52 protein-coding genes and 2 tRNA genes are annotated in these 56,751 nt (G+C 68.7%); 32 read left to right on the forward strand and 22 right to left on the reverse strand.

The features are described from left to right. Positions 1 to 27: 27 nt before the first annotated feature. The 6 genes from AB0J53_RS29510 to AB0J53_RS29535 all read left to right on the forward strand — a co-directional run bounded on the left by AB0J53_RS29510 (position 28) and on the right by AB0J53_RS29535 (position 6,712). Positions 28 to 225 carry a helix-turn-helix domain-containing protein gene (locus tag AB0J53_RS29510; protein WP_326636314.1) on the forward strand — a complete coding sequence of 66 codons (198 nt, stop codon included), beginning with the start codon at positions 28 to 30 and terminating at the stop codon, positions 223 to 225. Further along, a complete protein-coding gene (locus AB0J53_RS29515) occupies positions 225 to 1,634 on the forward strand; it encodes an integrase (RefSeq protein WP_364178491.1) in 1,410 nt (469 codons plus the stop codon). The genes AB0J53_RS29510 and AB0J53_RS29515 overlap by 1 nt, the downstream gene beginning before the upstream one ends. Positions 1,635 to 1,904: 270 nt before the next feature. Beyond that, positions 1,905 to 3,089 (forward strand): helix-turn-helix transcriptional regulator, encoded by a 1,185-nt coding sequence (locus AB0J53_RS29520; protein WP_364178494.1) that lies wholly within the window; start codon positions 1,905 to 1,907, stop codon positions 3,087 to 3,089. 40 nt (positions 3,090 to 3,129) lie between these two features. Beyond that, positions 3,130 to 3,765, forward strand: a complete 636-nt coding sequence (locus tag AB0J53_RS29525; RefSeq protein ID WP_364178497.1) for a toll/interleukin-1 receptor domain-containing protein — start codon at positions 3,130 to 3,132, stop codon at positions 3,763 to 3,765. Further along, a complete protein-coding gene (locus AB0J53_RS29530; protein WP_364178500.1) occupies positions 3,762 to 5,663 on the forward strand; it encodes a hypothetical protein in 1,902 nt (633 codons plus the stop codon). The genes AB0J53_RS29525 and AB0J53_RS29530 overlap by 4 nt, the downstream gene beginning before the upstream one ends. Further along, the gene (locus tag AB0J53_RS29535) at positions 5,660 to 6,712 is read left to right on the forward strand and encodes a hypothetical protein (protein ID WP_364178503.1); all 1,053 of its coding nucleotides are present in this window, start codon (positions 5,660 to 5,662) and stop codon (positions 6,710 to 6,712) included. Before AB0J53_RS29530 ends, AB0J53_RS29535 begins: the two co-directional genes overlap by 4 nt. Before the next feature lie 353 nt (positions 6,713 to 7,065). On the opposite strand, the gene AB0J53_RS29540 is transcribed toward AB0J53_RS29535, so the two are convergent. Beyond that, positions 7,066 to 7,137, reverse strand: a tRNA-Arg gene (locus tag AB0J53_RS29540). Between the two features lie 960 nt (positions 7,138 to 8,097). Between AB0J53_RS29540 and AB0J53_RS29545 the strand changes: the two genes are divergently transcribed. Continuing rightward, on the forward strand, positions 8,098 to 11,880 hold the full coding sequence (locus tag AB0J53_RS29545; protein ID WP_364178506.1) for a hypothetical protein: 3,783 nt from the start codon (positions 8,098 to 8,100) through the stop codon (positions 11,878 to 11,880). Positions 11,881 to 12,380: 500 nt separating this feature from the next. Here the strand turns inward: AB0J53_RS29545 and AB0J53_RS29550 are convergent, their stop codons facing one another. From AB0J53_RS29550 to AB0J53_RS29565, 4 genes are all read right to left on the reverse strand, one after another. Further along, complete coding sequence (locus tag AB0J53_RS29550; RefSeq protein WP_357590048.1) at positions 12,381 to 12,860, reverse strand: GntR family transcriptional regulator; 480 nt, start codon at positions 12,858 to 12,860, stop codon at positions 12,381 to 12,383. A 1,364-nt stretch (positions 12,861 to 14,224) separates the two neighbouring features. Next, entirely contained in the window at positions 14,225 to 14,596 is a 372-nt protein-coding gene (locus tag AB0J53_RS29555; protein ID WP_364178511.1) for a hypothetical protein, read from the reverse strand. 24 nt (positions 14,597 to 14,620) lie between these two features. Beyond that, positions 14,621 to 15,172, reverse strand: a complete 552-nt coding sequence (locus AB0J53_RS29560) for a hypothetical protein (RefSeq protein WP_364178514.1) — start codon at positions 15,170 to 15,172, stop codon at positions 14,621 to 14,623. 2 nt (positions 15,173 to 15,174) lie between these two features. Continuing rightward, positions 15,175 to 15,504 (reverse strand): hypothetical protein, encoded by a 330-nt coding sequence (locus AB0J53_RS29565; protein WP_357590055.1) that lies wholly within the window; start codon positions 15,502 to 15,504, stop codon positions 15,175 to 15,177. A 169-nt stretch (positions 15,505 to 15,673) separates the two neighbouring features. On the opposite strand from AB0J53_RS29565, the gene AB0J53_RS29570 reads away from it, so the two are divergent. The 9 genes from AB0J53_RS29570 to AB0J53_RS29610 all read left to right on the forward strand — a co-directional run bounded on the left by AB0J53_RS29570 (position 15,674) and on the right by AB0J53_RS29610 (position 21,624). Next, complete coding sequence (locus AB0J53_RS29570; protein ID WP_364178517.1) at positions 15,674 to 15,928, forward strand: hypothetical protein; 255 nt, start codon at positions 15,674 to 15,676, stop codon at positions 15,926 to 15,928. Positions 15,929 to 15,943: 15 nt separating this feature from the next. Then, positions 15,944 to 16,366, forward strand: coding sequence for a plasmid replication, integration and excision activator (locus tag AB0J53_RS29575; protein WP_364178520.1), 423 nt, complete (start codon positions 15,944 to 15,946; stop codon positions 16,364 to 16,366). A 39-nt stretch (positions 16,367 to 16,405) separates the two neighbouring features. Continuing rightward, positions 16,406 to 16,633, forward strand: a complete 228-nt coding sequence (locus tag AB0J53_RS29580; RefSeq protein WP_364178523.1) for a hypothetical protein — start codon at positions 16,406 to 16,408, stop codon at positions 16,631 to 16,633. Beyond that, positions 16,630 to 16,941 (forward strand): hypothetical protein, encoded by a 312-nt coding sequence (locus tag AB0J53_RS29585; protein ID WP_364178526.1) that lies wholly within the window; start codon positions 16,630 to 16,632, stop codon positions 16,939 to 16,941. The genes AB0J53_RS29580 and AB0J53_RS29585 overlap by 4 nt, the downstream gene beginning before the upstream one ends. An 84-nt stretch (positions 16,942 to 17,025) precedes the next feature. After that, positions 17,026 to 18,447 carry an FtsK/SpoIIIE domain-containing protein gene (locus AB0J53_RS29590; protein WP_364178529.1) on the forward strand — a complete coding sequence of 474 codons (1,422 nt, stop codon included), beginning with the start codon at positions 17,026 to 17,028 and terminating at the stop codon, positions 18,445 to 18,447. Continuing rightward, entirely contained in the window at positions 18,444 to 20,057 is a 1,614-nt protein-coding gene (locus tag AB0J53_RS29595) for a replication initiator (RefSeq protein ID WP_364178532.1), read from the forward strand. Before AB0J53_RS29590 ends, AB0J53_RS29595 begins: the two co-directional genes overlap by 4 nt. Then, the gene (locus AB0J53_RS29600) at positions 20,054 to 20,245 is read left to right on the forward strand and encodes a helix-turn-helix domain-containing protein (protein ID WP_357590068.1); all 192 of its coding nucleotides are present in this window, start codon (positions 20,054 to 20,056) and stop codon (positions 20,243 to 20,245) included. Before AB0J53_RS29595 ends, AB0J53_RS29600 begins: the two co-directional genes overlap by 4 nt. Then, entirely contained in the window at positions 20,242 to 20,988 is a 747-nt protein-coding gene (locus AB0J53_RS29605; RefSeq protein WP_364178536.1) for a hypothetical protein, read from the forward strand. Before AB0J53_RS29600 ends, AB0J53_RS29605 begins: the two co-directional genes overlap by 4 nt. A gap of 21 nt (positions 20,989 to 21,009) precedes the next feature. Then, positions 21,010 to 21,624 carry a tyrosine-type recombinase/integrase gene (locus AB0J53_RS29610; protein WP_364178539.1) on the forward strand — a complete coding sequence of 205 codons (615 nt, stop codon included), beginning with the start codon at positions 21,010 to 21,012 and terminating at the stop codon, positions 21,622 to 21,624. 222 nt (positions 21,625 to 21,846) lie between these two features. Here the strand turns inward: AB0J53_RS29610 and AB0J53_RS29615 are convergent. Together AB0J53_RS29615 and AB0J53_RS29620 are read right to left on the reverse strand one after the other, a co-directional pair. Continuing rightward, positions 21,847 to 21,920: transfer RNA gene (locus tag AB0J53_RS29615), tRNA-Arg, on the reverse strand. Between the two features lie 54 nt (positions 21,921 to 21,974). Further along, positions 21,975 to 23,045, reverse strand: coding sequence for an NADPH:quinone reductase (locus AB0J53_RS29620; protein ID WP_364178542.1), 1,071 nt, complete (start codon positions 23,043 to 23,045; stop codon positions 21,975 to 21,977). Positions 23,046 to 23,090: 45 nt separating this feature from the next. Here AB0J53_RS29620 and AB0J53_RS29625 point away from each other — a divergent pair, with 45 nt between their 5' ends. Together AB0J53_RS29625 and AB0J53_RS29630 are read left to right on the forward strand one after the other, a co-directional pair. Beyond that, positions 23,091 to 23,873, forward strand: coding sequence for an aminoglycoside phosphotransferase family protein (locus AB0J53_RS29625; RefSeq protein WP_364178545.1), 783 nt, complete (start codon positions 23,091 to 23,093; stop codon positions 23,871 to 23,873). 8 nt (positions 23,874 to 23,881) lie between these two features. Then, the gene (locus AB0J53_RS29630; RefSeq protein WP_364178548.1) at positions 23,882 to 24,844 is read left to right on the forward strand and encodes a cobalamin biosynthesis protein; all 963 of its coding nucleotides are present in this window, start codon (positions 23,882 to 23,884) and stop codon (positions 24,842 to 24,844) included. Here the strand turns inward: AB0J53_RS29630 and AB0J53_RS29635 are convergent. The 4 genes from AB0J53_RS29635 to AB0J53_RS29650 form a co-directional block, all read right to left on the reverse strand. Beyond that, positions 24,837 to 25,070, reverse strand: coding sequence for a hypothetical protein (locus AB0J53_RS29635; protein ID WP_219503765.1), 234 nt, complete (start codon positions 25,068 to 25,070; stop codon positions 24,837 to 24,839). The genes AB0J53_RS29630 and AB0J53_RS29635 overlap by 8 nt on opposite strands. Before the next feature lie 59 nt (positions 25,071 to 25,129). Beyond that, on the reverse strand, positions 25,130 to 25,345 hold the full coding sequence (locus tag AB0J53_RS29640) for a hypothetical protein (RefSeq protein ID WP_357590076.1): 216 nt from the start codon (positions 25,343 to 25,345) through the stop codon (positions 25,130 to 25,132). A gap of 22 nt (positions 25,346 to 25,367) precedes the next feature. Further along, a complete protein-coding gene (locus tag AB0J53_RS29645) occupies positions 25,368 to 25,952 on the reverse strand; it encodes a helix-turn-helix domain-containing protein (protein ID WP_357590078.1) in 585 nt (194 codons plus the stop codon). Positions 25,953 to 26,050: 98 nt separating this feature from the next. Continuing rightward, the gene (locus AB0J53_RS29650; protein WP_364178553.1) at positions 26,051 to 27,415 is read right to left on the reverse strand and encodes an MFS transporter; all 1,365 of its coding nucleotides are present in this window, start codon (positions 27,413 to 27,415) and stop codon (positions 26,051 to 26,053) included. A gap of 122 nt (positions 27,416 to 27,537) precedes the next feature. Between AB0J53_RS29650 and AB0J53_RS29655 the strand changes: the two genes are divergently transcribed. Further along, entirely contained in the window at positions 27,538 to 29,031 is a 1,494-nt protein-coding gene (locus AB0J53_RS29655) for a cobyric acid synthase (protein ID WP_364178555.1), read from the forward strand. Positions 29,032 to 29,055: 24 nt separating this feature from the next. Here AB0J53_RS29655 and AB0J53_RS29660 read toward each other — a convergent pair whose 3' ends face one another. Next, a complete protein-coding gene (locus tag AB0J53_RS29660) occupies positions 29,056 to 29,514 on the reverse strand; it encodes a winged helix-turn-helix domain-containing protein (RefSeq protein ID WP_219503781.1) in 459 nt (152 codons plus the stop codon). A 121-nt stretch (positions 29,515 to 29,635) separates the two neighbouring features. Here AB0J53_RS29660 and AB0J53_RS29665 point away from each other — a divergent pair, with 121 nt between their 5' ends. From AB0J53_RS29665 to AB0J53_RS29675, 3 genes are read left to right on the forward strand one after another with little or no spacing between them, the layout of a single operon-like run. Continuing rightward, a complete protein-coding gene (locus tag AB0J53_RS29665) occupies positions 29,636 to 30,547 on the forward strand; it encodes an ABC transporter ATP-binding protein (protein WP_219503784.1) in 912 nt (303 codons plus the stop codon). Then, on the forward strand, positions 30,525 to 31,316 hold the full coding sequence (locus tag AB0J53_RS29670; protein ID WP_364178559.1) for an ABC transporter permease subunit: 792 nt from the start codon (positions 30,525 to 30,527) through the stop codon (positions 31,314 to 31,316). The genes AB0J53_RS29665 and AB0J53_RS29670 overlap by 23 nt, the downstream gene beginning before the upstream one ends. 2 nt (positions 31,317 to 31,318) lie before the next feature. Next, on the forward strand, positions 31,319 to 32,338 hold the full coding sequence (locus AB0J53_RS29675; RefSeq protein WP_364178562.1) for a helix-turn-helix domain-containing protein: 1,020 nt from the start codon (positions 31,319 to 31,321) through the stop codon (positions 32,336 to 32,338). Positions 32,339 to 32,672: 334 nt separating this feature from the next. On the opposite strand, the gene AB0J53_RS29680 is transcribed toward AB0J53_RS29675, so the two are convergent. Continuing rightward, positions 32,673 to 33,278, reverse strand: coding sequence for a LysE family translocator (locus AB0J53_RS29680; RefSeq protein ID WP_219503792.1), 606 nt, complete (start codon positions 33,276 to 33,278; stop codon positions 32,673 to 32,675). Positions 33,279 to 33,347: 69 nt separating this feature from the next. Then, positions 33,348 to 34,295: a quinone oxidoreductase gene (locus tag AB0J53_RS29685; protein WP_364178565.1), complete on the reverse strand. Its 948-nt coding sequence runs from the start codon at positions 34,293 to 34,295 to the stop codon at positions 33,348 to 33,350. Here AB0J53_RS29685 and AB0J53_RS29690 point away from each other — a divergent pair. Continuing rightward, positions 34,294 to 34,554 (forward strand): DUF1330 domain-containing protein, encoded by a 261-nt coding sequence (locus tag AB0J53_RS29690; protein ID WP_364178568.1) that lies wholly within the window; start codon positions 34,294 to 34,296, stop codon positions 34,552 to 34,554. The genes AB0J53_RS29685 and AB0J53_RS29690 overlap by 2 nt on opposite strands. A 247-nt stretch (positions 34,555 to 34,801) precedes the next feature. Here the strand turns inward: AB0J53_RS29690 and AB0J53_RS29695 are convergent, their stop codons facing one another. Then, positions 34,802 to 35,674, reverse strand: a complete 873-nt coding sequence (locus AB0J53_RS29695) for a virginiamycin B lyase (protein ID WP_364178571.1) — start codon at positions 35,672 to 35,674, stop codon at positions 34,802 to 34,804. Next, on the reverse strand, positions 35,665 to 37,167 hold the full coding sequence (locus AB0J53_RS29700; RefSeq protein ID WP_364178808.1) for an ABC-F family ATP-binding cassette domain-containing protein: 1,503 nt from the start codon (positions 37,165 to 37,167) through the stop codon (positions 35,665 to 35,667). The genes AB0J53_RS29695 and AB0J53_RS29700 overlap by 10 nt, the downstream gene beginning before the upstream one ends. 176 nt (positions 37,168 to 37,343) lie before the next feature. Here AB0J53_RS29700 and AB0J53_RS29705 point away from each other — a divergent pair, with 176 nt between their 5' ends. Further along, positions 37,344 to 37,892: a TetR/AcrR family transcriptional regulator gene (locus tag AB0J53_RS29705; protein ID WP_219503804.1), complete on the forward strand. Its 549-nt coding sequence runs from the start codon at positions 37,344 to 37,346 to the stop codon at positions 37,890 to 37,892. Between the two features lie 7 nt (positions 37,893 to 37,899). Here AB0J53_RS29705 and AB0J53_RS29710 read toward each other — a convergent pair whose 3' ends face one another. Together AB0J53_RS29710 and AB0J53_RS29715 are read right to left on the reverse strand one after the other, a co-directional pair. Beyond that, positions 37,900 to 39,525: a serine/threonine-protein kinase gene (locus tag AB0J53_RS29710; protein WP_308125706.1), complete on the reverse strand. Its 1,626-nt coding sequence runs from the start codon at positions 39,523 to 39,525 to the stop codon at positions 37,900 to 37,902. Between the two features lie 6 nt (positions 39,526 to 39,531). Beyond that, positions 39,532 to 40,482, reverse strand: a complete 951-nt coding sequence (locus AB0J53_RS29715) for a hypothetical protein (protein WP_364178576.1) — start codon at positions 40,480 to 40,482, stop codon at positions 39,532 to 39,534. Between the two features lie 188 nt (positions 40,483 to 40,670). On the opposite strand from AB0J53_RS29715, the gene AB0J53_RS29720 reads away from it, so the two are divergent. The 3 genes from AB0J53_RS29720 (at position 40,671) to AB0J53_RS29730 (ending at position 45,148) form a co-directional block, all read left to right on the forward strand. Further along, complete coding sequence (locus AB0J53_RS29720; protein ID WP_219503810.1) at positions 40,671 to 40,937, forward strand: DUF6504 family protein; 267 nt, start codon at positions 40,671 to 40,673, stop codon at positions 40,935 to 40,937. Continuing rightward, positions 40,937 to 44,512, forward strand: a complete 3,576-nt coding sequence (dnaE, locus tag AB0J53_RS29725) for a DNA polymerase III subunit alpha (RefSeq protein WP_364178579.1) — start codon at positions 40,937 to 40,939, stop codon at positions 44,510 to 44,512. Before AB0J53_RS29720 ends, dnaE begins: the two co-directional genes overlap by 1 nt. Before the next feature lie 108 nt (positions 44,513 to 44,620). Continuing rightward, complete coding sequence (locus tag AB0J53_RS29730) at positions 44,621 to 45,148, forward strand: hypothetical protein (protein ID WP_364178582.1); 528 nt, start codon at positions 44,621 to 44,623, stop codon at positions 45,146 to 45,148. A 79-nt stretch (positions 45,149 to 45,227) separates the two neighbouring features. On the opposite strand, the gene AB0J53_RS29735 is transcribed toward AB0J53_RS29730, so the two are convergent. Together AB0J53_RS29735 and AB0J53_RS29740 are read right to left on the reverse strand one after the other, a co-directional pair. Continuing rightward, a complete protein-coding gene (locus AB0J53_RS29735; RefSeq protein WP_364178585.1) occupies positions 45,228 to 46,859 on the reverse strand; it encodes a beta-N-acetylhexosaminidase in 1,632 nt (543 codons plus the stop codon). Further along, positions 46,856 to 47,986, reverse strand: a complete 1,131-nt coding sequence (locus tag AB0J53_RS29740) for an MFS transporter (protein WP_364178588.1) — start codon at positions 47,984 to 47,986, stop codon at positions 46,856 to 46,858. The genes AB0J53_RS29735 and AB0J53_RS29740 overlap by 4 nt, the downstream gene beginning before the upstream one ends. Positions 47,987 to 48,046: 60 nt before the next feature. On the opposite strand from AB0J53_RS29740, the gene AB0J53_RS29745 reads away from it, so the two are divergent. The 3 genes from AB0J53_RS29745 to AB0J53_RS29755 all read left to right on the forward strand — a co-directional run bounded on the left by AB0J53_RS29745 (position 48,047) and on the right by AB0J53_RS29755 (position 52,484). Continuing rightward, the gene (locus AB0J53_RS29745; protein WP_364178591.1) at positions 48,047 to 49,156 is read left to right on the forward strand and encodes an ROK family transcriptional regulator; all 1,110 of its coding nucleotides are present in this window, start codon (positions 48,047 to 48,049) and stop codon (positions 49,154 to 49,156) included. Between the two features lie 166 nt (positions 49,157 to 49,322). After that, positions 49,323 to 51,212 (forward strand): ABC transporter permease subunit, encoded by a 1,890-nt coding sequence (locus AB0J53_RS29750; RefSeq protein ID WP_364178594.1) that lies wholly within the window; start codon positions 49,323 to 49,325, stop codon positions 51,210 to 51,212. 21 nt (positions 51,213 to 51,233) lie between these two features. Next, a complete protein-coding gene (locus AB0J53_RS29755) occupies positions 51,234 to 52,484 on the forward strand; it encodes an extracellular solute-binding protein (RefSeq protein WP_364178597.1) in 1,251 nt (416 codons plus the stop codon). Here AB0J53_RS29755 and AB0J53_RS29760 read toward each other — a convergent pair. Beyond that, a complete protein-coding gene (locus tag AB0J53_RS29760) occupies positions 52,481 to 53,164 on the reverse strand; it encodes a DUF4328 domain-containing protein (RefSeq protein ID WP_357590099.1) in 684 nt (227 codons plus the stop codon). The genes AB0J53_RS29755 and AB0J53_RS29760 overlap by 4 nt on opposite strands. Positions 53,165 to 53,232: 68 nt before the next feature. Then, complete coding sequence (locus AB0J53_RS29765) at positions 53,233 to 53,880, reverse strand: response regulator transcription factor (protein WP_219503836.1); 648 nt, start codon at positions 53,878 to 53,880, stop codon at positions 53,233 to 53,235. Between the two features lie 90 nt (positions 53,881 to 53,970). Here AB0J53_RS29765 and AB0J53_RS29770 point away from each other — a divergent pair, with 90 nt between their 5' ends. Continuing rightward, positions 53,971 to 54,648 (forward strand): ABC transporter ATP-binding protein, encoded by a 678-nt coding sequence (locus AB0J53_RS29770; RefSeq protein ID WP_357590101.1) that lies wholly within the window; start codon positions 53,971 to 53,973, stop codon positions 54,646 to 54,648. Next, complete coding sequence (locus AB0J53_RS29775; protein ID WP_364178602.1) at positions 54,645 to 56,573, forward strand: FtsX-like permease family protein; 1,929 nt, start codon at positions 54,645 to 54,647, stop codon at positions 56,571 to 56,573. Before AB0J53_RS29770 ends, AB0J53_RS29775 begins: the two co-directional genes overlap by 4 nt. The last annotated feature ends 178 nt before the right edge of the window (positions 56,574 to 56,751 follow it).

Below are 56,751 nucleotides of genomic sequence, written 5' to 3' on the forward strand. Positions count from 1 at the left end.
GATCACATGCCGGAAGGAACGCGCCTCATGGCCACCGTCACCCGCCTCCGAGCGATGCTCACTGTCCCGGAGGTCTGCGCCGAACTCCAGATTTCCCGCTCCACCTTCTACGACTGGCGGCAGAAGGGCCGTGCCCCACGCTGCGTCACCTTGCCGAACGGCTCACTCCGCATCCGGCTCGCTGACCTGGACAACTGGCTCAACTCGCGAGAGGACGCCGCCTGATGAAGAACACCACTTACGACGTGCGCTTCTACAAGACCGAGGTGCGCAAGAACACGCTGGGCAAGGTCACGTCCTACCGCGTCCGCTGGTCCACCGCCGGGAAGGAATGGAAGAAGACCTTCCAGAAAAGCGCCCAGGCAGACGCCTACCGCAGCAACCTCGTCACCGCCGCCCGCGAAGGTGAACCGTTCGACCTGACCACGGGCGAGCCCGCGAAGTGGGGACGCACTCAACAACCGGAAATGACCTGGTACGAGTTCGCCTGCAAGTTCGCCGATTTCAAGTGGAAGGCGGCCTCAGCGAAGTACCGCCAGGACATAGCCCGCGCGCTCACCGCCGCCACACCCGCCATGCTCTCCAGCAGTAGAGGCAAGCCCAGCGACCTCGCGCTCCGCACCGCCATCCGCCGATGGGCATTCAACACGAAACAGCGTGCCGAGGCTTCCGAGGAAACCGCTCAGGTCCTTGCCTGGCTCGCCAAGAACACCATGCCCGTTTCCGCACTGACAGAGCCCGCCACGCTGCGCGCCGTTCTCGAAGTCGCCAACACCCGGTTGGATGGCAAGCCCGCCGCCACCAGCACGATCCGCAGGAACAAGACCATCCTGCAGAACGCCCTGGACTACGCCGTAGAGCTGAAGCTCCTCACCACCAACCCGATCAAGTCGCTGAAGTGGAAGCCGCCCAAGGTCACGTACGAGGTGGACAAGCGCGGCGTGATCAATCATGCACAGGCGCGCTGCTTGCTCGCCGAGGTCGGAAAGCAGCAACCGAGCGGGAAGCGGCTGGTGGCGTTCTTCGCGGTGATGTATTACGCCGCTCTACGCCCAGAGGAAGCCGTCAACCTCAGAGAGGACAACGTGCTCATTCCCGATCTCATCAGAGATGAGGCGACAGGCGAGATGGAGGAACCCGCCGACGATTGGGGGGAACTGCACTTCGCCAACGCCGCACCGTTCGCCGGCCGCGAGTGGACCGATGACGGCAGCCTGCGCGAGGAACGCGCGCTCAAGCACCGCACCGAAGGCCAGACGCGGACCATTCCGTGCCCGCCCGCCCTTACCAAGCTTCTCCGCGACCACCTCGCCGAGTTCGGCACCGGTCCCGAAGGACGGCTCTTCACCGGCGTGCGAGGAGGAGCGTTGCCGAGTATCACCTACTGCCGAGCCTGGCGCAGAGCCCGCGAGAAGGCCCTGACGCCGCGTGAGGCACGCTCACCGCTGGCCAAGCGCGTCTACGACCTCCGCCACGCCTGCGTCTCCACCTGGCTCAACGCAGGCGTTCCCGCCACCCAAGTAGCCGAGTGGGCAGGTCACAGCGTCGAAGTCCTGCTGAGGATCTATGCCAAGTGCATCGTCGGTCAGGACGAGCATGCGAAACGACGCATTGCCGAAGCATTGAGCGAATAGTCGGCTTCCGCCGGGAGATCCCGAAATACGGGATCTCCCATATTGTTGTCCCGCCCCGACAGAGTGGACGACATGTGTTGGAGTCCAAAGTCCTCAGGTGATCTTAGCGCGCCCGAGACCCCACCACACTGCCCCCGCCATCCCCAGCAATCACTGACACTTCATAGGTAACGATCATGAAAAGGGAAACGGGAAACTTCTTGTCATTTCAGCTCACTGTGCGAGACTCGGCATGTTGAACCTCTCGGCTGCCAGAAAATGGAGCACTCATTGAGGCAAACGGACGGTTTCGGCCCCACGCTGCACCGGTTGCGCATCGCGGAAGGCCTGACATTGTCCCAGCTCGCACGCCAAGTGCATTACAGCAAGGGATACTTAAGCAAGATAGAGCACGGACTTAAACAGCCTTCTATCGAGCTTGCCCGCCAATGCGATATCTTATTAAATGCCAACGGCGCACTGACCGCCTTAACCACTCCACCGACTATCGAAACGAAAGACAGCTCATGGCAGGTAAGCTGCAGACAAACTTTAGGGGCTGAGGCGAGCTCACTGTTCAGCAATACCTCCAATCATGTCGACCCTGCGATGCTCACCTTCTTTCAATCGTCTCTACAGAATCTCCGGCTACTCGGCCAGACTGCACCGCCCGACCTCGTTCTTCCACTGATAATAACGCAGACAAATACACTGAGAGAGATCACGCAGCAGGTCAGCGAACCCGCTCGCGTGAAGTTGCTGAGCCTATGCGCGCGCTTCGCGGAGTACGCCGGATGGATGGCGCAGGAGTTGGGTGACGACCGGGCAGCCTTGTGGTGGACGGGCCAGGCTGTGGACCTGGCCGCGGCGGGACAGGACCACGAAGTGGAATCGTATGCGCTGGTCCGTCGCGCGCTCGTCGCCTTCTATCGCGGCGACGCCGCCCAGACCATCACGCTGGCCCACCGGGCCCTGACCAGCGATACGACCCGAAGGATCCGCGGACTGGCCGGCCTGCGCGAGGCTCAGGGCCATGCGCTCGCAGGAGATCATTATGCCTGTTCACGCGCTCTCGACCGGGCCCGCGACCTGCTCGCCATCGATGACGGGTCAAAGCCCATGCTGGGTTCCGCGAATCTTCCCGACTCCGTCGCCATGGTCACCGGCTGGTGCCTGTACGACCTCGGCCGCCCCCGCGAGGCCGCCGAGGTGCTCGACGTGCAGTGCGGCAGGTTGAGGGCACACGCCTGGCGCAACCAGGCACGCTACGGCATCCGCAGGGCCCGCGCGCACGCCGCCAACGGCGAGATTGAGCACGCTTGCGCTCTGACTCAGGGTCTGCTCGACCCGCTCAACTCCGTCCAGTCAGCCACCGTGAGAACCGATCTTCGCCGGCTCATTCGCACACTCTGCCGTTTCCGCACCAACTCATCCGTGCGCGCGCTGTACCCGAGTCTCATCGCCTCTATCTATTAGGACTCCTGACTTGCAAACCCACGTCGAATGGGGAACCGTCATGCCTGCTGCCGTTTTCATCAATTATCGGACCGGAGACGAGGAGAGCGCCGCCACGCACATCGACGCAACGCTCGCAGCTAGGTTCGGAAGAGAACAGATCTTCCGCGCCAGTCAGTCCATCGAATCGGGTCAGCGTTATCCGGAAGCGCTGATCACCGCAGTTCGCCGTAGCACAGTACTGCTGGCTGTAATCGGTCCCCGTTGGCTCACAGCCCGTGCGGAGAACGGCAGAAGCCCTCTATTCAATGAGGACGACTGGACCAGGAAGGAGATCATCGAGGCGTTCACCTACGGAGTTCGGCTTATTCCCGTTCTCGTCGGCGCCGCCAAATTGCCCAAGAAGGGAGAGCTACCCACTGAGCTCGAAGCACTCGCGGAGTGCCAATACGAGAGGTTCAACCACCGATACGCCTCCGCAGATCTCACGCGCCTCGGTGACATACTGATGAAATATATCCCTAGCCTGTCGGAGATTTCTCAATCGACCGAATCCCTCCAGCCTCACACAGAGCATGGCCGGATTATGGGCAATGTTGGCACGGTGGTAAATGATTCCCATGCCCCGTTCCACACAGGCAGCGGCAGCCAGTACAACACATTCCACCCCGACGACCCGCACCATATCGGGCGATGATGGTTGAGGATCACTTCCGGACGCTTATCAAGGGATCGTCGGCGCCGTTCCATACAGGCGATGGCCCACAGTACAACACCACGTTCACCTATGATCCTGACTCAAGGCGGGTGGAGCGGAATCCTCGAAAGGCTATAGCCGATCACCTTCACTGGCTCAGTCCCCGCTTCATTAGATCAGAAAACTTCGCAACAGCCAGCAACCGATTAAGCGCTTCCAAGATCGTACTGCTGACCGGCCCACCCGGAGCGGGGAAGCGCAGCGCCGCGATGATGTTGCTACATTGGGCCGGGAGCCTCCCCGGCCAGTTCGTCGAAATGGCCCCCACTGACAAGGACGATTTGGGCGACCAGTTCAACGACTTTATCCAGCCAGGCGACCAGCTTCTACTCGACCTATCGCGGATCGAGAGTTCCTCACATCAGTCGATCCAGGGAAAGCTATCCTACTACTGCGCCACTATCGCGGAAAGACAGGCATATCTGGTCGTAGTCATGCCGCAAGGCCTAGAATTTTATCTTCAGCCGGAATTGCTCCATCTGGTGGTTCCGATCGGTCCGCCAAATCGGCTTGCGGCGCTGTGGGCACATTTGAGGGAAGACGGGCTCGACCTCACCGAAGCGGATTCCGTCAGGCCAAGGATAGCAGAGCTTTTGACATCAGCGCCAATGCGTGATGTCTTCGAACTCGCTCGACTCATTCGTATCGCCAGCGAGAGCTATGCGGGTGACCTTAGCAGTTGGACCAAGGAGGCCATCGCTGCGATAACTGATCGGAGCAAACAAGTCGTCAATGATGTGCGGGGCATTCGGAAAGGGCGCCAAAGGGCTCTCCTTCTGGCTACAGCGATGTTGAACGGCGCCCGAGTGGATACATTGGACGACGCAGCTAACAGGCTATTGAAAATCATTGACCATCCGCCGGAAATCCGCCCACTGCTCCAACAGCGGAGCCTTGCCGAGCGCTTCACCGCATTCCCGGTGCTGATTGAGGAGAGCGGCCACGTCAGATTCGAGCAATTGGCCTACGACATGGCTGTCCGCGCCTACTTCTGGACTTACTATCCAGGCCTCAGAGCGGCTTTCCGTACATGGATCGACGAACTCGTTAAGCTAGGTAGCGCAGATCACGAGCAACTTGTCATTCGCTTCGCGGAGCAATGCTTGCGGATTGGCCGCCCACTAGACCTTGCATGGCTCGCCGAGCGGTGGGCAAACCATGGAACTGCGGGGAAGCTCCTACCAGACGCCGCCAAGGCACTGGAGTTGGGGCTCACCCACGAAAGCTTCGGCAGCGTGTTCCGCCAAAGAATCTACGACTGGTCCAAGGATCCTCAGCTCTCCCTTCAACTGGGAACGCTCCTGGTCGGCATCTGCTCCGAAGTCCTGGCGCGCACCCACCCGGACCGAGCACTGGTCAGACTCCATCACCTCGCGCGGCAGTCGGCCCCAGAGACTGCTGCCTCCGCGCAGGAGGCGTTACGCCGGCTGGTTGTTAAGGACATCCGGCTGTTCCGGCTTCTACTAGACCGAATAGCCGTGGCCTTCGAGACAAGGCAGCGACCAGCCGACTTCAGCCTGTTCCTGCAACTGGTAGACACGAAGCTGCTGCTTCGTGACGGGGGGACGCTGCTGGCAAACAGCGGGGTCATTCAGGCGCTGGCACGGGGATGGCACAAGGTAGTCACCAACCTTCCCCGCGAGCGCTGGCTGACACAGGCGCACGACTGGCTCGCGGCGAACGATGAGCGTCTGCTGGACGTGCTCGTCACCGCAGGAAACGACGACACCGTGGTGCTTGGTCGCCTCTACATGGTGGACGTGCACTGGTCCACGGCCCCCAGGCGACTCTGCCAGAAGATCGACTCTGCCCAAGGCCTCGCTAGGAGGGCTTCGTGAACATCAGCCCCAAGATACGGACGATAGCGATGCTCCTGGTGGCCGACGGGCTGATCGCTGTTTTGTGCCTGGTCTTCGACGGACCTCAGTGGCTATGGGTGGTAGTCGGCCTTCTCCTACTGCTGGCTGCCTTCTTGGCCTTGCGCAGTTCCCCGACCATAGCCAACCGCCTCACTGGGAAACCGGAACATGACTCGGCCCCGGCCGAGGTCCCATACGAGAAGCGGGCAATCACCTCGATCCCATTGCCCAGCTCGGTGCCCGACTACGACTTTCATCTGTCGGCCACGGTCTGGTGGCGACCCGCAGGACCTGCCACCGGCCTCATCGGGGAGAGCCTGCCGGGCCTCGCAGTGGATGCCGTGCTGACGAAGGCGCGGTGGGTCGCCAAGCAAGAACCGCCAGAAAGGTTCGTCCTGGTGCAGCATCAGCTCACCCGCCTGCTGGGTCAGCCATTCATGGACCCGGCGGGGACCGTGGAAACGGGAGCAAGCGATGTCACCCTCTCCGTGTCGGAGGCAGACGCGAGCCGGTTGGCTCGGCTGTCCGACATGCGCAAAGAGGAAGTGATCTGGGAGCAGGAACGGAGACAGGAGAAGAACAAGCGTGAATACCTAGGCGCGGACGTGCTCAAGACTCCCGGCAGCGCGGTGGTGTGGTGGCTGGCCAGACACGAGGAACAGGTGGACAGTGCGGTCAACCTGATCGGACCGCTCGCTCAGCTCTCCGCAGCAGCCAACAACGAGGATGTCACCTCGACTTTCCTCCACATGATCCCATTCCCCCCTCCTGCTCAACCGGAGGCATCCTTCGCGGCACTGCACAACGGTTCCCATGCGGCACCCGCGATGACGCTCCTCGACCATTTCAAAGAGGTCATAGACGGCCTCGATCTGGAGGAGAGTGTCCGCGACCAGCTCGCCCACCGGTTCGCCACGTACATCGCGAGCGCTGGACGCCCCGACGTTGCCGACCAGATCCTCCAGGATTTTCGTACTGTCCCCGACGATCTCGGGCCGCTCCCGGAATGCGAAGATGAGAATCACTGACCCACGGACGAGGTGATCGTCACATCCTGCGATCGCAGGTTGGCGTAGACGGCATCGCCGGCGGGAGGAGGGAAAGCCCTCCATTCGTCGGGTTGAGCCCGCTGACGCCTGAGCGTGACATCCGCGGCCTGTCTCTCTGGGAGGCGAAGCCGTCGTGTTGGGGGTCTCAAAGTGGGGCTTGTGGCGCCGGAAGCGTGGGGTGGTCGTGCGCTCGGAGGCGGATGAACGGGGGCAAGCATTGGGCAGGGATGGCCGCAAACGATCAGCGTCAGCCGTAGACAGCCGGACACACATCATCCCCGCATCGCTGCTGTAAGCGCAGGTCAGTCGAGGGTTTCCCTGATCATCCCAAGCGCGCCCTGCAGGATTCGAACCTGCGACCGTCGGATTAGAAGTGGAGCGATGCTTTTCATCAGGCAGCACGCCGACCTGCGACGATGTCGCTGGTTCCTCCTGGGAGACGGGGAGCGTTCCGCGCATGTTCCGGATCATGCTGCCGCTGTACATGGTCAGAGAGTTCTCGTCAGACCTGTGCCTGGATACCCAGTGGGCCGGGGCTGAGGAACGAAACCCCTGGACCGTCGATCGCCCCCAACCCCGTACGGCGGCCAGCCCCAACCGGGCGATCGGGAGTCCAGAACCTCTACTGCGGCCTCAAAGCCTGGACCAAACCGCATTAGCAGCTCGGAGGACGACCGTCCCAGGGCGTTCAACCTGGACCGACACCACTACTGGACGCTCATCCTGGGACAGGATGGTACGGCGCGGAACTGCAACACAAACTGCAACCCTTAAGCGATCTTGGGTCGGCGCGGAAGCTGGCAGCAGCCCAACTGGTCACGGCTTTACAGCGGGCCGACGTTCCTGACTGCATCAGGCATCTGACCTCCGGCTACGGCTCTCACCTCTCCCGCACCAGGGAAGATCATCCCGCGTATATCCCGCGAGGCAGAGCCAGCCACGATCACCCCCGCAACCTGCGGATTAAAAGCAGACGCCTTCATCAAGGTGCGGGGCGCTGGCCTGGAGATGTGATGTCCGTGACCGTCCGCTGGGATCCGGCGTCGTTCGCCCACTTGGCTGTACTCGTGGCTGTACGGCCAAGGCACCATCAGCGTGGGAAGCTTTCCTGATCACCTCAGCTGAACCGGGGGAACGCGGACCTGTACGTACGGCGGTCGATTCTCCGTGAGTCACCGCGACTCACCACTGATAGCCGACTGTACGGGCACGCACGCAGGCAGGCGGGCCGTGCCCAGATATACCAAAAAGCGCATTTAGGGCATGTCTAAACAACACAGAGCGGCTGCGTGGACATCTTGCGTCACATGGTCATCAGCTCTACATTGAAGGCGCAGCCGGACGAATGAACTCAAGGACCCCTCTTGGACTACAGATACGAGAAGCTACTGGACGAGAGATTCCAGATGCTATGTCAAAGCCTCCTCGTCCAAGAATATGAGGGCGTCCAATGTTTTCCTGTAGGAATGCCTGACGGAGGGCGTGACGCGACCGCTTCTGATCGTCTAGGCGTAAATGCAGTAGTATTTCAGATTAAGTTCTCAAGACATCCCGAAGAGCTGAAAGACCCCGTTAAATGGGTGACGGATGCCATTGACGGGGAGCGGGGAAAAATTGAGCGCCTAGTTGAACGTGGAGCGACAAAGTACATTCTCATAACGAATGTGAGATCTACTTCACATCTGGACACTGGCCGTATAGATAGAGTACAGGATCATCTTAATGCCACAATTTCCATACCGGCACAATGCTGGTGGAGAGAAGATTTAGATAGGCGCCTGGATAACAATTACTCCCTAAAGCTACGGTATCCTACGCTTCTTGATGGCGTGGATCTGCTTCGTCTCATCTGGGAAGCGACTGGGGTAGGCGAAGATCGCGAGCGTCGCCAGAGTGCATTAAGTGCATACTTTGCTGACCAGTTCGATGAAGATGCCAAGATTAGATTCAAGCAAGCAGAGCTGCTGCCGACGCCATTGTTTGATCTTTATATCGATGTCCCGATGCAGCCAGCCCTCATGCGCCGAAAGAGCATCGATTTTTCATCAGAATATTTCGAGGCCGTACAACGCATACTTGACACAAAGATTGCACAACTCCAGCTAGACCACGCCGGGAATCCGGTCCACGTTTTGGGGCGCGCATTTCAACACTCTGACGCTAGAGTTAGAGTCGGATCGTCTACCTATACGCTTAGCGTGGGCGCCGGCGATCTGCTGTTGGATAACGAGTTTATGACTAAAACCCCCCGGGTCGTTCTGGAAGGCGCTCCGGGGCAGGGAAAATCAACCCTCTCGCAGTACTTGGCTCAGATACAACGGGCTCGCCTTCTCGATCGAGGCGCTAGTCTTCGATCGGTTCCTGCATCTCATACCTCTAGTCCTATCATGCTGCCTTTCAAACTCGAGCTACGAGATCTAGCAGCTTGGCTGAGAGGAATAGATCCATGGACTGCAACGGGTGGAGACGTTACACACGAAAAACCTCGAACACTAGAGGGAGCACTCGCGGCACATGTTGAGACGTTCTCAGGTGGAGTACCATTCGATGTAGGCGACCTGCTTAAGGTGATTAAGTCCTCACCTGTTTTGTTGATCTTGGATGCTCTAGACGAAGTCGCGGACCTCGACGATCGCCGGCACGTAGTGGACGAGGTTCATTCAGCCGTCCTTCGTCTTGAACAGCAGGCGCATATGCTGCGGGTCCTTGTTACAAGTAGGCCTACTGCGATTGCAGGCTCACCCACACTGCCTCAGGACAAGTTTAGCCAGTATACGCTGGCACCGATCGGTGATGATATCGCACTGAAGTATGCTGAAAAGTGGGCGCTAGTAAGGCATCTCGACGCAAAAGACACGCGCGCATTGCGAATAACACTCCGCCAGAAGCTGGCTGCACCTCACATGGCCGAACTTGCCAAAAATACGATGCAGCTGTCGATCCTTCTTAGTCTTATATATCTCCGTGGCTCAAGTCTTCCAGATAAGCGTACGGAGCTATACGACACCTACATTGACGTCTTCTTTAGCCGCGAATCAGAAAAGAACCAGTTCGTTCGAAACAATCGCGATATATTGTTGGACATACACCTGTACCTAGGCTTCTACTTGCACGCTCAGGCAGAAGGAAGCAAGAATACAGGAAGGATTTCGACCGACCATCTTCAAGAGGTTCTGCTTCGTTATCTAAAAAGCGAGAAGCAGCCTACCGCTATTGTCAATGAGCTACTTACCGGCGTCCTTGAACGTATCGTTGCTTTAGTGTCACGCGTTGAAGGAACATACGAATTTGAAGTACAACCATTGCGGGAATACTTTGCGGCACGCTACTTGTACAATACGGCTCCTTATTCTCCTCAAGGGCGCGAGAAAAGTGGCACGAAGCCGGATCGCTTTGAGGCTCTGGCCCCAAATCCGTACTGGCTTAATGTCACTCGCTTCTTCGCTGGCTGTTTCAGCAAAGGTGAGCTGCTTGATCTAGCTGAACGCATCTGCGATCTGATCAAATCTGATCGGTTCAAGCACTCTCTTTACCCGCGGAACCTCGCAGTTGCCCTTCTCCAGGACTGGGTTTTCGCGCAATCGCCGCGGGCTACTAAAAGACTTGTGGAAGGCATATTTGATCGAAGGGGTCTCCGCTGGGCTGCAGCTGTCATGGGCGAAACTCTGCAGAGCGGAGCAGTAAGTTACCGTCTTTCCGAAAATGCGGGCATGCATGAACTGCTTGAAGTGGTGTGGCCTTTGATTTTGTCGGAGTCACTGACCGAACGCCGATACGCACTGTGCCGCCTTCTCTCTATTCAGGATTATGGGCATCAACTTATTGCGCTCTGGAAGTCTGAGCTAGATAACTATGTTGGTGCCCGGAGAGTAGAGTGGATTCAGGTAGGCGGTGCCCTTGGAGTTCTCGGTGACCTATCGCCGGCAGAATCACTCGCAGTTCTGAATGTGGGATCCTCGGAAGGTCTAGAAGAACGACTCGAAGCATTCCTGACCAGTGGCGGTCTCGTAGATACGCTTCCTAAGAACGTGGTATTCATGGCCATTAGGAGTAGCCTAAACACAGGTTCCTCGAGCTTCGGAGCGCCTGCGTATGAGGGGTATCTCAGTGCCATACCGTTCTACCTGCATCCTACTTACTGGCTAATATTCGGCATCAAGCAGGGTAACATCTTCCGGTATGTGGGCACTTTCGAACACTGGAACAAGAAACCGGAAGAGTTGCAGAGCGTACCTTTTGCCGAAGTCGTCTACAGCATCATTGAAGTGCTTAAGTCTCCCCCCTACCCTATTAATAGAAGTCTGCACACATGGAATGAAGTAAACCGCATATTGCGGTCCGCGTTTGGGAAAACGCTCCTAGAAGTAGAGCTAGCGGTCATGGCCGCCTCTATCAGATCGACCACAGAACGTGGTCAGGGAGCTGATCAGCTCCTATCTGACAAACACCCGATAGCTAGCCGAGTCAGGAATGCCAGGAGGCGCGGCAAGAAGCTGTCATGGTGGAAGCAGCAGCTGCTTGGTATCGCAGATGACATCGATAGATGCCTTTGGATTCTCTCCTTGTGGGCATGGGCAAGTCCTGAGGTCGTTGCTGGACTTGTCAAGGAGTTGGATGAGAACCTGATGGCGCTACCGCTGTCCATGCGTGATGCTGTCTTCATGGCTGCCAGCAGGACTGAGGAATATTCGTCCAATGCGCGCTTGGAAATAGCGAATGTGGCGCTAGAAGATCTTAGCGACGCTACGACTGCGCTACTTCTAGGCAGGCTTCCCAAAGCACAAAAAAAGATTGCGCTAGCTAGATTGCTCCCTAGCGTCTCCATACCTCCCGTTGCGCTTGCCTGCCTTCGTTTTGCAATGAATTCTTCATCTGAAGATGATGGCTTAATGCTCGCGGACGAGATCGACCTTGTTGCTAGGTGTCACGCGACAGGTGTAATTACCTCACCGTATCGAGTGTTGGGGTTGTTCTTTAGTGCCGCGGAGAAGAAGGATCGCGAGTGGGCTGAAGCTGTCTCCGACAGGGTGTGGGACATGCCCGATGAATGGGTAGGCAGAGCCTATCGTCAACTTTCAAGACGTATGCCTCGCGCCCAAGGAGTATTGAAGATCGCAGAGCGAGATAGCTGGTTTGCTCAGGAATGAGCACAGTCTCATAAGGGTCAGTGCGAACTCTGTTCGGACCTAACTTGGAGTGGTCATGCAAGGATGGATGTGCAGTTCAGGCTTGTCTGCATTGCTGACCACCTCGCTTCACCACGTTTCTTGGCGAGCGCCACGTTTGTCGGTGAGCCAGGGTGAGGAACGAACCCTGGATCGTCGATCGCCCCCAGCACGTGCGGCGACCGGCCACACAGGGGCGATCGTGAGTGCTGCATCTGTGTGGCGGCGTGGCAACCCCGGCCGGTGCGTTCGCTTGGTACGGCGGGGCATGCGTGCGGTGGCCGGCCCGGTGTCCCGCCGCCGTTCGGGACCGGCCCCCAGGCCGCACGCCCGGACGGCGGGCGGGCGGAGGGCCGGGGGTACGGCGGCGCGCCGCGCCGCCGCTTGATACCTAAGAGAACAATTCGGCAGCGCACCGCGAGCTGTGCCAGCTCTTCTGAGCTGAGGACGGCCGGCGTCGTGCGGGCGTTGGCAGCCCTGGCCTATCTCTCGGGCCAGTCCTCGCGCTTGGAGACGTACGTGCCCTTCTGCGGCACGGTGAAGACCCAACCAAGCTCACGCATGTAGGCGATCGCCTGCCTGATCGTCCCTGGTGCTCTGTCGAATCGCTGCCCGAGCGTCTTCTCGCTGGGGATGAGGCGGTTCGGGGCGTAGACCCCTGCCTTGATCTCCTCGATGATCTCGTTGGCGATCTGCTGATAGACCGGGACCTTGCGAGGACTCTGGGGTGCGCTCCTCGGCCCGACGAAGGTGCCACGTCCTTGCTCGGTGTAGACGGCGCCCTCCTCCTTGAGGAGCTGGATCGCTCGACGGACCGTCTGTCGTGTCACACCGTAGGTCCTCACCATCTCTACCTCGGAGGGCACGGCAGATCCGGGCGCGAGATCGCCGGAAGCGACGCGCTGCCTGATCTGGTCTGCAATCTGCACATATAGGAGTACAGGCCCCTCACGGTCGAGCACGCTCGAACACTAAGCAAGCGCCTACCTGCACTATCAGTGCGCTACCCGTAGATGTAGGAGTGTGTACAAGTACTAGAGGGGGCTATACCTATAGAGGTATGCTTCTTGCGTGACTCGCCATGGAGATCGAGAGGGCCCTAACCTGCCGCGACACCGCCCGGCCGAAGACGCGCGCTCGGGTCAGTTGCTTGACCCGAGCTTGCGTGCGGCCTTCCGGCGCTTCTATGTCTGGCGCGACACCTCGGGCCTGTGGCATGCGAGACCAATGCCAAAGGTGACTGCGTTTGAGGGCTCCCGTTGTAGCGCTTCCGAATTGACGGCGGACTCTGTGATCTCGCTGGCCATTCTGTGCATTTGGCGCAGGAACCGCCGTGCAACCGTCGGCTTTTTCTGATTGGAGTCGGCCAATGGGCAGGAAGGGTAGGGCGGCCAGGTTCGCGGCGATCAAACATGCGGCAGGCATCTCATGGGAGCCTTTCAACTCTTCAGAGGAGCCGTCCATCATCGAAGTCATTGCGTGCTGCAATACGTATGTATGGGCAATCGATAATGACACATACGTCGTCCTGCGGAAAACGAAAGACGGCCCGGAAATGGCAGCAAGAGGCGCATGGGAAGAGGCTCGCCCCGTCTGGGACATTCTAGTGCTGGCACATGAGCAACATCACGAGATACTGAGTCAGTACGGAGTGCCAAAGATGTCACATAGTGCTGAGACAACCTGGATACCATTCGTGCCGGCGGGCACAGTCCGAATCCGTGAGACATCCTGCTGCGGCATATACGAATGGGCGTCTCAGGGCGGACTCTTCTTCGTGCTCCAGCGTACCGCCGACGGCCTTCTAGAAACAGCCAGAGGACAATATAGGTTCGCACGCCAAAAATGGGATCACCTGCTGGAAGAACACCGCAAAACGCATCTGCCGATGGTTCGGAAGGTTGGCGCGCAGAAAAGAGGGAGAGTTAAGGATACGACGAGCGAGGCTGCCGAATGAACTCCCCTGGAGAAGACATCTCTCGTACGTCGAATGATTCTGCCGCCCTCGAACCGATCAAGCATGCATACGAGCAGATCAACGCGAGCCTCCAGGGAATGGCTGACCTCGATGCGGCGTACCACATTGCCACCTGTTTAGCGGATTGTATGCGAAAGCTCGCCGATGATGCTGCGCTGGCTCGGGCCAGGTGTGCTGCAAAGATTTCTGACGCCGAGAATCTCTCGCGAAGAAGGTTGGCGGACAAGCTGGGCATCTCGAAGGCACGCGCAGATCAGCTAATCAGGGCCGCCCGTCGCAGGGCCGCGTCCTAGCTGCCATGTCCGAGGGCTTGGCAGCCTTCGGCACGCTGTCCTGCCTGGACGGAGCTCACACGTCAGCAACAAGATCGACGGACAGGTCAAGATAGGTGTCCACCACTCGTGCCCGCAGCCTGGTACTCCCTTGGCCACTAACCTCGTCGGCTAGTCGGGTAGCCCCGAGAGCGTCGCACCATTCTTCGAATCCTCTGCGGCGTTCGCCTGCATCACCTGTGTCACAGACCGCGACGAGGGCTGATGTTGATGGGCTGCTTGCGATAGTCCAGGTGAGTACTGGAAGGCCTTCATTCTTGGTACGTGAAAGAAGGTCCCGAAGTGCCTCCATGGCGCGCTGCTGGACATGTAGCTGATCCAGTTCGGCGCTTCTTGTCTGTTCCCGCTCCTGCACGAAACGCTCCCCGTTCTCGCCGATCGTTTCCATGTCATCGTGCATAGGTCTCCCCGACTAGCGCGCCTCCAGCCCTTCGGGAAGAGTGATCGGCTCTTGTCCGTGCTCGTGGTCGTACATACCGGCCAGCGCTGGGCGAAAGGCTGCTAGGTGATCCGGCCACCTCCCACACAAGGCCGTACGCGCGGCAGAGTCTGTTTGCAGTAGGAATTGCAGATGTCGCAAGCCATGCATGAGGACGTCGATATACCTCGGGATCGGTGCGTCAGTGGCCTCGACGGGAATCGGCTTTCCGACCGCATCGGGGAGGGCGGGACTGATCGGGGCAGCCTGCTCCCACTTATCGCGTACGAAAGCGCCGCATCCGAGTACGGCTACGTAAGTGAGAATGACGGCGGTTCCATCTGCGCGCCAGGATGTCGAGTGGAGGAGCTTTACGCCGTCTTCCGCGTCGTTCTTCGCCAGGAGGCCGATTACGGCGCTGTGAGGATCGCTGTCCTGCTGTACTGGACCCGAGCGCCAGGCATCGATGCCGCTGATGAGCCATAGGCCAACGTCGTCGGCCGAAACGGGCCAGACCTCAACGATCACCTCTGTCGGCTTGCTCATTATTAGCTTCCCTCCGCTGAATTTCCGCTTCGCCCACCGACATCTTTGGCGGTTTTCATCAGTTGGGCTGCGCGAGCTTTCGATACCCCGATGCGGTCAGCCAGGCCGGCCAACGACATCTGCTCATGCTCAAAAATGCGGGCTGCGGACAGGGCTCGTTGATCGCCTGAGGTCTCGACAAGCCGCCTGAGCGTCTCGACCAGTTCCGTCGCACCCGCATACGCCTGACTCGGGTCAGGCTCTGCATTGATCACTGCAAGCGCGGCATCGAAGGCGTGTTCGAGGGATGCAAGCGCGGTCTGAACCGCCTCGCTCACGTCTTCCTTCGCCATGGGGGCAGCGTACGCGCTCCGTTCAGAGGGGGCTATACCGCAACACGTGTAGCCCCCCCTTGACGGACGTGTAGGGCCCCCTGTACGTTCATTCGTGCAGCCCCCCCTACACGGGGCCCTGTCAGGGGAAACGGCTGCTGCGGCCAACGATGAGGGATTGGAGTGATCAATGGTGTTCGGTCTCGAAGATGCCAAACGCTCCCGTTTGGTCATGACTATCCGCATCGTGGCCGAGTTGATGGACAACTGCGCGGATGGCCTGGCTTCCACGGTGCTGGCCACCACGGTGCTGCTGATAGTGATCATTTCGCTTCACGCCGTGGCGGACGTCCTGGAGCACTGCCCAGACGCGTCTGCGGGCGCTTTCCAGAAGCACGTAGCGGTGCTTGCGGAAGCACCGCGAGTTCAAACGTCAGACAGGTAAGAGAGGAGAGCCGTTATGGCTCTGCAAGGCCCCATTCCCGTCACCTTCGCCATGGTCTTCCCGCACGGCTACTACGTCGTCGGCGAGGTCGAGCCGGTCAAGGACTTCGACGCCTCGTCCAACGGCCGATTCGTGCAGGCCCGCGACAAGCAGACCGGAGAGCTGGTCTGGCAGGTCGCGGTCATGGACGGTGACCCGACTCTCAAGCCCGCCCAGAAGACGGTCGCGGTCAAGATCCTGGCGCCGGTTCATCCGGTCCCGCCTCAGCCGATGCCAGGCCTGCCGTTCACCCCGGTCGCCTTCGACGGCATCACGGTTACGCCGTACGTCAACGCCACGGGCCGTCTCGCGTACTCGATCAAGGTCCGTGAGATGCACGCACTCACCCAGCCCGCGCAGGCAGCGGGCAAGGCTTCGGCCGGAAAGGACGCCGCCTAGATGACTCGTCGCCGTACCCCGCGAAACAGCGTGATCCGGTTGACCACCGGGCATGCCGCTCGCACGCTCAACCACCCGTTCCCGCGCCGTCAGCCCGTCCTGGCGCTCGACTTCGGCGCGACCTCCGTCCTGGTCACCACGGATGGACCCGTGACGGCGGAGGACCTGGAGTTCGCACGCCAGCTCGCTCGCGAGGCCCACCGCTTTGTCCGATCCCTGGAGCGCAGCTTCTACGGACTGCCCGATGGCAAGGGGGTGGCGGCGTGACTCTCGGCTCGTACACCTACGTCACCTTGTTCATACGACCGGAGTCCACGCCTCAGGTCGACGTCTCCTTCTACACACCGCGCCTGACGGTCTGCGCCGGGCTGCTGCTCAACGAGCCGCGACCGTACCTGAAGTTCAGCTCCCCGGAGGCGAACGTGCACATCTCCACCACCGGAGCCGGCCCGGTCACCGATGCCGACCTGGCCACCGCCCGCGAGATCTTCACCGCCGCTGCCCGCTACCTGGCCGACTGCGAGCAGTTGCACGCCGAACAGGCCGACAAGGACGCCACCGACCCGGCGACCTGACATGAGGCGGGGCCGCTGGAAGCGGCAACTTCCGGCGGCCCCTCGGTTCTCCCCTGACTCCACATCACGAGAGGTTCCCAGCTTATGTTCAAGCGGCTGCCTGGCGACGAGGCGCGCAACCTCGTCTCCACCACGCCCGACACGGCCGTTGTCTTCCGCCCGGCCGTCGTCACCACTCCCGCCATCCTCACCATCATCATCCTCGCCTGGCGTCTGTTCACCGGGCTCGTCCGTACGATCTGCCGCCACCCCATGGCCACCGCCGTCCCGGCTGTCCTCGGCGCCACCTGGTACCTCTACGGCTGGCCCATGGCGGCGTCCCTGCTCGGCACAGTCGCCCTGGCCCTGGCCTCATGGGGGTACATTGACCGGCCGTCCTTCGCCCACCTGGTCGGCTACCGGCTGCTGGCCTGGTGGCGCCTCGTCTGGATCTACCGGCGGCACTGGCAGCCCGTCATGGTCGTCTCAGGTCTCGGCCGTCACCTCCGGGGCCGTGACTACCTCCCTCGGCTGTGCAAGGTCACGTGTTCATCGTGGGCAGACCTGGTCACCGTGCGCATGCTCAAAGGCCAGGCGGTCAAGGACTGGACCGACCGTAGCGATCACCTGGCCCAGGGGTTCGGCGCGAAGTCGTGCCGAGTCGCTCTGTCTCAGGCCGGTCGGCTGACACTGACCTTCCCACGTGAGGACCCACTCGCCTCGCCTCTACCAGCCCTTCCCCTGCGAGAAGAACCGACCGTGGGACCGGTCGAGATCGGCAGACGGGAAGACGGGCGACCGTGGCGGTTGAAGGTACATGGCACCCATGTCCTCGTCGCTGGCGCGACCGGGGCTGGCAAGGGGTCGATCATCTGGTCTGTCATCCGCGCCCTGCTCCCCGCCGCCAGAGCGGGCCTGGTCGAGTTGTGGGCTCTGGACCCCAAGCTGATGGAGCTCTCCTACGGACGCGCTCTCTTCGGCTCCAGGTACGCGGCCAGTCCGGAAGAGTGCGCCGACCTGCTGGACGAGGCCGTGAGCGTCATGCAGAAGCGGGCCACCCGGTTCGCCGGTCTCCAGCGCTCTCACACCCCCACTATCGATGACCCGTTCGTCCTGGTCGTGGTCGACGAGGTGGCGTTCCTGACCGCCTACCAGTCCGACCGGCAACTCCGGCAACGCATCTCCGCCGCGCTGGCCACGCTCACCACGCAGGGCCGCGCGGTCGGCGTCGGCGTCCTGGCCGCGCTCCAGGACCCACGCAAAGAGGTCATGAACATCCGCAACCTGTTCCCCGACAAGATCGCCCTGCGGCTGGACGAGTCGGAACAGGTGGACATGGTCCTCGGCGACGGCGCACGCGACCGGGGCGCCCTCGCTGACCACATCTCACCCGTTCCGGAGCTGGGCGCGGGCGTCGGCTACGTCCGCTTGGAAGCCAGCCCCGAACCCGTCCGGGTCCGCGCCACCTACGTCTCCGATCACGACATCTGCTCCATGGCCGCCGCCGACGAAGGGAGGGCCGCATGACCCATGTGCACGACCGCGCTCTACCTCGGGCCGTCCGCCAGGCCATGCCGATGGCCCGTGACGTACTCGAAGAGGTCGCCAAGCTTCACGGGGTCTGCATCAGGCCCGTCCCGCTGCGGCGACTCGACATGGTCACCGGCAAGTCCGAGATCATTGACGTTCCGTGTGGGGCCGTCCTCGACAGCAAGTGCCCGCCGTGCGCCAAGCGCAACCGGCAGCTCCGCATGGCGCAATGCCGCGAGGGTTGGCACCTCGACACCGAACCGGCCATCACACCGGATGAGCCGAACGAGGAACAGCGCTGGTTGGTCGAGTTCCGCGCTGACATGCAGGCCAAGCGTGATGCCGCTGAGCAGGCCGGCGACGACACGACCGATCTGGACGCCGTCCTGTCCGGCCTCGATGCCGAGATCAACGCCGCTGGCATGCGCGGCAGCATCACCGGATCCGCGGTGCCCAAGCGCACCCGCTCGACCCGGCGGCGGCAAGATGCTCCAGACCTGCCCAAGCGGAAGATGACCAACACCACTCTTGGGCGCACCTTCACCAGCACGGACGGCAAGACCTACCGGCCGTCGCTGTTCGTCACGCTCACCCTGCCCAGCTACGGCAAGGTCCGCGACGGCGTCCCGATCGATCCCGACACCTACGACTACCGGCGAGCTGCTCGGGACGCGCTGCACTTCTCCAAGCTCGTAGACCGCTTCGTGCAGAACCTTCGCCGGGTCGCGGGCTATGACGTGCAGTACTTCGCGGCTGTCGAGCCTCAGAAGCGGCTCGCTCCGCACCTGCACATGGCCATCCGGGGCACCCTGCCGCGCACGGAGATCAAGCAGATCGTGGCGGCCACCTATCACCAGGTGTGGTGGCCTCAAGCCGACGAAGTGCGTTTCGACGGTGATCAACTACCGGTGTGGGACGAGGAGGCCGGCTATCTCGACCCGATCACCGGTGAGGTCCTGGCCACCTGGGACGAGGCCCTCGACTCCCTCGACGAGGACGCCGAACCTCTCCACGTGATCCGCTTCGGCGATCAGGTGGACGTGCAAGGTGTTCTTGCCGGTACGCCGGACGCTGACCAGTGCATCCGGTATCTGTCCAAGTACCTGACCAAGTCCATCGGCGACACCCTCGACGGCGGCCAGGCCCAACGCGAGCACACCGCCCGCATGGTCGACGCCCTCCGCTACGAACCCTGCTCGCCCACCTGCCCGAACTGGCTCCGCTACGGCGTCCAGCCCAAGAACGCCAAGCCCGGCATGCAGCCCGGCCGGTGCCGGTCCAAGGCGCACAAGCCCGAACACCTCGGCTACGCCGGGCGTCGCGTCCTGGTGTCCCGCAAGTGGTCCAACAAGACCCTCGCCGAACACCGGCAGGACCGCCGCACCTGGGTCCTGGAAGCCCTCGGCCAGGCCAGCGAACCGACCGACCCGCACCGCTACATCTGGCGCCCCGTACCGGCCGGAGACGCCAACGTGCCTCCCCTCGCCGTGCGCCTCCTGCGCACCGTGGCCGAACGCCAACGCTGGCGAGCCCACCTCAGGGAGCTGGAAGCGAGAGCAGCCGGACAAGATCTTTCGGCAACCGAGGACATGGGGAGGGCCGCGTGAGCAGACGAGATGAGCTGCTGACCGTCGCCCAGGTCCTCGACGAACTCGGCGGCGTCTCCCGCCGCACCTTCTACCGCTGGCGCGAGATCGGCAAGGCACCGAACGGCATCCGCCTGCCCAACGGCGAACTCCGCATCTACCGCAGCGATCTCGAAGCCTGGCTCGAATCCCTCAGGAGCGCCGCATGACCACCTCCTACAAGGTCAAATTCTGGGACATCCGTACCAACACCAGAGCAGACAAGCCCGGCACGAAGCCCCGAATCGTCTCCCACACCGTGCGGTGGACGGTCGGCAGCCGCGAGAAGTCGCAGACCTTCAAGACCAAGGGCCTGGCCGAAAGCTTCCTGTCTGACCTGCGGCAGGCGGCCAAGAAGGGCGAAGCCTTCGATCTGAATAACGGTCTTCCCGCTTCGATGGTCAAGGCCAAGAATGCGCGGACCTGGTACGCCTTCGCCGTCGCGTACGTCCGTGCGTGGTGGCCTCATGCGGCGGCGAAGTCCCGAGAGGGCATGACCGACACGCTGGCCACCGTTACCCGCGTCTTGGCCGGCGACGCACCCGGCCGTCCATCCGACGAGATCATCCGGCGGGCACTGCGCGAGTACTCCTTCCTGCCCGACGAGCGCAGGCAAGAGCCGACAGCGGAGATCGTCCGCGCTGTCCGCTGGCTGGAAGGTGCTTCGCTTCCGCTGAGCGCTCTGGAAGAGACCAAGCACGCCCGTGCGGCGTTGGAAGCCCTGGCTCTGTGCCTGGACGGCAAGCCTGCGGCGACCTCGACGTACCGCCGCAAGCGGGCGGTCTTCCATCACGCGCTCGAATACGCCGTGGAGTTGGAGGAGCTTTCGGCGAATCCGCTGCACAAGGTCAAGTTCCGCAAGGCCAAGGTGAGCGGCGAGGTCGATCGGCGCTCGGTGGTCAGCCCCAGCTAGGCGCGTGAACTGCTCACCGCAGTGACCTACGTGGGGCGGTCGCGCGGGCCGATGCTGGCCGCCATGTTCGCCTGCATGTACTTCGGCGGTCTTCGCCCGGCAGAGGCGGCGGGACTGAGGCAGAAGGACTGCCGACTCCCAGAGAGGGGCTGGGGGCTGCTGACCCTGGAGAAGACCAGGCCACAGAGCAACAGCCGGTACACCGACTCTGGACAGGCGCACGAGGAGCGCGGGCTGAAGCACCGGGACGCGAAGGACACGCGTACCGTGCCTATCCCGCCCGAACTGGTGGCCATCCTGCGGGATCACATCGCGGTGTTCGGAGTCGGCGAGGACGGCCGGCTCTTCCGTACTCGCACGGGTGGTGTGATCTCCGGTTCGGCTTACGCGAAGGTATGGCAGGAGGCTCGGACGTACGCCTTCACCCCTGACCAGGTCGCCTCTCCTCTGGCGGGCCGACCGTACGATCTCCGGCACGCGGCCGTGTCACTCTGGCTCAACGCGGGCGTCCACGCCCCGGAAGCGGCCGAGAGAGCGGGACATGGCGTGGACGTGATGCTGCGTGTCTACGCCAAGTGCATCGACGGCCAACAGGAGATCGCCAACCGGCGCATCTTGGAAGCACTCGCGGCGTGACGCAGGAGCTACGGCAGGACCCCGGGACACCTCGGGGTCCTTTCGCCGTTCCGGTCACCCAAACAGCCGTGCCGACCTGGGGAAACGTGGCGGCGAGCATTCCGCGTATGTTCCGCGAGCAGTGGCACAGGGCTGCTTTCGGCGGCCTCCTGCTGCGTACGGTGCAACTGGGTCGATCATGCAAAAGACCAGCTCAGACGGTGTTTGAGCTGGTCTCGGAAGCGCGCCCTGCAGGATTCGAACCTGCGACCGTCGGATTAGAAGTCCGGTGCTCTATCCAGCTGAGCTAAGGGCGCTCCTGCCTTATTGTGCATGATCCGGCGACTTGTCATGCACACGTTTTCTCCGTGTCAGCTCCCGCCGCCCCCGGACGCCTCCAGGACCACCCTGCCGCGGGCTCGGCCGTCCTCCAGCATGCGGTGGGCTTCGGCCGCCTGTGACAAGGGCAGACGGGTGGTGATGCGGGGGCGCCAGGCGGTGGTGCGGAGGAGGTGGATGACGCCGGCGGCCGCGTCGGCGAGTTCGGGGACGGTGGCGTTGCTGATGGCGAAGCCGGTGACGGTGGCGTCCTTGGTGTAGAGGCGGCCGAGGGGGAGGGCGGGGGTCTGGCGGAGGCCGGACATGATGACGAGGCGGCCGCGGTGGGCGAGGCGGTCGATGGCCGTGGCGGGGTCGCCCTGGCCGGAGGTGTCCACGTACAGGTCGATGGAGTCGCGGATGTCCGGGTGGTCGGGTGTCTGGTCGCCGGAGTCGCCGGAGTCGCCGGAGTCGCCGGAGTCGCCCGGGTCGCCGGGGTCGCGGACCAGGTGGGCGGCTGGGTGGGCGGCTGGGGGGTCGGTGCGGTAGTCGCGGACGTCGGTGGCGCCGAGGGCGCGGACGTGGGCGTGGTCGCGCGGGTGGGCCGTGGCGATGACGGTGGCGCCGGAGGCGGCGGCGAGGGCGACGGCGGCGGAGCCGACGTTCCCGGCCGCGCCGCCGATGAAGACGCGGTGGCCGGGGCGCAGGCGGCCGTGGCGGACGAGGGCGAGCCAGGCGGTGGCGGCGGGGTGCGCGGCGGCGACCAGGTCGAGCGGATCGAGGTCGTCGGGGGCGGGGTAGAGGCGGTCGGCGGGGACCGTGACGTACTCGGCGAAGGAGCCCTGCCTGCCGCCGTGGCCGAGGCTGTTGCACCAGACGGGCAGGCCGGGCGGGAAGGCGGTGGTTTCGGACGCTTCGACGTGGCCGACGAGGTCGCGGCCGATGACGAAGGGGAGGGGCATGGGGACGGGGTAGGCGCCGGAGCGTACGAACGTGTCCACCGGGTCGGCCGCCACGGCGCGCACGCGTACCAGCACGTCCGTGGGGCCGCGGCCGGGGACGGGGAGCTCGCCCCAGGTGATGGCCTCCGGCGGGCCGGGCGCGGTGATGTAGGCGGCGTGCATGATTTTCTCCATCGGAACGGCGGTTTCGGTCTAGGATCTCTTGGCATGTTCGCGACGCTCCTGCATGAAATACCCCTGCAGGGCGGGGATGTGACCGACGGGGTGGTGCGCGTCGGTGACACCGTGCGCAGGCCCGTCAGTCCGGCCACGCCCGCTGTGCACGCCCTGCTCAGGCACCTGGAGGCGGCCGGGTTCGAGGGGGCGCCGAGGGTGCTGGGGGTCGACGGGCTCGGGCGTGAGGTGCTCAGTTTTCTGCCGGGCGTGAGCGGGCTGAGCGCGGCGAGCGCCGGTGAGGAGGCGCTCGCGGGGGTGGCGGGGCTGCTGCGCGAGTTCCACGACGCGACGGCCGGGTTCCCGTTGAGCGGGCACCGGTGGGAGGGCGGGTCGAACGACGACGCGCCACCGCAGATCATCGGGCATTGTGACTTACGGCCGGACAACGTGATTTTTCGTGATCAGGTGCCGGTGGGGATGATCGACTTCGACCTGGCCCGGCCGACCACGCGGCTGTTCGACGTCGTGACCACGCTGCGGCACTGGGCGCCCATCGCCGACCCCGTCGACCGGCATCCGCTGCTGCGCGGCGTCGAGGTGGGGGAGCGGTTGCGGGTGTTCTGCGACGTGTACGGGGTTCCGCCCCGGGATCGGCGCCGGCTGCTGGAGCTGGCCAGACTGCGTTTCCACCGGTCGTACGAGGTCATGCGCACCCGCGCGGACGGCGGCGGGAACTGGGCGCGGATGTGGGCGGACGGCGCGGGGGAGCGGATCCGCCGGGCGTCGGCCTGGCTGGACTCCCACGAGGATGAGCTGTACGCGCATCTGATCTGATGTGCTTCATGCGTATTCAGGGTGATCGTGCCGCCGGGCTCGCGCTGGGAGTGATGCTCGACGCGGTCGTCGGCGATCCGCGCCGGGGGCATCCCGTCGCACTGTTCGGCAGCGCCGCCGCCAAGCTGGAGTCCAGGCTGTACGCGGACGCGAAGGCCAACGGCGTGCTCCACGTGGCCATCTGCGTGGGGAGCGCGGCGGCGCTCGGCGTGCTGGCCGAGCGGGTGCCGAACCGCCCGGCCCGCGTCGCGCTGACCGCGGCGGCGACGTGGGCCGTGCTCGGCGGCACCACGCTGGCCCGCGAGGGCGCCCACATGGCGGCGGCGCTGGAGGCCGGCGACCTGGCGGCGGCCCGGGCCCGGCTGCCGCACCTGTGCGGGCGCGACCCGTCCGGGCTGGAGGCTCCCGAGCTGGCCAGGGCCACGGTGGAGTCGCTGGCCGAGAACGCCTCGGACGCGGCGGTGGCGCCGCTGTTCTGGGGGGCGGTGGCGGGGATTCCGGGGCTGCTGGCCTACCGGGCGATCAACACGCTGGACGCGATGGTCGGGCACCGTTCGCCGCGCTACCGGCGCTTCGGGTGGGCGGCGGCGCGGCTGGACGACGTGGCCAACTACGCGCCGGCCCGGCTGACCGGGCTGATCACCGTACTGGCCGGGCCCGCGCCGGCGCGGACGCTCGCCGTGCTGCTGCGCGACGGCGGGCGGCACCCCAGCCCCAACTCCGGGCGGTGCGAGGCGGCGTTCGCGGGGGCGCTGGACGTGACGCTGGGCGGGGCCAACGTGTACGGGGGGCGTACGGAGCACCGGCCCACGATGGGCGACGGGCGCAAGCCGGAGGTGGCCGACATCCGGCGGGCCGTGCGGCTGACGCGGGCCGTGTGCTGGGCTGCCGCCGGCGCCGCCGTGCTGGCCGCCGCCGGGCGCGTGGCCCGGCGGCGTGCCTGGGCGCGCCCGGCGGCGAGGCTCACATGATGCGGTTGAGGTTGGCGACCAGCCAGAAGACGAACAGGGTCACGACGCCCACCCACAGCATGGACCTGGCGGCGTTGGACGCGACGAGCTTGCGCGCCGAGGCCGCCTTCATGGTGTCGCGCCACACCTGACGTGACGAGATCAGCGACTGGTAGCGGCGTCCGGCGACGAACACGGTGACGGCGATGATCAGGAACAGGATGACGCGGCCATCTGAAGAATTCACGAAAGCCTCCTCTGACACCCAGAAGGAGTACGGGCCGTGCACCTTGATACACCATAAGTTCAGATCAAATCTCCTGAAATTTCAGTCACTGCTGCCCGCCTGGTCGCGCTGTGTTGCACCAGCCTCAGACCCGCCTCGATCATGGCCCAGCCGAGCGCACCCGCCCAGGCGGTGCGGGCGGGCCGGTGATGGCGGGCCCGCCGCCACCGCCGGGCGTCCGCACGCAGCTCGGCGGCGCGGATGCGGTCGAGGCGTAGGTGGATGTCGGGGTGCATGGGGGTGACCTCCTTGCGCCGGTCAGGGGCGCGTGGGGAATCCGTAGAGGTGCAGGACGACGTTCTCGCGGCCTTCGACGTCGCCCGCCTCGGCGGCTGACGTGGCGTGCGCCTCCCAGCGCCGCAGCACCTCGGCGAGCTCGTCGTTGAGCCGGGTCAGCTCGTCGGCGGTGAGCCGGGGCAGATACTGGGAGCTGAAGGCGGCGGCGCGCCACTCCGGGTCCCAGGCGGACTGCTCGTCGAGGTAGCGCTCGTAGAGCTCGTTGTGCTCGCGGAAGGCCAGCCTGGTGAAGGACGCGTAGGCGGCGGCCCGTTCGGGGGCGTCGCGGAAGTCGCGGTCCTGGATCTGCAGGCCGCGGTCGATCTGCCACCAGCGCTCGCGGCCGTCGGCGCTCTGCGGCTCGGCCTCCAGGATGAGGCCGTGGGCGGCGAGCTTGCGCAGGTGGTAGCTCACGAGGGAGACCGCCTCGTCGACCTGGTCGGCCAGGTGGGAGGCGGTGGCCGTGCCCGCGTGGGACAGCGCCCGGTAGAGCTTCAGGCGCAGCGGGTGGGCCAGCGCCTTGAGCGTGCCGAGATCGGTGATGCGGCGGTTCTCATCCCGTGCCATGACCCGAGCGTAGATGCACAACAAAAATTGCGCAACTTTTCTTTCGCATCTCAGCATCCTGAGGCCCGGCCCCCGGGTGTACGGGGGCCGGGGGTGGGTCAGGAGTGGCGGGCGGCGTCGAGGACCTTCGCGGCGTCGCGCTCGAAGGAGGCGCGGGCGCCGAGCGTGAGCAGGCCGCCGATCACCATCGGGACGATCAGGATGTACATGCCGCCGACCAGCGAGCCGAGCTGGTCCGAGGCGATGCCGACGATGAGCGAGCCGAACGCGCCGCAGCCGGTGATGAGGAGCTGGAGCGCGGCGAAGCCGAGCCCCCGGGCGCTGGCCGGCACCACGTCCGCCAGGCAGGCGGTCATGTTGGGGATGGCGACCGACATGGACGTGCAGGCGATGAGGGTGAGGATCGCCATCGGCCACAGCGAGTCCATCGACAGCGCGACGGCCAGGACGAGCGCGCCGATCGTGATGCCGCCGCCTCCGGCCAGCAGCCGGCCGCCCTTGCGGGTGCCGTGCCAGGTGCGGCCCAGCCAGGAGCCGATCAGCGTGCCGGTCAGCGTGCCCGCGATGGTGATCAGGCCGGACACCGAGCCCGCGGTGCCGGCCGCGACGCCGAAGGTGCGGACCATGAGCGTCGGCAGCCAGAAGAACACCCCGGCCAGGCCCAGCGTGAGCAGCCCGAGCCCCACGCAGACGAACACCAGCGACGGGATGGTGAGCACCTGCCGCATCTGCCTGCCGAACGGCACCTTCTCCGTGGTGGGGACGGTGTCGGGCGTCGGGGCGGGCACCGGCTCGGCGGCGACGGTGGCGGTGTTGGCGCCGGCGGCGGAGCGGGCGACGATCCGGTCCAGCTCGCCCCGGCGCGGCTCCTTGAGCATCCAGACGAGCACGGCGGTGAGCAGGCCCGGGATCACCATGATCATGAACGCGTTCCGCCACCCGTACGCCTCGCCGAGCACCCCGCCGAGCAGGGTGCCGACGCCGCCCAGGTAGGTCGTCACGCGGGTCAGGCCGTACGCCTTGGCCCGGGTGACGGGCGGGTAGTAGTCGGCGAGCAGGCTGCCGGAGGCGGGGTTGTCGATGTTCTCGGCGGCGGCGAGCAGCACCCGCATCAGGTAGAACATCACGAACCCGGTCGCCAGGCCGGTGCCGAGCGTGGCGACGGCCCAGATGAAGACCACGACGGCGATGATCCGCGTGCGGTTGTACCGGTCGGCGAAGTAGCCGGCCGGGATGGCCACGATCGCCCCCGCCAGCGCCGCCGCCGTGGGGATGGAGCCGGCCGCGGTGTCGCTGAAGCCCCATTCCCGCTGCACCAGGGGGAGCACGCCCGACAGCAGGTTGGCTTCCATGCGGTCGACGAGTCCGACGATGAAGAGCACCACCAGCGGCGCCCAGCCGAACGGCGCCCGGGCGGCCGCGTCGATCCTGCCGGTCCGGGGCGAACCCAGCGTTCCGACCATGCCTCACCTTCCAGGAGGAAAATCTAGAATTCTGTTCTAGGCGAACGTTCTAGTTAGAGTGGCAGAAGTCACAGGATTCGTAAATGGGTGGTTCCTCACGATTTCCCACTAACCTGCTCCAGGTGAAGGGCGCACTCCTGGTCGCGGGCACCACCTCCGACGCCGGCAAGAGCGTGGTCACCGCGGGCATCTGCCGCTGGCTGGCCCGCCAGGGCGTGCGCGTCGCGCCGTACAAGGCGCAGAACATGTCGCTCAACTCGTACGTCACCGCCGACGGCGCGGAGATCGGCCGGGCGCAGGCGATGCAGGCGCAGGCCGCGGGCCTGGAGCCGGTCGCCGACATGAACCCGATCCTGCTCAAGCCCGGCAGCGACCGGCGCAGCCAGGTCGTGCTCATGGGCCGCCCCGTCGCCGACGTCGACGCGATGGAGTACGGCGAGCTGCGCGACCTGCTGCGCGCCACCGCGCTGGAGTCGCTGGCGCGGCTACGCGACAGCTACGACGTGGTCGTCTGCGAGGGCGCGGGCAGCCCCGCCGAGATCAACCTGCGCCCCGGCGACATCGCCAACATGGGCCTGGCCAGGGCCGCGAACCTGCCGGTGATCGTGGTCGGCGACATCGACAGGGGCGGGGTGTTCGCCGCCTTCTACGGCACCGTCGGCCTGCTGGAGGCCGCCGACCAGGCGCTCGTCGCCGGGTTCGTGGTCAACAAGTTCCGCGGCGCCCGTGAGCTGCTCGAACCGGGCCTCGACCAGCTCAGGGAGCTGACCGGGCGGCGCGTGTACGGGGTGCTGCCCTGGCTCGACGGGCTGTGGATGGACGTGGAGGACTCGCTGGCCCTGGACGGCCGCACGGTCGCGGCGCGCCCCCCGTACGGCAGGCGGACGCTGCGCGTGGCGGTCGTGCGGCTGCCCCGCATCTCCAACTTCACCGACGTGGACGCCCTGGCCGCCGAGCCGGGCGTGGTGGTGCGCTTCGTCACCGACCCCGCCGGGCTGGAGGACGCCGACCTCGTGGTGCTGCCCGGCAGCCGCGCCACCGTGTCCGACCTGGCCTGGCTGCGCCGCACCGGCCTGGCCGACGCGCTCGTGTCACGTACCGGGCCGATCCTCGGCATCTGCGGCGGCTTCCAGATGCTCGGGCGCGAGATCGTCGACGAGGTGGAGTCGGGCGCGGGCCGCGTCGACGGCCTCGGGCTGCTGCCCGTGCGCGTCGAGTTCGCCGCCGGCAAGATCCTGGGCAGGCCGTACGGCGAGGCGTACGGGCAGCCGGTGCGCGGCTACGAGATCCACCACGGCCGGGCCACGGTCGAGGGCGGCGAGCCGTTCCTGGACGGCTGCCGGGTGGGCGCCGTGCAGGGCACCACCTGGCACGGCGCGCTGGAGAACGACGGGTTCAGGCGCGCCTTCCTGGCCGACGTGGCGGCCCGCGCCGGGCGCGACTTCGTCCCCGACCCCGCCACCGACTTCGCCCGGCTGCGTGAGGAGCGCCTGGACGCGCTCGGCGACCTCGTCGAGCGGCACCTCGACACCGGCGCGCTGCTCGACCTCATCACGGACGGCCCGCCCGGGGCGCCGGCGCTGCCGCCCGGCGCTCCGCGACCCAGGCGCCGATGACCTCCAGCGCGGTCTCCACCCCGCTCACTCCCGGCCGGCGACGTCCGTGGCCGCGGCCGCCAGGGCCAGCACCGGGAACACGGCCTGCGGCGGCACCCGGTAGACGCCGCGTTCGGGCTGCTCGACCAGGCCGGCCGAGGCGAGCGTCTTGAGGTGGTGGTAGAGCTGCCCCTGCGAGGCCAGCGCCAGCTCGCTCTGGAGGTCGGCGATCGGGCGGGGGCCGCTGAGCAGCAGTTGCAGGATGCGCAGCCTGGCGGGGTGGCCGGCGGCGGCGAGCACGGCGGCCATCGGCGCGGCCGGGCGCTCGACGAGCCAGCCGGGGGAGCGGGCCGACTCCCACCGCCACCGGTAGCCGCCCAGCCTGGCCTCGCCGCCGTAGACGACGCGGCCGGTGTCGTCGTCGGCGGGGGCCGCGACGGCCTGCCCGCCTTCCAGGGCGGCGACGCGGGCCTCCAGGGCGCGCACCCGTTCCTCGATGTCCACGCCAGCACTGTACTCAGGAATTCCGGATAAACGGTGTTGCCGGGTGCCGGAAGCGAACCGCCTCCCTCGCTGCCGGATCCGGCCGGTGACGCGGACGGGGACCGGGCGGGATCATTCCGGCATGACAGCGGTGGTGCGGGCCGAAGGGCTGACGAAGTACTACGGCAGGCGCCGGGGCCTGGAGGATCTCACGCTGGAGATCCGGCCGGGAGAGGTCTTCGGCTACCTGGGACCGAACGGCGCGGGCAAGACCACCACGATCCGGCTGCTCCTCGACGTGATCAGGCCCACCCGCGGCCACGTCACCGTCCTCGGCGCCGGCTCGCGGGAGGCCGCCGTGCGCGCCAGGATCGGCTACCTGCCGGGCGAGCTGGCGCTGGAGGGCAGGGAGCGGGCCCGGGACTACCTGGCCTTCCTCGCCCGGGTGCGCGGCGGCGTGCCGCCCGCCCGGATCCGGGCGCTGGCCGAACGGCTGGACGCCGACCTGTCCGTGCCAATGCGCAAGCTCTCCAAGGGCAACAAGCAGAAGGTCGGGCTCATCCAGGCGTTCATGCACGAGCCGGAGCTGCTCGTCCTCGACGAGCCGACCGGCGGGCTCGACCCGCTGGTACAGCAGGAGTTCCTGGCCATGGTGCGCGAGGTGCGCGCCTCCGGCCGGACCGTGCTCATGTCCTCGCACGTGCTGGCCGAGGTGGAGCACGTCTCCGACCGGGTCGGCATCGTACGGGCCGGACGGCTGGTCGCGGTCGAGAACGTGGCGGCGCTGCGGGAGAAGGCGGTGCGCCGGGTGGAGCTGCACTTCGACGCGCCGGTCCCGGCCGAGGCGTTCGCCGGGCTGCCCGGGGTGCGGGAGCTGCGCGTGGAGGGGGCGGCGCTGAGCTGCACGATCGACGGGCGGCCGGACGCGCTGGTCAAGGCGGCGGCCCGGTTCACCGTGGTGCACCTGGTCAGCGAGGAGCCGGATCTGGAGGAGATCTTCCTCACCTACTACAGCGAGGAGGGGCGAGACGATGATCGCCAAGAGCCTGCGTGACTTCAGGCGGTCGCTGATCTGGTGGGCGATAGGGATCAGCGCCTTCATGACCATGTATTTAGGGATTTATCCCAGTATTCGGGAGAATCCCGATCTTTATGGGGCGCAGGCGTTGGCCAAGTTCCCCGGCGCGCTGCGTGACCTCATGGGCGGGCTGCAGGACATGACCAGCGGCGCCGGCTACCTGCAGTCGGTCGTCTACCAGCTGTTCGTGCCCATGCTGTTCGCGGTGTGCGCGATGCTCGTCGCCAACCGCGCCCTGGCCCAGCCCGAGGAGGCCGGCACGCTGGAGCTCGTCGTCACGCTGCCGGTGGACCGGCGGCGGCTGCTCCTGGAGCGCTTCGCCGCCTTCGCGCTCGGCCTGCTGGCCGTGGCCGTCGTCACGCTGCTGGTCACCTGGGCGCTGGCCGAGAGCGTCGCGCTCGGCGTCGGCGCCGACCGGCTGATCGCCGCCCACACCGGCGTCTACCTGGTCGGGCTCTTCTTCGGCAGCCTCACGCTCGCCGCAGGCGCCGCCTCCGGCCGCCGGGCCCCCTCGCTGGCCCTGGCCGGCGTGTGGGCCGTGCTCGGCTACGTGGTCGTCACCGTCGGCCAGAACGTCGAGGCGGTCGCCTGGCTCAAGTGGATCTCGCCGTTCCACTACTACGCCGCCGGACGCCCCCTCTACCAGGGGCTTCCCGTGGGGGACTACCTTGTGCTGGCGGGCGCGAGCGCCGTGCTCGTGCTCACCGCCGTGCTCGCCTTCGACAGACGCGACGTAGGAGTCTGACCGTGACCCCCGAGGTGCCCGCTGAGCTGCTCGGCGGGCACCTTCACGCGCTCCGGCTGGCCGCCCGCAGCGGCCGGCTGCCCGACCGGGCCGCGCTCGACGCCAACCGCGCCGCCGGAGCCCGCGCCGCCGAGCTGGGCGTCCCGCTCCCGGCGCTGGTCGACGCCGCGCTCGCCGCCGCCGACGGGCTCCCCGGCGTGCTGCCGGCCCTGCGCAGGGCCATCGCCGCGCTCCTCGCCGGGTACGAGCAGGCCCAGCTCGACGCCCTGCGCGGCGCCTCGGCCGAGCGCCGGCAGTTCGTCGACGACCTGCTGCTGGGCCGCGCCGAACGCCTCGCCGAACGCGCCGAGCACTTCGGCCTGCGCCTGGCCGAGTCGTACGTCGTGGCCGCCGCCCGCGGCCTCGCCGACCCGTCGGACGCCGCCCAGCCCGAACGCATCGAACGCGACCTCATCGCCCGCTTCGGCTCCCACAACATCCTGCTCGCCGTCCGCGACGGCCTGCTCGTGTGCGTCGCCCCCGCCACGCTGCCCGCCGCCGTCGGCGAGTTCACCCATCACGTACGCGCCCGCTTCCCGGCAGGCTGGCGCGTCGGCGTCGGACGTCCGCAGCGCGGCCCCGGCGGCATCGTCGCCTCCTACCGCGAGGCCGCCGGAGCGCTGGACCTGGCCGACCGGCTCGGGCTCAATCACGACGTCGTCAGGGCCGCCGACCTGCTCGTCTTCCCCGTGCTGCTGCGCGACAGGAGCGCCATGGAGGACCTGGTGACCAGCGTGCTGAGCCCGCTGCTGGAGGCGCGCGGCGGTCACGCGCCGCTCCTGGAGACCCTGGAGGCCGTCTTCGCCGCCCAGGGCAACCAGACGGCCGCCGCCCGCAGGCTCGGGCTCAGCGCCCGCGCCGTCACCTACCGGCTGCAGCGCATCCGCCGCCTGACCGGCTTCTCGCCCGACGACCCCACCCAGCGCTTCACGCTGGAGACCGCCGTTCTCGGCGCCCGCCTGCTGGACTGGCCGTGGGAGTGACGAGCCTGGTCTGCAGGCCGTCGAGGAAGCGGTCCAGGCCGTAGGCGAAGTTCTCGTCGCGCAGCCGGGCCGGGTCCGTCCGCTCGCCTCCTGCGTCGACCTCCCGCAGCCGCGGGTGCTCCCGTACGGCCTCCTCGTCCGCCGGGCGCAGGCTGCCGGCCAGCTACGCGCACGACCCCGTCACCGGCGAGCTCGTTGTCTGGTACGAGGCCGAAGGCGGCAAGTACAGCAGGCCGCCCGTGTTCGAGGGAGGCGGCTCACCCAGGCCGCGATGGACTCCGCCACGACGCCCCGGCTGCACCGCGACTTCTGGACCACCGCGTACCTGATGTGATCACTCCACCGCGAGCCGTACGCCGAACCCCACGATGACCACCCCCGTGACGCGGTCCAGCAGCCGGCGCACGGCCGGGGCGCGCAGCAGCCCGCCCATCACGGCCGCGAACGCGATCAGCACCCCGCTCCACACCAGCCCCTCCGCCACGTGCACCCCCGCCAGCAGCAGGCCCGACGCCGCGTCCGCCTGGTCCGACGGCAGGAACTGCGGCAGCATCGCCACGTAGAAGGCGCCCACCTTGGGATTGAGCAGGTTCGTGACCAGCCCGCGCCGGAACCCGGTGCGGAACCTCACCTCCCGCTCGGCCGGCGCCTCCACGTGCGCGTCCTTCCTGACGAACAGCAGGCGCAACCCCATCCACACCAGGTACGCCGCCCCCGCCCAGCGCAGCACGTCGTAGGCGAACTGCGAGGCCGCCAGCAGCGTGGACAGCCCGGCGACCGACACCAGCCCCCACACCAGCACCCCGAGCTGGACCCCCAGCGCCACCCCCCATGCCGGACGCCGCCCGGCCAGCAGCGACGTCCGCAGGATGAGCGCCGTGTCCAGCCCCGGCGTGACGGTCAACAGCGCGACAACTAAGGCGAATCCCGCTATGTCCATGCGGGTCACAGTAAGGGATTTCGTGTGGGGAGATTTCCCCTGAAGAGATGGAGGCGAAGGCCGGTCGCGTCAGGGGATGAGGAGCAGCTTCCCCGTGGTGCGGCGGGCCGCCAGATCCTCCTGCGCCCGCCCCGCCTCCGCCAGCGGATAACGCCCCGACACCGTCACCTTCAGCTCACCCGAGGCGATCCAGCCGAACAGGTCACGCGCCCGCCACAGCAGTTCCTCCCGCTCCGCCACGTAATCCACCATCGTCGGCCGCGTCAGGAACACCGAACCCGCCCGGTTGAGCCGCTGCGGATCCACCGGCGGCACCGGCCCGCTCGCCGCCCCGTACAGCACCATCAGCCCGCGCCTCCGCAGCACCTCCAGCCCCGCGTCGAACGTCGCGGCGCCCACCCCGTCGTAGACCACGTCGACCTCGCCGCGCCACGCCTGCGCGAAGTCGTCGTACTGCCGGACCTCGTCCGCCCCCGCCTCGCGGGCCAGTTTCGCCTTCGCCTCCGTCGACGCCGTCGCCAGCACCCGCGCTCCCCGCAGCTTCGCCAGCTGCGTCAGCAGCAGCCCCACCCCGCCGGCCGCCGCGTGCACCAGCACCGTGTCGCCCGGCTTCACCTCGTGCGTCGAGTGCGTCAGGTAGTGAGCCGTCATGCCCTGGAGCATCACGGCCGCCGCCTGCTCGGCCGGCACTCCGTCCGGCACCGGCACCACCCGGTCCGCCGCGACCACGGCCTTCTCCGCGTAGGACCCCATCACCCCGGCCCACGCCACGGTGTCGCCCACGGCCACGCCGTCCACCCCGGACCCGACGGCCGACACCACCCCCGCGCCCTCCGACCCGATCCCGCTGGGCAGCTGAAGCGGGTACAGGCCGGAGCGGTGGTAGATGTCGATGAAGTTCACGCCGCTCGCGGCGACATCCACCACCACCTCCCCGGCACCGGGCTCCGGATCCGGACGCTCGACGTACTCGAGAACCTCTGGGCCGCCCTGGGCGGCGATCACGATGGCACGCATGCCCCTAGTCAACCCCGCCCACGCCCTTCCCCCCGCACCGCCCCACCCATCCAGCGAATCCGCCCCCCAGAACCTGCCCAACCCCCCGCGCCCAGTCGACGCATACGAAGCTGGAATCGCCGAGCGCGTCGTCCTGATCGAGTTCGACAGCTTCGAACAGGCGGTCGCCGCACGCGCGAGCGCGGCCTACCAGAAGGCGCTGGCCGAACTCCCCGACGGCTTCGAGCGCGACTTCCGCATCATCGAAGGCCTCGACTGACCGAGGTCCGGCCGGATCCTCACTGAAGATCCACCATCTCGGCTTTCGCTGGTGCGGCTGCTAGTGTGGCGGGGTTCGTGGGTGTGGCCAAGTGGCTGAGCGGCCGGATTGGAGAGTGGGAGCTCGGTCGCGGAGGTCGGGCCTCGCGTGCGCCGGTCATGGGATGGCCGGTACGGCGGGTGCCCGGTTGTGCACACGCCGTACCCGCACACCGGTGCCCCCGGCGCACCGGTGCCCCGGGGCGTCGTCAGGCCGGAGGTTTCATGCGGGCGAGGGTGCCGGATTCGAGGGCGGTCCAGATGGCGCCGTCGGGCCCCAGGGTGAGGCCGTGCGGCTCGGCGGGGGTGTCGGGGGTGGCGGGGAGGGGGTGCTCGTCCACCGCCCCGGTGGTGGTGATGCGGCCCAGGCGGCCGGTCGCCCAGAGGGTGAACCAGAGCGCCCCGTCGGGACCGGTGACGATGGCGTGCGGGCGGGAGGCGCGGTCGGGGAGCGGGAACTCGTCGATCTTGCCCGTGACGTCGATGCGCCCGATCTGGCCGGCGCCGATCTCGGCGAACCAGAGCGCCCCGTCGGGGCCGGGGGTGATGTGGACCGGGGCGGCGCCCTCCGTGGGCAGGGCGTGGACGGTCACCTCGCCCCCGGTGGTGATCCGGCCGACGGCGTTGCCCTGGTTGAGGGTGAACCAGAGCGCGCCGTCGGCACCGGCGGTGATGCCCGAGGGCATGCCTCCCGGCACCGGGACCGGGAACTCGGTGATCTCACCGGTGGGCGCGATCCGGCCGATCGTGTCGGAGCGCATCGAGGTGAACCACATGGCCCCGTCGGGCCCGGCCACGATGCCGTAGGGCGAGTCGGCCTCGTACGAGGTGACCTCGCCGGTCGCGGAGATCCGCCCGACGCGGCCGCCCTGGAATTCGGTGAACCACATCGCCTCCCCGCCCGGTCCGGGCGTGATGACGGTGGGCCCGCCGTCGGCCGGGGTGAGCTGGTGGATCACCGGCTCGCCGCCGGGGAGCAGCCTGCCGATGCGGCCCTCGTGGACGAGCGTGAACCACAGCGCGCCGTCGGCCCCGGTCGCGATGCCGTAGGGGGCACCTGCGGTGATCTTGGTTACGTGCATGCGAGTTCCCCCGATATCTCCAGCGTGGCGCCCCGCCAGCGGCGGCACAGCGTGCGGTCGTGGGACACGACGACGAGCGCGCCCCGGTAGTGGTCGAGTGCCTGCTCCAGCTCTTCCACCAGCGTCAGCGACAGGTGGTTGGTGGGCTCGTCGAGCAGCAGCAGGTCGTGCTCGCCGGCCAGCAGCGTCGCCAGCGCGAGCCGGCGCCGCTGCCCGACGGACAGCGCTCCCACCCGCAGGTCGAGCGTCTCGGGCCGGAACAGCCCGGTGGCCAGCAGCGCCGCCCGGCGCTCGTGGCGGGGGCCGTGCCCGTAGGCGTCCAGCACCGGCAGCGCCGGATCGTAGGCGACCTCCTGCGGGAGCAGGCCGACGGACCCGCGCGCCTGCTCGGCGACGGCGTGGAGCAGCGTGGACTTGCCCGCGCCGTTGGCCCCGCGGATCAGCACCCGGTCACCGGCCGCGACGCTGAACCGCTCGACGACCAGCCGGTCGCCCACCCGTACGTCACGCACCTCGGCGAGCACGCGCCCGCCCTCCTCCGGCGCCTGGCCGGAGCGGTGGGACTGGGCGAAGGAGCCGCGGAAGCGGAGCGGCCGGGGCGGCGGCGGCACCGGGTCGGCCTCCAGCCTGCGCAGGCGCTCCTGCGCGTTGCGCACGCGGCTGGCGATCGAGCTCTGCACGCGGCCGGAGTTGCGGTCGTAGGCCATCTTGTTGTTGTCGCGCATCGCCCGCCCGGCGGCGACGCGGTGGGCGGTGGTGGCGGCGTGCTCGCGCACCTGGCGGACCTCGTCACGCCAGGCCGCGTGGGCCTGCTCCTGCCGGGCGCGGGCGGCGGCCTTGGCCTCCAGGAAGCCCGAGTAGCCGCCGCCGAAGCGCGTCACGCCGCCCGACTCGACCTCCAGCACCGAGGTCGCCACCCGGTCGAGGAAGGCCCGGTCGTGCGAGACGGCGACGACGGTGCCGCGGTGGTCGCGCAGCCGCTCTTCGAGCCAGGTCAGCGCCGACTCGTCGAGGTGGTTGGTCGGCTCGTCGAGCAGCAGCGTCTCGGGGGAGGCGGCCAGCAGGCAGGCCAGGCCGAGCCGGGCCTGCTCCCCGCCCGACAGGCTGGACAGCACCCGGTCGCGCCCGACATGGGTCAGGCCGAGCCCGTGCAGCGACTTGTCCACCCGGGCGTCGGCCTCGTAGCCGCCCCGGGTCTCGAACGCGGTCGCGAGCTCCCCGTACTCCTCCATCCGGTCGGGGGTGAGGTCGGACTCCAGCTCGCGCATCCGGCGCTCGATGGCCCGCAGGCCGGCCAGGGCGGCGTCGATCGCCTGCCGCACCGTGTGGCCGGGCGGCAGGTCGAGCGTCTGGCCGAGGTGGCCCGCGTCGGCGGGCGGGACGGCCTCGCCCTCGTCGGGCCGCTCGACCCCCGCCAGGAGGCGGAGCAGCGTGGACTTGCCGGATCCGTTCTCGCCGACGATGCCCAGGCGCTCGCCCGGCCGCACGGACATCGACACGCCGGCCAGCACCCGGTGCAGGCCGTACGTCTTGGAAACGTCTCGGAGGATGGTCAGGATGGAGCTCCAATCGCAACTGAGGTAGCTTTAGCTTGCCACAGCCCGCCCGCCAAACGCAACTGGAGTAGTTTTTGGAGACGAGCAAACGTCCGGGAGGGCGGAGCGCCAGGGTGCGCGACGCCGTGCGCCAGGCCACCCTCGCCGAGCTCGCCGAGCACGGCTTCCGCGGCCTCACCGTGGAGAACGTCGCCGAGCGCTCGGGCGTGCACAAGACGACCGTCTACCGGCGCTGGGGCAGCGTCGAAGGGCTGGTCTCCGACGCGCTGGAGCTGGCCCGCACCGAGCCGTGGCCCATCCCCGACACCGGCAGCGTGGAGGGCGACCTGCGCGGCGTCGCCAGGCTGGTGCAGAGCGGGTTCGACGACCCGGAGCTGGGGCCGGTGTCGTCGGCGTTCGTGGCGGCGGCCATGCAGAGCCCCGAGGCGGCCCGTGCCCTGCACGACTTCTTCGAGTCGCGCCACGAGCAGTCGTCCCAGGTGGTGCGGCGGGCGGTCGAGCGCGGCGAGCTGCCGGACACGGTGGACGTACGCGAGGTGATCAGGGTGGCGGTCGCGCCGATCTACTACCGGCTGTTCGTCGCCCACGAGCCGGTGACGCGGGACGACGCCGACCGCGCCGCCGACGCCGCCCTGGCGGCGGCCCGCGCGGGGGTGCTCTGAGCGCGGGTCACGGCTGCTGCCGGGCGCCCCGCAGCTCGAAGTCGTCCCAGGTGGTCTTCAGCAGGGACTCGCCGTCCTTGGGCACGCGGGCGAACAGCCCGACCGGGCCGTTGGCGATGCCGTTGGGGTCGTCGGCCTGCACGACGCGGTCGCCGTTCACCCACATGGACAGCCGCACCGTCTTGCCCGTCTGCTCGCAGGCGGCCTCGATGCGGACCTTGCCCTCCGGCTTGCCGGCCTCGCCCTGGGCGAGGGTGCCGCCCGAGCCGTCCCAGATGCGTCTGATCCGGGCGGTGCCTGCGGTGTCGAGGCCGAACTCGTAGTAGGTGCCGTCCTCGGCCGCGTGGCAGTAGACGCCGTAGACGCCGCTCCCGGTGATGTGCTCGACCTCGGCGCTGACGGCCACGAGGACGGTCTCGGGCAGCATCGGGGTGGGCGTGGCGGACGGCTCGGGGGCGGCGGTGGGCGTCTCGGTCAGGAAGGGGACGGCGGCCTCGGCCCAGTTCTCCTCGTCGCCCTGCTCGACGTCGAGCCCATAAGTGCCGTCGGTGCGGTAGCCGAAGCTGGCCTCGTCCTCGGCGTCGTAGGTGCCGGACCAGCCGCCGGAGGTCTGCGTGAAGTCCTCGCGGTGCAGGACACCCAGCTCGGGCGGCCCGCCGGAGGAGAGGGCGACCCAGCCGGCGATCCCGAGCCCGGCGGCGACGGCCACGGCCGCCGCGATCCCGGCGTAGAGGCGGCCCCGCCGCGGCGGGCCCGGCGGAGGGCCGCCGGCGGCGGTCAGCGGCGTGGTGGCGCGCTGCCAGGCGACCTGGACGGTCTGGGCCACCTGCTCGGGCCCGGCGGCCCGGCCGACGAGGTGGTCGAGGAGCTGCTGGGCGGTCGGCCGCTGGGCGGGGTCCTTGTGCAGGGCGGCCCGCACGAGCTCGCGCAGGCCGGGCTCGACGTCGTCGAGGTTCGGCTCGGTGTTGAGCACCTGATAGACGATGGCCGGCAGCGTCTCGCCGCCGAACGGTGAGCGGCCGCTCGCCGCGTACGCGATCAGGCAGCCCCAGGAGAACACGTCGCACGCCGGCGAGACGGGGTCGCCGCGCAGGACCTCGGGCGCCATGTAGCGGGGGGTGCCGATCAGCTCGCCGGTGCCGGTGACGCCGCCGAGGGTGTCGAGCGCCCGCGCGATGCCGAAGTCGATCACGCGCGGGCCGACGGGGGAGAGCAGCACGTTGGACGGCTTGAGGTCGCGGTGCACCACCCCGGCCGCGTGGATGGCGGTGAGCGCGGTGGCGACGCTGACGGCCAGCGCGTCGAGGCTGGAGCCGCGCAGCGGGCCGGACTGCTGGACGGCCTGCTCCAGGTTGGGGCCGGGCACGTACTCGGTGACGACGTAGAGCTGGCCGCCGTCGAGCGCCGCCTCCAGCACCGCCGCGGTACAGAAGCGGCGCACCCGCTGCGCCGCGTCCGCCTCCCTGCGGAAGCGCATGCGGAACTGCTCGTGCTGGCTGAACTCCGGGTTGATCACCTTGATGGCGACCTGTTGCCCGGAGGGGTCCTCGGCGAGATGGACCGTGCCCATCCCACCCCTGCCCAGCACGTTCAGCAGTCTGTAGCGCCCGATGTGGGAGGAATCACCGCTCACGGCGGGTCAGCTTACCGACAGGTGACCCTCACGCGCAGTGTCGCGGGTACGGAGCGCGTACGAGATCGCCGCCACCGCCATCCCGGCGCCCCACACCAGGTATGCGGGGACCGACACCCAGAAGAACGCCTCGGGCAGCGCGAGCCCGTCCTGAGGCGGGAAGGGGTTGCGCCCGTTCAGCCGCTCGGACACCATCTGCCCGAGCCCCGCGCCGAAGTAGGCCACCAGCCCGGCCGACACGCCCGCGCCCGGCCACAGCACCAGCGGCCTGGGCACCCGCCGCCCGGCCAGCCCGGGGACCCAGCGCGGCCAGATCCGCCCCCACCGGTGCACCAGCGCCAGCGGCAGCAGCGTTCCGCCCAGCAGGAATGCGGCCTCGAACACCAGCATCATCCAGCCGTCCTCATGAGGCGTCTCCCCGAACCCGACGACGGCCTGCGCCGCGACCCTGATCGCGCAGCCTGCCACGGCGGTGTAGGCGGCCGCGTAGGCCCACCGGGGCGTCGAGGCCAGCGCGGGCAGGGTGTGCCGGCCGGTCCGCCGCCGGTAGCGGAACGCGGCCCGCAGCAGCAGCGCCCCCGTGGTCACGCAGGCGGCCTTGCTCAGCGCGCCCAGCGGGTGGAAGGAGATGCCGAGGCCGGGCAGGACGCCGCCGACGACGTCGAGCAGCAGCAGCGCCCCCGCCACGATCAGCGCGGCCCCCACGGCCCACGCCGCCACCGGCAGCGCCGCCCGCACCGGCCTCGGCGGGTCGGCCGCGAGCATGGCGGCCAGGAGCAGCGCCGCCGCCGCGCACAGCGCGACGGCCCACCACCCGGTGAACACCACCAGGTCGGGGCCGACCGGCGAGAGCCGCTCCGGCATGTTCCCCAGCTGCCAGTACGTGCGCAGCGCCCCGTACAGGAGCGCCAGCGCCAGCGCGAACGCGGTGAGCCGGTCGGGTCGTGTGCTGTCCATGACGCCGATCCTGCTCCGGCGGCGCGGCCCGCGGATCCCCGCCCGGGGCCAGACGCGTCCCCCGCGCGGGGGAGAACGCCGCCGCCGACTTGCGTTGAGGGGGCGTGAGAACATATGTTCGATTCGTAAGCGCCCGCCTTCCCCCGGGTGGCTCAGCAGGAAGAACGAGAGCCGCGGGGAGAAGCGTCTTGAGCAGACTCTATGGCGATCCGATAGAGGTGTGGACCAGGGACGGGGAGCCGACCCAGTTCGTCTGGCGCGATCGTCTCTATCTCGTCAGGCGCGTGCTCGACCACTGGGTCGTGGCGCGCGAGTGGTGGAAGACCGGCGAGGGCGACCCCGGCGAGCGCCGGTTCTGGCGGGTCGAGGCCAGCCCCGGCCGCGAGGTCGGCTCGTACGAGCTGAGGTTCGACACCGCCAGCAACGGCTGGCTGCTGCTGCGGGCGTGGGACTGATGGCGCCGTTCCCGCACCTCAACGTGAGCTCCGCGTACTCGATGCGCTACGGCACCGCGTTCCCGAAGGCGCTGGTGGCGCGGGCCGCCGAGCACGGGATGGACATCCTCGCGCTGACCGACCGAGACGGGCTGTACGGGGCGGTCAAGCACGCGCAGGCGTGCGCGGACGCCGGGATCTCCCCGGTCTTCGGGGCGAACCTGGCGCTCGCCCCGACGGGGGAGCGGCGGCCGCGGACCGGCCCGGGGGCGCAGGACCGGGTGACCGTGCTGGCGCGCTCGCACGGCTGGTCGCGGCTGGCGCGGCTGGTCACGGCCGCCCACTACACGGGCGAGCGCGGCGACCCCCGGGTGAGCCGGGAGCTGATCGGCGAGCACGACGGCGCCGACGGCGGGCTGGTGGTGCTGCTCGGGCCGCGCTCCGACGTGGGCCGGGCGGTGGCAGAGCGGCGCGACGACCGCGCCCGCGCGCTGCTCGCGCTCTGGCGCGACGCGCTGCCCGGCGTGGTGGTCGAGGTGGTCGACCAGTACGGGTTCGGCGACGCCACGACGGCGCTGCGGATGCTCGCGCTGGCCGAGTCGGCCGGGGTGCCCGCGGTGCTGAGCAACGCGGCGCGCTACCTGGACCCGGCCGACCACCAGGTGGGCGACGTGCTCGACGCGGCCCGCCAGCTCGTCCCGCTGCACCCGCGCCACCTGGAACGCACCACCTCGCACGCCTATCTCAAGAGCAGCAAGGAGATGCTGCAGGTGGCCGCCAAGATCTGCGGCGGCGACCAGGAGCGCGTCACCCGGCTGCTGCGCGCCACCCGGCAGGTCGCCGAGGCGTGCGCGATGGAGGCGGCCGAGCTGCTCGCGCTCCGCAAGAGCCCGCCGGACCTGCACCTGCCGGAGATCGGCCGCGACCCGGTGCCGCTGCTGCGCCACCGGGTGGAGGACGGGCTGGCCGAGCGCGGGCTGGACAGGTCGAGGGAGGCGCGGGAGCGGCTGGCGGCCGAGCTGCACATCATCGAGAAGAAGCGCCTGTCCGGATACTTCATCGCGGTCGCCGGCATCACCGACATGATCCGCGGGATGGGCGTGCGCTGCGCCATCCGCGGCTCCGGCGCCGGCAGCCTGGTCAACTACCTCATCGGCATCGGTGAGGTGAACCCGCTCGACCACGGCCTGCTCATGGAGCGCTTCCTGTCGGAGGGCCGCGTCGGGCTGCCCGACATCGACGTGGACGTCGAGTCCGCCCGCCGCCTCGACTGCTACAAGGCGATCTTCGACCGCTACGGCGAGTCGCGGGTGGCCTGCGTGTCCATGATGGAGACCTACCGGGCGCGCAGCGCGATCCGCGACGTGGCCGGGGCCATGGGGCTGCCGCCGCACGAGATCGACGCCATCGCCAAGGCGTTCCCGCACATCAGGGCCATGCAGATCACCGCCTCCCTGCGCGACCTGCCGGAGCTGCGCGACAGCCGCCTCGGCGAGGCCGGCCTGGACCGGGTGTTCCGGCTGGCCGAGAAGCTCGACGGGCTGCCCCGGCACATCGCGCTGCACCCGTGCGGGGTGCTCGTCGGCAACTCCGGCCTGCGCGACCGCACCCCCGTGGAGCGCAGCCTGCTGGAGTTCCCCATGTCGCAGTTCGACAAGGACGACGTGGAGGAGGCCGGGCTGCTCAAGCTCGACGTGCTCGGCGTGCGGATGCAGTCGGCGCTCGCGTACGCGCTCGGCGAGATCAAGCGGGTGGACGACGTCGTCGTCGAGCTCGACACGCAGAGCGGCGACGAGCCCGGCGTCCAGTACGTCCCCCACGACGACCAGGAGACGTACGACATGATCTGCGCGGGCCGGACCCTCGGCTGCTTCCAGATCGAGTCGCCGGGACAGCGCGAGCTGGTCGCCAAGCTGGAGCCGCGCAGGATGCACGACCTGATCGTGGACATCTCCCTGTTCAGGCCGGGACCGGTCAACTCCGACATGGTCACCCCGTACCTGGAGGCCAGGCACGGATGGCGCAGACCGTACTATCCGCACGAGAAGCTGCGCGAGGCGCTGAAGGAGACGCACGGCGTGGTGGTCTTCCACGAGCAGGTGCTGAAGATCATCCAGGTGATGACGGGCAGGGACCTGTCCTACGCCGAGGCGCTGCGGCGCACGCTCGGCACGCCCGAGGGCCGCGACCGGGTGCGCCGCCACTTCGTGCCGCTGGCCAAGGCGAACGGGTTCGACGACGGCGCCGTGGAACGCGCCTGGAAGGTGCTCGACGCGTTCGGCGGGTTCGGGTTCTGCAAGGCGCACGCGGCGGCGTTCGCGCTGCCCACCTACCAGTCGGCCTGGCTCAAACGGCACCACGCCGCCGCGTTCTTCGCCGGGGTGCTGACGCATGACCCCGGCATGTACCCGCCGCGCGTCCTCATCGACGAGGCCCGCCAGTGCGGGGTGCGGATCCTGCCGCTGGACGTGAACAAGTCGGCCAAGGACTGGCGGGTCGAACGGCTCCAGCTCCGCGTCGACCCCGCCGACCTGGCCGGGAGCGACGAGCCGCCCCGGCGGCGGCGCGACTTCAGGATCGAGGAGATCGGCAAGGGCTACGCGCTGCGCGTGCCGTTCTCGGCGGTCAAGGGGGTGAGCGAGGCCGAGGTGGCGCGCATGGTCGAGGGCCAGCCGTACACCTCGCTCGCCGACTTCTGGGACCGGGCGCGCCCGTCCAGGCCGACGCTGGAGCGGATCGTCCAGGTCGGCGGCCTGGACGCGCTGCACGGCCTGCGCCCCGGCGGCCCCCGCTGGAAGCCCGGCGAGCTCACCAGGCGCGACCTGATCGCCCAGGTCGGCGTGCTGGAGCGGACCTCGGCCCACGGCGTGCGGTCCGGGCCGCGCGCCACCAAGCGCTACACGCCCCGCCAGGCCGCCCCCGAACGCCACCTGGCCGCCGTGCAGCTCCCGCTCGGGTTCGCCGAGCACATCCCGCCCGGCGAACTGCCCGAGATGACCGAGACGGAGATGGTCGAGGCCGAGCTGGAGATCCTCGGCATGGACGTCAGCCGCCACGTCATCAGCTTTCACGACGAGCTGCTCGACGGCCTCGGCGTGGTGCGCGCCAAGGACCTGCTCACGCTGCGCAACGGCGCCGAGGTGCTGGTGGCGGGGGTCAAGGTCGCCACCCAGACGCCCGCCATCCGCTCCGGCCAGCGCATCGTCTTCGTCACGCTGGACGACTCGACGGGGCCGGTCGACCTGACCTTCTTCGAGTCGGTGCAGGGCAGGTGCGCCTCGACGGTGTTCGGGTCGTGGCTCATGGTCGTGCGGGGGGTGGTCAGGCGCACCGGCGCCCGGGCCGTCTCCATGCGCGCGGTCGACTGCTGGAACCTGGTGGACCTCGACGCCGTCTGGCGCTCGCGCGGGCTCGACGCGGTCCGGGCGGTCATCGCCGAGACCCCGGAGGAGCGGGGCGGCGTCGGCGGGCGGGCGATCGAGTACGCCAACGGGTTCAGGCTGTCGCCCTACTCCGACCTCGGCCCGGCGATCACCGAGCCGCCGCGCCGCCTCTGGCACGCCAGCCCGGGCAGCTCCGGGCCCACGGCGGCGTGAACAGGGACCGAAGTCCTTCGACGGCGGGCCTTGCGGCACTGCCGGGCGCGGGCCGGAGCCGATGGGATGGGACGTGACGACAGCGATCCACGCAGAGAGGTGCCCGTCATGGCCGTCCATGTGCAGCAGCCCGTCAGGCGTCACACCGTCACCGCCGGCGCCCGCCGCCCGGCCGACTACGTCTGGGCGGCCGCCCGGATCGCGCTCGGCTGGATCTTCCTCTGGGCCTTCCTGGACAAGACGTTCGGCTGGGGGCTCGCCACCCCGGCGGACAAGGCGTGGATCGCGGGCGGGAGCCCGACGACCGGGTTCCTGAAGGGGGCCGGGGAGAACGCGCTCGGCGGCTTCTTCGCCGGCCTCGCCGGTCAGGCGTGGGTCGACTGGCTGTTCATGGCCGGTCTGCTCGGGCTCGGCGGCGCGCTCGTGCTGGGCGTCGGGCTGCGGGTCGCCGCGGTCACCGGCGGCCTGCTGCTCGTGCTGATGTGGGCGGCGGCGCTGCCGCTGGCCACCAACCCCTTCCTGGACGACCACCTGATCTACGCCGTCGTGCTGGCCGGGCTGGCGCTGGCCGACGCCGGGACCACGTTCGGCCTGGGCGGGCTGCCGGTCGTGCGCCGCACTCCCTGGCTCCGATAACCGCGCCCCCGCCGCCCACCCCGGTCTCCTCCGGGGTGGGCGGCGTCGCGTTCAAGCGCGAAAGGTGCTCAGGTGGTGCTCAGGCGCTGTGGGCGGTGGGCTCCGCGACCACGCCGGAGTCGGGCAGCCGGGCGGCCCACTCCTGCCAGTGCTCCCGGGTGGTGCGCACCTCCGAGGAGTGGGCGCGCGCCCCGGTGCCGCCCATCTGCCAGGGCCGCGGCCCCTCCAGCGGCCGGTACTCGCAGCCCGCCGCGTCCAGCCGGGCCAGATGCCCCCCGCTCAGCCGCTCGACCAGCGACGCGTAGCCGACCGGCGCGCCCGACCAGACCGCCTCGGCGATGGCGCAGGCCCGGGGGAACACCATGTAGTCCAGGTGCCGCTCGTGCGGGATGTACTCGCTCCACGCCTGGAACTGCCCGCCGAGCACCCTGGCCCGCTCCTCGTCCGTCCACGACGCGGGCAGCGGCGCGAACGCCGCCGCGTCCTCCAGCGTGATCGGCCCGCCGATGGCCAGCGGCTCGTCGGGCCGGTCGGACTGGTCGTAGTCGAGGTAGGTCGGGTACGTGGACGCGCGGACCACGTCGTGCCCGGCGGCGGCGGCCTCCCGGGAGATGGCGTCGCCGCGCCAGCACATCACGATCGTGTCGGGCAGCACGCCGCCCGTCTGGAACGCCTCGTCCCACACCACCATGCGCTTGCCGCGCCCGGCCAGGTACGCGCCGACCTCGCGCAGGAACCAGCCGTGCAGGTCGCCCGGCGTCCTGGCGCCGATCGCCGCCATGTGCGCGGCCACCTCAGGGTCGCCCGGCCAGTCGGAGGTGACGCACTCGTCGCCGCCCAGGTGCACGTACGGGGTGTCGATGGCGGTGAGCAGCTCGTCGAGGAGCTCGCACACCAGCTTGACCGCGGCGGGGACCGGCTTGAGGACCCCGGCCGAGATGCCCCAGCCGCGCAGCACCTCGCGGGTGCCGGTGCCCAGCTCGGGGAAGGCGGTCAGCAGCGCGGAGGCGTGGCCGGGCAGGTCGATCTCGGGGACGACGACGATCCCGCGCTGGGCGGCGTAGGCGGACACCTCGGCCAGGTCGTCGAGGGTGTAGTAGCCGCCGTGCGGGGTGCCGTCGAAGGTCGTCGGCCCGTGGTGGTGGCCGGACATGGTCTCGGGGCGGTGCGTGGCCAGCCTGTTGATCTCCGGATATTTCATGCTCTCGATGCGCCAGCCCTGGTCGTCGGTCAGGTGCAGATGGAGGCGGTTCATCCGGTGCATGGCCAGCAGGTCGACATAGCGCAGCAACGTGTGCTTGGTCATGAAATGCCGGGCGACGTCCAGCATGCCGCCGCGCCAGCCCAGCGCGGGCTCGTCCTCGACCTCGCCGCACGGCACCACGCCGCCCGCCCGCCCGGCGACCCGGTACGCGTCAGGGCCGCGCAACTGCCTGAGCGTCTGTACGGCGTGCCGTACCCCGGCGAGGTCCGCGGCCACGATCTCGGCGCCGCCGGCCGAGACGCGCAGCCGGTAGGACTCGGGCCGGCCCGCCTCCAGGCGCACGGACAGCGCGCCCTCGGGCCCGGCGGCCACGGGCAGCGGCCCGAGCAGAGACTGGACCGCCTCGACCAGGGCGGGCTCGCCGTGCACGGCGCCGAGGGCGAACGTGCCCCCGGAGCCGGCCGCACGACGGGGAGCGGGCAGCAATGTCCGGTAGGGATCGGTCATGTGAGTGCCTTTCGTGAGCTTCCGGTGCGGAAATAGAGAGCGAGGGGCACGATGGCGGCCGAGGTGACGGCGACGGCGCTGAGCGCGCCCGCCAGCCCGATCTGCTCGGCGAGGAAGCCGATCAGCGGCGGCCCGCCGAGCATCCCCGTGTGCCCGATGGTGGAGGCCAGGCTCACGCCTGAGGGCCCGCCGAGCGCCCCGGCCTGCGCGATGGCCAGCGGGAACACGTTCGCCAGCCCGAGCCCGACCGCGACGAACCCGGCGAACGCCACCGCGACCGAGCCCGTCCAGGAGGCGGCGAGGATGCCGCCCAGCGCCAGCAGCGCGCCGGTGATGAGCACGGCCGTCGGGCCGTGCCGGCGCACCAGGTGGCTGCCCGTCAGCCGGGCGAACGCGATCGCCACGGAGTAGGCCGAGAAGCCGAAGGCCGCCAGGCTCGCCTCCGCGTGCAGGTCGTCGCGCAGGTGGAGCACGCTCCAGTCGGCCACGGCGCCCTCGCCGAAGGCCGCGCACCCGGCCAGCGCCCCGCACAGGGCCAGGGCCAGGCCGAACCCGCCGCGCCCGCCCCGTGCGGGCCGCGCGGGCCGCACGGCGGGCAGCCGCCCCCGCAGCAGCGGCCGGGCGAGCACGGCGGTGCAGGCGAGGACGAGGGCCGACACCAGCAGGAAGTGCTGCAGGGTGGTGAGCAGGGTGGCCAGCAGGCCGCCGAGCAGCGCCCCCGCGAGGCCGCCCGCGCTCCACAGCCCGTGCAGCATCGACATGATCGGCCGTTCGGTGGCCTGCTCGGCCTCGACGGCCGCGCTGTTCAGCCCGATGTTGAGCACCCCGTAGCAGAGCCCGGTGCCCGCGAGCGTCACGCACAGCGCCACGATCGTGCCGGGGAGCGCGATCAGCGGCACGGCCAGGCTGAGCATGGTGATCGCGGCCAGGACGACCGGCCGGGTGCCGAAGCGCGCGCACAGCCGCCCGCTCACGGTCATGGCCAGGCCGGTGCCGATGGACATGCACATGAGCGCGACGCCGAGGCCGCCGGTGGTGACGCCCAGGTGGTCCTTGATGGAGGGGATGCGCACCACCCAGGTGGCGAAGACGACGCCGTCCAGGAAGAAGAACAGCGACAGGGGCATACCCCGCAAATTAACAGGATGGGATCCAGAAAGAAAGAGGCCGTGTGATACACAGTCGCCATGCACACCGCCTCCCCGCACACCGCGCGACTGATCAACGACCGGATGGCGTACGAGGTGCTGCTGTCCCACGGCCCGCTGTCCCGGGCGGAGCTGCAGCAGCGCACGGGCCTGTCCAGGGCGACGGTCGCCGAGCTGGTCGACCGCATGGTGGAGTCGGGCCTGATCTCCCAGGCCGGTCAGGCGCAGACCCGCAGGCGCGGCCCCAACGCGCTGCTCTACGGCGTGGTCGCCGACCGGGCGCACGTGGCGGGCGTGGAGGTGCGCCCCGACCGCATCCTCGTCTCGGTCAACGACGTCACCGGACACCAGCTCGGCACCGCCGAGCTGCCCCAGGACCCGGCCGCCGAGCCCGACAGGCTCGTCTACGACGCCATCACGGAGGCGCTGGCCGACGCCCGGATCGGCGGCCTCGACGGCGTCGTCATCGGCACGCTCGGCGTGGTGGACCCGGTCAGCGGCGACGTCGCCTACATCCAGGCGCTGCCCACCTGGCACTCCAATCTGCTGCCCGGCCTGCGCGCCCGGCTCGGCGTGCCCGTCCTGGTGGAGAACGAGGTCAACCTGGTCGGCCTGGCCGAGCACCGGCTGGGCGCGGCCCGCGGGCACGACACGTTCGCGCTGCTGTCGCTCGGCGAGGGGCTGGGCGGGGCGGTGATCCTGGACGGCCGCCTGCACCGGGGCAGGTCCGGCGGGGCGGGCGAGCTCGCCTACGCCCCGACCGGCGTCGGCGGCGGCAGGCTGAACCAGCTCGTCGACGGGCCCGCCGTCCGCGCGCTGGCCGCGCGGCACGGGCTGCCCGCCGGCGACGCGGTCGAGGCCGTGCGGCAGGCCACCCCGCGGTTCCTGGACGAGCTGGCCGAGCGGGTCACGGTCGCCGCCCAGGGCGTCTGCGCCGTCCTCGACCCCGGCTTCGTGGTGCTGGCCGGCGAGATCGGCCGGGCGGGCGGGCCCGAGCTGGCCGCCCGGGTCGAGGAGCGGCTCCGGGAGGCCACCCCGCTGCCCACCCAGGTCGCCGCCGGCACCGTGGAGGGCGACCCGGTGCTGCGCGGCGCCGTGGTCATCGCCCTGGAGCGGCTGCACCGGCAGACGTTCGGCCTGACGACCTGACGAGCGGGCTGACCAGGCATGTTCGATGCCTGGCACCCGATTCGCGGCAGTGAGCGGTACATGCGCGGCGTTGCTTGAAGATGCTTGAATTTGCGGCCAATCGCTTGACATTGCTCAAAATGGTGGAACACCATTGCGCCCACTGTCGACGAAAGGTCCTGTTGAGATGAGGAGCCGCACCGAGGGCGCCGGCCTGATGCAGCGAACGGCCGACCTGTGGCATCGCACCGTCCCCTGGCGCTGGCTCACCCCGAGCACGGTCCTCATCGCGTGCGTCGTGCTCTTCCCGGCCCTCTACATGGTCTACATGTCCTTCCTGGACATCAGCCGGATCGGGCTGGTCAGGGGCTTCGCCGGGTTCGACAACTACGCCAGGCTCCTGGCCGAGGACGCGCTCGGCACCGTCGTCGGCAACACGCTGCTGTGGCTGGTCATCGTCGTCGGCCTGACCGTGCTGCTCTCGCTCGGGCTGGCGCAGTTCCTGTCCAAGGAGTTCTTCGGCCGCAGGTTCGTCCGGCTCGCGCTGCTGGTGCCCTGGGCGACCTCGCTGGTGATGACCGCGACCGTGTGGCGCTTCATCTACGAGGGCGGCAACGGGCTGCTCAACCGGCTGCTCATGGACCTGTCGATCATCTCCGCCCCGGTCGACTGGTACAAGGACCCCGCCACCGCCCTCTACTCCGTCATGGCGGTCGGCATCATCACCTCGATGCCGTTCACCACGTACGTGCTGCTGTCGGGACTGCAGACGGTGCCGCACGACGTGCTGGAGGCCGCGAAGATCGACGGGGCCGGGGCGTGGGCGACCTGGCGCCGGGTGACGCTGCCGATCCTGCGGCCGTCGCTGATGATCGCGCTGATCCTCAACATGCTGCACGTCTTCAACGCGTTAACCGTGATCTGGGTGATCATGGGCAAGACGTCGGGCAACCACGCCGACACCACCGTCACCTGGCTGTACAAGATCGCGTTCACCGCCCAGCTCGACTCCGGCGAGGCGGCGGCGCTCGGCGTGCTCAACGTCGTCTTCCTGCTGCTGCTCATCCTGCTCTTCGTGCTGGTGCTGCGGCCCCACCGCAACCCCGCGACGACCGAGGAGCGCTCCACGAAGGTCGCAGCTCCGTCCACAGCTGCGTCCACAGCTGCGTCCACTGGGGCGGCCGTCGCCGTGGCGCGTCCCGTGCGGATCAGGCGGAGCAGGCCCGCGCTGGTCAAGGCGGGCCGGGCCTGGCGGCGCGTGCGGCCCGTCGTCCTGCCGGTCGCGGGGTTCGCCGTGGCGCTGTTCTTCCTCGCGCCCTACGCCGCGATGCTGTCGGGCTCGCTCAAGACCGACGCCGAGCTGTTCGCCGTCCCCGCCGACTACCTGCCCGGGACCTGGGCCTGGTCCAACTACGCCGACGTGTGGAACAAGATCCCGCTGGCCGACTACTTCCGCGTCAGCCTGACCGTCGCGCTCGTCTCCACCGCGCTCGTGCTCGTGGTCGCCGCGCCCGCCGCGTACGTGCTGGCCCGCTCCAGGTTCCGGGGGCGTACGGCGTTCCTCGGCGTGATCCTCGTGACGCAGATGTTCCCCGCGGTCGCGCTGCTCATCGGCCTCTACCAGCAGGCGCTGTTCGTCGACGGGATCAACAGCTACGGCGTGATCATCGCCATCAACTCCGCCTTCAACCTGGCCTTCGCCGTGTGGATCCTGCACGCGCACTTCAGCTCGATCCCCGTGGAGATCGACGAGGCGGCGATGATGGACGGCCTCGGCCGGTTCCGGATCATGGTGCGGATGATCCTCCCGTTGGCCGCCCCCGGCCTCGTCACCGTGATGATCTTCACGTTCATCCAGGTGTGGAACGAGTTCGTCATCGCGCTGACCCTCTTCAACGACCCGGCCACCGGCCGCGTGCCGCTCACCGTCGGCGTCCAGCAGTTCATCGGCCTGTACGAGACCAACTATCAGTACCTGTTCGCCGCGGCCCTCATGGCGATCGTGCCCGCGGTGATCCTCTTCGCGCTCATCGAGAAGCATCTGGTGAGCGGCCTGACCGCAGGCAGCACCAAGTGACTAGAGAAGGACTGGCGTGACATGACCAGAAGAAGATCACGACTTGGCGCCCTGGCCGCGCTGGCCGGCCTCGTCCTCACGGCGGCGGCGTGCGGCGGCGGCTCGGGCGGTGGCGGCGGCGACCAGCAGTCGATCAAACTGGTCGTCGCGCAGTACACCGAGGGCACCCGGCCCTACTGGGACGAGCTGATCAAGTCCTTCGAGACCGCGCACCCCGGCAAGAACGTCGACCTCCAGGTCATCGACTGGGGCAACCTGCAGAGCCAGGTCAACACCATGGTGCAGACCAAGCAGTTCCCCGACGTGCTCAACATCAACGTCTTCGCCGACTACGCCGAGGCCGGGCTGCTCTACCGCGCCGACGAGGTCGTCTCCAAGGAGGTGCTGTCGGACTTCCTGCCGTCCTTCGCCGAGAACGCCTCCTACGACGGCGCCCAGTACGGCCTGCCGTTCGTCGCCACCGTCAACGGCATGTACTACAACAAGAAGATCCTCAAGGAGGCCGGCTACGACAAGCCCCCGGCCACCTGGGACGAGTTCCGCGCCGCCGCGAAGGCGATCAAGGCGCTGCCCGGCGGCTACGTGCCCTACGCGCTGGCGCTCGGCGCCGAGGCCGGCGACTACGAGCTCGGCACCTGGGTGCGCGCCAACGGCGGCGACTGGCGCACCGACGGCAAGTGGACCGTCAACGGCGAGCGCAGCGTCGAGGCGCTGCAGTTCCTCAAGTCGCTCGCGCAGGAGGGCTACACCCAGCCGAACCCCGGCCAGACCAACCGGCCCGACGGCACCTGGCCGCTGTTCGCCCAGGGCAAGGTCGGCATGGTCTACGCCTCCTTCGGCACCCGCGCCTTCCTGGAGCAGGTCGACCAGGCAAAGATCGACTACGGCGCCACCACGCACCCCACCAACCACGGCGCCGAGCCCGCCACGCACGGCATCCAGGACTATCTGATGGCCTTCAAGAAGGACGGCAACCAGCAGCTCGTCCGCGAGTTCCTCGACTACTTCTACCAGGTCGACAACTACACCAAATATCTGAAGGTCGAGGGCCTGCTGCCGACCACCGCCTCCGCCACCGAGGCCATGCGGAAGGACCCCAAGGTCAGCCCCTACGTCGACATGGTGGCCAAGGCCCGCTTCGACCCGACCTCGCAGCCGGTCTGGGCCGAGCTGCGCGGCACCATGGCGGCCGACCTGGGCAACGCCCTCGCCCCCACCGGCGACCCGCGCGCGACCCTCGACAAGCTGCAGAAGATCGCCGAAGGGTCCTAGGTGGCGCTGCCGAGCCCCGGCGGCGTGAACGGCGCCAGCGCCGCCACCGGCTCGGGAGCCTCACGCTCCGCGCAGGCCGACTGCTGAACCCGGGTGATCCGCCGTACGGTGGCCGCGCACAGCAGGGCGGCCAGCGCGGCGCAGGCGAGCTGCGGGACGCCGAGGCCGGTCAGGTCGCCCTCGGCGGCGTCCAGCGGCAGCACGATCGTGATCAGGGCCAGCGCCGTCAGCCAGCTCAGCCACCAGCCCGACACGAGCGCCAGCCAGCGCCACCGCTCGCCCTCGGGCGGGCGGGCGCCCTGCCACACCTCGTGCACCAGCATCGCCGGGGCCAGCAGGTTGACGCCGGGGATCAGCCACGCGGCGGCCACCGGCCCGGTCGTCGCCGCCGGGTCGTTGACCTGCCGGGCGCGCACCAGCCAGGTGACGTAGGCGGCCCCGGCCGCCACGGTCGCGCCCGTGGCCAGCATCATCAGCACCGCGAACGCCGTCACCGCCCCGACCACGGCCTCGGCGTCGGCCCCCTGCGGGCGGCCACCGTACGCGGCGAGCTGGGCGGCGAGGCTGCGCCCGCGCACCTGCTCGAAGACGACCAGAGCGCTCAAGGAGACGACCTGCGCGGCAAGCGTGAGGTAGACGGCATTGGCCGCTTTGACGGGCGGTGCCTGGGCAAAGCGCACGATGTTCTCCCCCCGGGCCATGCGCTGAGGTTCTGCCTTCACTTCTATCCCGCGGGCACCTCGGTTAATCAGCTCACGACCCCCGATTCCCACGCCCAAGCCGCGATTTCCACCCGGTTCCGAGCGCCGAGTTTGGCGAAGATGCTGCCCAGGTGCGTCTTGACCGTCGACAGCGACACGAACAGCTCGGCGGCCACCTCCTGGTTGGTCCGCCCCCGCGCGATCAGCCGCACCACGTCGAGCTCCCGGTCGGTCAGCGGCTCGGGCAGCGGCGCGGCCCGGCGCTGCGGCTGCGCCAGATGCCGCAGCAGCCGCACGGTCACCGACGGCGACACCAGCGACTCCCCGCTCGCCGCCGCCCTGACCGCCTCCACCAGCAGCGTCGGCCCGCTGTCCTTCAGCAGGAACCCGGTCGCCCCCGCCCGCAGCGCCCCGTACACGTACTCGTCCAGGTCGAACGTGGTGACGATGACCACCCGCAGCGGGCTCTCCACCCCCGGACCCGCCAGCGCCCGGGTCGCCTCCAGCCCGTCGAGCCTCGGCATCCGAATGTCGAGCAGGCACACGTCCGGCCTGAGCCGCCTGGCCTCCGCGACCGCGTCGGCGCCGTCGGCCACCGCGGCGACGACCTCCATGTCCGGTTGGGCGTCCAGGATCATCTGGAAGCCGGTGCGCACGAGCTGCTGGTCGTCGGCGATGAGTACCCGAATAGTCACGGCCCAACTCTAGGATCAGCCGTTCGGCCGAGGCGCAACCGGTCACAAGGCCGATCCGCCGCACCCCGCCCTGGCGGGAGGCTTGCCCGCATGAACGACGTGCTTGCGGGATTGGCCCTGACCAAGAGGTTCGGGCAGACGGTGGCCCTCGGTGGCGTGGACATCACCGTACGGGCCGCCGAAGCGGTGGCGATCATGGGGCCGAGCGGCTCCGGCAAGTCCACTCTGCTCCACTGCCTGGCCGGGATCATGAAGCCGGACGACGGCGAGGTGCACCTGCTCGGGCAGCGCATCGACGCCATGGGCGAGCGCGAGCGCAGCGCCCTGCGCCGCACCCGGTTCGGGTTCGTGTTCCAGTTCGGCCAGCTCCTGCCGGAGCTGCCCGCCGAGGAGAACGTCGCGCTCCCGCTCATGCTCGGCGGCGTCGCCAGGGCCCAGGCCGTCCGCCAGGCACGCGAATGGTTCGGCCCCCTCGGCCTCCAGGGCATGGAGACGCGGCGGCCCGGCGAGCTGTCCGGCGGCCAGGCCCAGCGCGTGGCGATCGCCCGCGCCCTCGTCACCAAGCCCGCCGTCGTGTTCGCCGACGAGCCCACCGGCGCGCTCGACCAGAGCACCGGCCACGACACGATGCGCCTGCTCGTCGAGGCGACCCGCGCCAACGGCGCCTCCCTGATCGTCGTCACCCACGACCCCAACGTGGCCGCCTGGTGCGACCGCACCGTCGAGGTCCGCGACGGCAAGCTCCTCGCGGGCGGGGTCCCGGCGTGAACCTCGAACTCACCTGGCGGCTGCTCAAAGGCGGCGGCCGCCGCGGCCTGCTCGGCACCTGGCTCACCCTCGGCGCCGTGGCGGTCTCCACGACGCTGCTGCTGTTCGCCGTCACCGCCAACTTCGCCTTCGAGGACAGGGGCGAGCGCGGCGCCTGGCGCAACCCGGTCCCCGCCGCCCAAGGGCAGCGGGCCGTCGCCGTCGAAGGCACCCGGCTCGACTACGTACGCGACCGGCAGATCGTCATCGTCGACCTCGCCGCCCTCGGCAGCTCCCCGCCCATCCCGCCCGGCATGCCGCGCTTCCCCGCGCCCGGCGAGGCGTACTTCTCACCCGCGCTCGCCGCCCTCGCCAAGCAACTGCCCACCGCGCAGCTCGCCGGGCGCTTCCCCGCCATGACCGGCGTGCTCGGCGAGGAAGCCCTCGTCCACCCCGAAGAGCTGGTCGCCGTCGTCGGCCAGCGCCCAGACGCGCCCGTCATGACCGCGCCACGCGGCGCCGACGACGCCCCCGTACGCGTCGCCGACCTCGCCGGGGAGCCCTCCATGGACTCCCAGGGCTACCGCATCCTCGCGCTCATCGGCAGCGTGCTCATGGTGGTGCCGCTGCTCGTCTTCGGCGGGGCCGCCGCCCGGCTGACCGTCGCCAGACGCGACCAGCGGCTCGCCGCCCTCCGGCTCGTCGGCGCGACCCCCGGCCAGGTCGTCGGCATGACCGTCGCCGAAGCCGTCATCGTCGCGTTCGCCGGCGTGCTCACCGGCACCGTCGCCTACGCCCTCGCCCTGCCGCTGCTGACCGGCATCCGCATGAGCGGCGGCCCCTGGTTCGCCGCCGACCTGTGGCCCGACCCGCCCGTGCTCGCCGCCACCGTCGTCGCCGTGCCCCTGCTGGTCGGCCTGTCCGCCGTCGCCGGGCTGCGCCGCGTCGTGGTCAGCCCGCTCGGCGTCGCCAAACGCGAGACGCCGCCCGCCATGCGCTTCCTGCGCGTCCTCGTCCTGCTCGCCGCGCTCGCCGCGTTCCCGCTGATGGGGCGCGACACCGGCATCGCGATCATCGTGGCGGCGATCGGGCTCGCGTTCCTGTCCGTCAACCTGGTCGGGCCGTGGGTCGTCGCCCTCATCGGCCGCATCACCGCCCGCGGCGCCCGCGGGCCCGCCCGGCTGCTGGCCGGACGGCGGCTCGTCGACGACCCCCGCTCGGCCTGGCGCACCGTCAGCGGCGTCGCGCTCACCGGGTTCGTCGCCGGGTTCCTCGCCCTGCTCAGCCCCGGCGCGCTCACCAGCGACGCAGCCCCCGGGCAGCTCCGCGTCCTCGTCCCCGAAGGCTCGTCCGCCACCGTCGCCGAACACGCCCGCGACCGGCTCCGCGAAGCCGGCGTCACCGCCACCGTCAAACAGTCCGACGACGTCGTCGCCGTCACCGTGGCCGACCGCGACGACCCCGCCACCCTCGACCGCGGCCGCACCGCGCTCGCCGGCCTCGTCCCCGGCCGCACCGCCACCACCGGCGCCGACGACGACCACACCGGCACCCAGCTCCTCGCCGACATCGGCGTCGGCACCGTCGTCGTGCTGTCGGTGTCCTTCCTCGTCGCCATCGCCAGCGCCGGCATCACCGCCGCCTCCTCCATCCTGGACCGGCGGCAGACGTACGGGCTGCTCAGGCTCGCGGGCACCCCCCTCACCGTGCTCGACCGGGCCCGGCGGGCCGAGACGCTCATCCCGCTCACCGTCATGGGCGGCGGCTCCATCCTGGTCGGCGCCTTCTGCGCCACGCCGTTCATGTTCGGCGCCCCGAACGCCAACGGGCTGATCATGCTGCTGGTGTGCGTCGGGCTCGGCTTCGCCGGCGTCCTCGCCGCCGGCGCCCTCAGCCGCCCCCTCCTCCGCGCCGTCACCACCGACCCCACCCCCCGCCCCGACTGACCTTCCCGGGACGTCGGACCGGGGTTGCCCCTTGGGAAGGACCGCCGCCCCCGGCCGCCGAGCAGATCGGCGGCTCCACCCGCTCCCGACTGCCGAACGGGCGGGCGGCTCCACCCCGCTCCGGCCAGCGAGCGAGCGGGCGGCTCCTCCGCCATCCCCGGTCTTCGGCCGCCGGAGA

The sequence above is a fragment of the Nonomuraea sp. NPDC049725 genome, from assembly GCF_040674795.1.
Lineage (GTDB): Bacteria > Actinomycetota > Actinomycetes > Streptosporangiales > Streptosporangiaceae > Nonomuraea > Nonomuraea ceibae.

Bases quoted from the DNA above. Each gene is read 5' to 3' on its own strand.
- AB0J53_RS29730 (WP_364178582.1), top strand. From the start codon at position 44,621: ATGGCCGTCCATGTGCAGCAGCCCGTCAGGCGTCACACCGTCACCGCC.
- AB0J53_RS29650 (WP_364178553.1), bottom strand. From the start codon at position 27,415: ATGGTCGGAACGCTGGGTTCGCCCCGGACCGGCAGGATCGACGCGGCC.
- AB0J53_RS29685 (WP_364178565.1), bottom strand. From the start codon at position 34,295: ATGCGTGCCATCGTGATCGCCGCCCAGGGCGGCCCAGAGGTTCTCGAG.
- AB0J53_RS29665 (WP_219503784.1), top strand. From the start codon at position 29,636: ATGACAGCGGTGGTGCGGGCCGAAGGGCTGACGAAGTACTACGGCAGG.
- AB0J53_RS29570 (WP_364178517.1), top strand. From the start codon at position 15,674: ATGGTGTTCGGTCTCGAAGATGCCAAACGCTCCCGTTTGGTCATGACT.
- AB0J53_RS29595 (WP_364178532.1), top strand. From the start codon at position 18,444: ATGACCCATGTGCACGACCGCGCTCTACCTCGGGCCGTCCGCCAGGCC.
- AB0J53_RS29645 (WP_357590078.1), bottom strand. From the start codon at position 25,952: ATGGCACGGGATGAGAACCGCCGCATCACCGATCTCGGCACGCTCAAG.
- AB0J53_RS29605 (WP_364178536.1), top strand. From the start codon at position 20,242: ATGACCACCTCCTACAAGGTCAAATTCTGGGACATCCGTACCAACACC.
- AB0J53_RS29515 (WP_364178491.1), top strand. From the start codon at position 225: ATGAAGAACACCACTTACGACGTGCGCTTCTACAAGACCGAGGTGCGC.
- dnaE (WP_364178579.1), top strand. From the start codon at position 40,937: ATGGCGCCGTTCCCGCACCTCAACGTGAGCTCCGCGTACTCGATGCGC.
- AB0J53_RS29700 (WP_364178808.1), bottom strand. From the start codon at position 37,167: ATGTCCGTGCGGCCGGGCGAGCGCCTGGGCATCGTCGGCGAGAACGGA.
- AB0J53_RS29680 (WP_219503792.1), bottom strand. From the start codon at position 33,278: ATGGACATAGCGGGATTCGCCTTAGTTGTCGCGCTGTTGACCGTCACG.
- AB0J53_RS29755 (WP_364178597.1), top strand. From the start codon at position 51,234: ATGACCAGAAGAAGATCACGACTTGGCGCCCTGGCCGCGCTGGCCGGC.
- AB0J53_RS29525 (WP_364178497.1), top strand. From the start codon at position 3,130: ATGCCTGCTGCCGTTTTCATCAATTATCGGACCGGAGACGAGGAGAGC.
- AB0J53_RS29715 (WP_364178576.1), bottom strand. From the start codon at position 40,482: ATGGACAGCACACGACCCGACCGGCTCACCGCGTTCGCGCTGGCGCTG.
- AB0J53_RS29750 (WP_364178594.1), top strand. From the start codon at position 49,323: ATGAGGAGCCGCACCGAGGGCGCCGGCCTGATGCAGCGAACGGCCGAC.
- AB0J53_RS29560 (WP_364178514.1), bottom strand. From the start codon at position 15,172: ATGAGCAAGCCGACAGAGGTGATCGTTGAGGTCTGGCCCGTTTCGGCC.
- AB0J53_RS29555 (WP_364178511.1), bottom strand. From the start codon at position 14,596: ATGGAAACGATCGGCGAGAACGGGGAGCGTTTCGTGCAGGAGCGGGAA.
- AB0J53_RS29670 (WP_364178559.1), top strand. From the start codon at position 30,525: ATGATCGCCAAGAGCCTGCGTGACTTCAGGCGGTCGCTGATCTGGTGG.
- AB0J53_RS29620 (WP_364178542.1), bottom strand. From the start codon at position 23,045: ATGCACGCCGCCTACATCACCGCGCCCGGCCCGCCGGAGGCCATCACC.
- AB0J53_RS29745 (WP_364178591.1), top strand. From the start codon at position 48,047: ATGCACACCGCCTCCCCGCACACCGCGCGACTGATCAACGACCGGATG.
- AB0J53_RS29530 (WP_364178500.1), top strand. From the start codon at position 3,762: ATGATGGTTGAGGATCACTTCCGGACGCTTATCAAGGGATCGTCGGCG.
- AB0J53_RS29740 (WP_364178588.1), bottom strand. From the start codon at position 47,986: ATGCCCCTGTCGCTGTTCTTCTTCCTGGACGGCGTCGTCTTCGCCACC.
- AB0J53_RS29575 (WP_364178520.1), top strand. From the start codon at position 15,944: ATGGCTCTGCAAGGCCCCATTCCCGTCACCTTCGCCATGGTCTTCCCG.
- AB0J53_RS29690 (WP_364178568.1), top strand. From the start codon at position 34,294: ATGCCCCTAGTCAACCCCGCCCACGCCCTTCCCCCCGCACCGCCCCAC.
- AB0J53_RS29695 (WP_364178571.1), bottom strand. From the start codon at position 35,674: ATGCACGTAACCAAGATCACCGCAGGTGCCCCCTACGGCATCGCGACC.
- AB0J53_RS29590 (WP_364178529.1), top strand. From the start codon at position 17,026: ATGTTCAAGCGGCTGCCTGGCGACGAGGCGCGCAACCTCGTCTCCACC.
- AB0J53_RS29735 (WP_364178585.1), bottom strand. From the start codon at position 46,859: ATGACCGATCCCTACCGGACATTGCTGCCCGCTCCCCGTCGTGCGGCC.
- AB0J53_RS29625 (WP_364178545.1), top strand. From the start codon at position 23,091: ATGTTCGCGACGCTCCTGCATGAAATACCCCTGCAGGGCGGGGATGTG.
- AB0J53_RS29510 (WP_326636314.1), top strand. From the start codon at position 28: ATGGCCACCGTCACCCGCCTCCGAGCGATGCTCACTGTCCCGGAGGTC.
- AB0J53_RS29640 (WP_357590076.1), bottom strand. From the start codon at position 25,345: ATGCACCCCGACATCCACCTACGCCTCGACCGCATCCGCGCCGCCGAG.
- AB0J53_RS29630 (WP_364178548.1), top strand. From the start codon at position 23,882: ATGCGTATTCAGGGTGATCGTGCCGCCGGGCTCGCGCTGGGAGTGATG.
- AB0J53_RS29565 (WP_357590055.1), bottom strand. From the start codon at position 15,504: ATGGCGAAGGAAGACGTGAGCGAGGCGGTTCAGACCGCGCTTGCATCC.
- AB0J53_RS29770 (WP_357590101.1), top strand. From the start codon at position 53,971: ATGAACGACGTGCTTGCGGGATTGGCCCTGACCAAGAGGTTCGGGCAG.